Origin of the sequence: Comamonas sp. w2-DMI, assembly GCF_040187735.1 — a bacterium.
GTDB lineage: Bacteria > Pseudomonadota > Gammaproteobacteria > Burkholderiales > Burkholderiaceae_C > Comamonas > Comamonas terrae.
In genome coordinates, this window is record NZ_JBANEL010000007.1 from 54,053 (window position 1) to 109,764 (window position 55,712).

The 55,712-nt window shown below is 64.4% G+C and carries 60 protein-coding genes and 2 pseudogenes (2 of these 62 running past the window's edge); 42 read left to right on the forward strand and 20 right to left on the reverse strand.

Annotated elements, in window-relative coordinates:
* The 15 genes and pseudogenes from V8Z74_RS09400 to V8Z74_RS09470 all read left to right on the forward strand — a co-directional run.
* Positions 1-743, forward strand: the 3' portion of a protein-coding gene (locus tag V8Z74_RS09400) for a hypothetical protein (RefSeq protein WP_003050359.1). It extends 82 nt beyond the left edge of the window; the window shows 743 of its 825 coding nt (coding positions 83-825); its start codon lies off the left edge, out of view; it ends in the stop codon at positions 741-743.
* 125 nt (positions 744-868) lie between these two features.
* Positions 869-1,222 (forward strand): DUF3085 domain-containing protein, encoded by a 354-nt coding sequence (locus V8Z74_RS09405; RefSeq protein ID WP_003050357.1) that lies wholly within the window; start codon positions 869-871, stop codon positions 1,220-1,222.
* Positions 1,223-1,372: 150 nt separating this feature from the next.
* Complete coding sequence (locus V8Z74_RS09410; protein ID WP_003050355.1) at positions 1,373-1,909, forward strand: XF1762 family protein; 537 nt, start codon at positions 1,373-1,375, stop codon at positions 1,907-1,909.
* Between the two features lie 228 nt (positions 1,910-2,137).
* Positions 2,138-3,043: a DUF3577 domain-containing protein gene (locus tag V8Z74_RS09415; RefSeq protein WP_003050351.1), complete on the forward strand. Its 906-nt coding sequence runs from the start codon at positions 2,138-2,140 to the stop codon at positions 3,041-3,043.
* 144 nt (positions 3,044-3,187) lie between these two features.
* Positions 3,188-4,015, forward strand: coding sequence for a DUF932 domain-containing protein (locus V8Z74_RS09420; protein ID WP_003050347.1), 828 nt, complete (start codon positions 3,188-3,190; stop codon positions 4,013-4,015).
* Positions 4,016-4,109: 94 nt separating this feature from the next.
* Entirely contained in the window at positions 4,110-4,799 is a 690-nt protein-coding gene (locus V8Z74_RS09425) for a DUF3275 family protein (RefSeq protein WP_003050344.1), read from the forward strand.
* 94 nt (positions 4,800-4,893) lie between these two features.
* Positions 4,894-5,232 carry a hypothetical protein gene (locus tag V8Z74_RS09430; RefSeq protein ID WP_003050341.1) on the forward strand — a complete coding sequence of 113 codons (339 nt, stop codon included), beginning with the start codon at positions 4,894-4,896 and terminating at the stop codon, positions 5,230-5,232.
* A gap of 106 nt (positions 5,233-5,338) precedes the next feature.
* Positions 5,339-5,746, forward strand: coding sequence for a hypothetical protein (locus V8Z74_RS09435; protein ID WP_003050329.1), 408 nt, complete (start codon positions 5,339-5,341; stop codon positions 5,744-5,746).
* 16 nt (positions 5,747-5,762) lie between these two features.
* Entirely contained in the window at positions 5,763-6,023 is a 261-nt protein-coding gene (locus V8Z74_RS09440; protein WP_003050326.1) for a hypothetical protein, read from the forward strand.
* Positions 6,024-6,099: 76 nt separating this feature from the next.
* Complete coding sequence (locus V8Z74_RS09445; RefSeq protein ID WP_003050322.1) at positions 6,100-6,750, forward strand: hypothetical protein; 651 nt, start codon at positions 6,100-6,102, stop codon at positions 6,748-6,750.
* Positions 6,751-6,775: 25 nt separating this feature from the next.
* On the forward strand, positions 6,776-7,924 hold the full coding sequence (locus tag V8Z74_RS09450; protein ID WP_219641870.1) for a DUF6094 domain-containing protein: 1,149 nt from the start codon (positions 6,776-6,778) through the stop codon (positions 7,922-7,924).
* Positions 7,925-7,973: 49 nt separating this feature from the next.
* A complete protein-coding gene (locus V8Z74_RS09455; protein WP_003050315.1) occupies positions 7,974-8,294 on the forward strand; it encodes a hypothetical protein in 321 nt (106 codons plus the stop codon).
* 85 nt (positions 8,295-8,379) lie between these two features.
* Positions 8,380-8,685 (forward strand): hypothetical protein, encoded by a 306-nt coding sequence (locus tag V8Z74_RS09460; RefSeq protein ID WP_003050312.1) that lies wholly within the window; start codon positions 8,380-8,382, stop codon positions 8,683-8,685.
* 132 nt (positions 8,686-8,817) lie between these two features.
* Positions 8,818-11,096, forward strand: a pseudogene (locus V8Z74_RS09465) (helicase-related protein).
* Positions 11,097-11,240: 144 nt separating this feature from the next.
* Positions 11,241-12,014 carry a competence protein CoiA gene (locus tag V8Z74_RS09470; RefSeq protein ID WP_003050307.1) on the forward strand — a complete coding sequence of 258 codons (774 nt, stop codon included), beginning with the start codon at positions 11,241-11,243 and terminating at the stop codon, positions 12,012-12,014.
* A 66-nt stretch (positions 12,015-12,080) separates the two neighbouring features.
* Here V8Z74_RS09470 and V8Z74_RS09475 read toward each other — a convergent pair whose 3' ends face one another.
* The 3 genes from V8Z74_RS09475 to V8Z74_RS09485 are packed head-to-tail and all read right to left on the reverse strand — an operon-like array spanning position 12,081 to position 15,649.
* Complete coding sequence (locus V8Z74_RS09475) at positions 12,081-13,898, reverse strand: ATP-dependent helicase (RefSeq protein ID WP_023656982.1); 1,818 nt, start codon at positions 13,896-13,898, stop codon at positions 12,081-12,083.
* Entirely contained in the window at positions 13,882-14,319 is a 438-nt protein-coding gene (locus V8Z74_RS09480) for a hypothetical protein (RefSeq protein ID WP_349709017.1), read from the reverse strand. Before V8Z74_RS09480 ends, V8Z74_RS09475 begins: the two co-directional genes overlap by 17 nt.
* 52 nt (positions 14,320-14,371) lie before the next feature.
* Positions 14,372-15,649, reverse strand: a complete 1,278-nt coding sequence (locus V8Z74_RS09485) for an ATP-dependent nuclease (RefSeq protein ID WP_349709018.1) — start codon at positions 15,647-15,649, stop codon at positions 14,372-14,374.
* A gap of 243 nt (positions 15,650-15,892) precedes the next feature.
* On the opposite strand from V8Z74_RS09485, the gene pilL2 reads away from it, so the two are divergent.
* From pilL2 to V8Z74_RS09520, 7 genes are read left to right on the forward strand one after another with little or no spacing between them, the layout of a single operon-like run.
* Complete coding sequence (pilL2, locus tag V8Z74_RS09490) at positions 15,893-16,492, forward strand: PFGI-1 class ICE element type IV pilus protein PilL2 (RefSeq protein ID WP_020307822.1); 600 nt, start codon at positions 15,893-15,895, stop codon at positions 16,490-16,492.
* On the forward strand, positions 16,489-17,133 hold the full coding sequence (locus V8Z74_RS09495) for a hypothetical protein (RefSeq protein WP_003050295.1): 645 nt from the start codon (positions 16,489-16,491) through the stop codon (positions 17,131-17,133). The genes pilL2 and V8Z74_RS09495 overlap by 4 nt, the downstream gene beginning before the upstream one ends.
* Positions 17,134-17,145: 12 nt before the next feature.
* Entirely contained in the window at positions 17,146-17,883 is a 738-nt protein-coding gene (locus V8Z74_RS09500) for a TIGR03759 family integrating conjugative element protein (RefSeq protein ID WP_003050292.1), read from the forward strand.
* The gene (locus V8Z74_RS09505) at positions 17,865-18,455 is read left to right on the forward strand and encodes a transglycosylase SLT domain-containing protein (protein WP_003109780.1); all 591 of its coding nucleotides are present in this window, start codon (positions 17,865-17,867) and stop codon (positions 18,453-18,455) included. The genes V8Z74_RS09500 and V8Z74_RS09505 overlap by 19 nt, the downstream gene beginning before the upstream one ends.
* Positions 18,452-19,000 (forward strand): integrating conjugative element protein, encoded by a 549-nt coding sequence (locus V8Z74_RS09510; RefSeq protein ID WP_003050285.1) that lies wholly within the window; start codon positions 18,452-18,454, stop codon positions 18,998-19,000. The genes V8Z74_RS09505 and V8Z74_RS09510 overlap by 4 nt, the downstream gene beginning before the upstream one ends.
* Positions 19,001-19,004: 4 nt before the next feature.
* Entirely contained in the window at positions 19,005-21,197 is a 2,193-nt protein-coding gene (traD, locus tag V8Z74_RS09515; RefSeq protein WP_003050282.1) for a type IV conjugative transfer system coupling protein TraD, read from the forward strand.
* Positions 21,194-21,943 carry a TIGR03747 family integrating conjugative element membrane protein gene (locus tag V8Z74_RS09520; protein WP_003050279.1) on the forward strand — a complete coding sequence of 250 codons (750 nt, stop codon included), beginning with the start codon at positions 21,194-21,196 and terminating at the stop codon, positions 21,941-21,943. Before traD ends, V8Z74_RS09520 begins: the two co-directional genes overlap by 4 nt.
* Positions 21,944-21,983: 40 nt before the next feature.
* Here the strand turns inward: V8Z74_RS09520 and V8Z74_RS09525 are convergent, their stop codons facing one another.
* Genes V8Z74_RS09525 through V8Z74_RS09560 form a run of 8 tightly spaced genes read right to left on the reverse strand, consistent with a single transcriptional unit; the run spans position 21,984 to position 29,220 of the window.
* Positions 21,984-24,608, reverse strand: coding sequence for an AAA family ATPase (locus V8Z74_RS09525; RefSeq protein WP_003050276.1), 2,625 nt, complete (start codon positions 24,606-24,608; stop codon positions 21,984-21,986).
* A gap of 9 nt (positions 24,609-24,617) precedes the next feature.
* A complete protein-coding gene (gene nucC / locus V8Z74_RS09530) occupies positions 24,618-25,343 on the reverse strand; it encodes a CBASS effector endonuclease NucC (RefSeq protein WP_003050273.1) in 726 nt (241 codons plus the stop codon).
* 36 nt (positions 25,344-25,379) lie between these two features.
* Positions 25,380-26,282: a CBASS oligonucleotide cyclase gene (locus V8Z74_RS09535; RefSeq protein WP_003050264.1), complete on the reverse strand. Its 903-nt coding sequence runs from the start codon at positions 26,280-26,282 to the stop codon at positions 25,380-25,382.
* A complete protein-coding gene (gene cap7 / locus V8Z74_RS09540; protein WP_003050262.1) occupies positions 26,282-26,782 on the reverse strand; it encodes a type III CBASS phage resistance system CD-NTase-associated protein Cap7 in 501 nt (166 codons plus the stop codon). Before cap7 ends, V8Z74_RS09535 begins: the two co-directional genes overlap by 1 nt.
* Positions 26,779-27,249 carry a type III CBASS phage resistance system CD-NTase-associated protein Cap8 gene (gene cap8, locus V8Z74_RS09545; protein ID WP_003050260.1) on the reverse strand — a complete coding sequence of 157 codons (471 nt, stop codon included), beginning with the start codon at positions 27,247-27,249 and terminating at the stop codon, positions 26,779-26,781. Before cap8 ends, cap7 begins: the two co-directional genes overlap by 4 nt.
* Positions 27,246-28,160: a CBASS system CD-NTase-associated protein Cap6 gene (gene cap6, locus V8Z74_RS09550; protein WP_003050256.1), complete on the reverse strand. Its 915-nt coding sequence runs from the start codon at positions 28,158-28,160 to the stop codon at positions 27,246-27,248. The genes cap8 and cap6 overlap by 4 nt, the downstream gene beginning before the upstream one ends.
* A gap of 17 nt (positions 28,161-28,177) precedes the next feature.
* Complete coding sequence (locus V8Z74_RS09555; RefSeq protein WP_003050248.1) at positions 28,178-28,753, reverse strand: PIN domain-containing protein; 576 nt, start codon at positions 28,751-28,753, stop codon at positions 28,178-28,180.
* Entirely contained in the window at positions 28,750-29,220 is a 471-nt protein-coding gene (locus V8Z74_RS09560) for a helix-turn-helix domain-containing protein (RefSeq protein ID WP_003050245.1), read from the reverse strand. The genes V8Z74_RS09555 and V8Z74_RS09560 overlap by 4 nt, the downstream gene beginning before the upstream one ends.
* Positions 29,221-29,423: 203 nt before the next feature.
* Between V8Z74_RS09560 and V8Z74_RS09565 the strand changes: the two genes are divergently transcribed.
* From V8Z74_RS09565 to V8Z74_RS09640, 16 genes are all read left to right on the forward strand, one after another.
* Positions 29,424-29,807, forward strand: a complete 384-nt coding sequence (locus tag V8Z74_RS09565; RefSeq protein ID WP_003050229.1) for an integrative conjugative element protein, RAQPRD family — start codon at positions 29,424-29,426, stop codon at positions 29,805-29,807.
* A complete protein-coding gene (locus V8Z74_RS09570) occupies positions 29,804-30,037 on the forward strand; it encodes a TIGR03758 family integrating conjugative element protein (RefSeq protein ID WP_003050225.1) in 234 nt (77 codons plus the stop codon). Before V8Z74_RS09565 ends, V8Z74_RS09570 begins: the two co-directional genes overlap by 4 nt.
* A gap of 16 nt (positions 30,038-30,053) precedes the next feature.
* A complete protein-coding gene (locus V8Z74_RS09575) occupies positions 30,054-30,413 on the forward strand; it encodes a TIGR03745 family integrating conjugative element membrane protein (RefSeq protein ID WP_020307818.1) in 360 nt (119 codons plus the stop codon).
* Between the two features lie 11 nt (positions 30,414-30,424).
* Positions 30,425-30,823, forward strand: coding sequence for a TIGR03750 family conjugal transfer protein (locus tag V8Z74_RS09580; RefSeq protein WP_003050133.1), 399 nt, complete (start codon positions 30,425-30,427; stop codon positions 30,821-30,823).
* A complete protein-coding gene (locus V8Z74_RS09585) occupies positions 30,820-31,512 on the forward strand; it encodes a PFL_4703 family integrating conjugative element protein (RefSeq protein ID WP_003050116.1) in 693 nt (230 codons plus the stop codon). Before V8Z74_RS09580 ends, V8Z74_RS09585 begins: the two co-directional genes overlap by 4 nt.
* Positions 31,509-32,420: a TIGR03749 family integrating conjugative element protein gene (locus V8Z74_RS09590; protein WP_003050114.1), complete on the forward strand. Its 912-nt coding sequence runs from the start codon at positions 31,509-31,511 to the stop codon at positions 32,418-32,420. Before V8Z74_RS09585 ends, V8Z74_RS09590 begins: the two co-directional genes overlap by 4 nt.
* On the forward strand, positions 32,410-33,828 hold the full coding sequence (locus V8Z74_RS09595; RefSeq protein ID WP_003050111.1) for a TIGR03752 family integrating conjugative element protein: 1,419 nt from the start codon (positions 32,410-32,412) through the stop codon (positions 33,826-33,828). The genes V8Z74_RS09590 and V8Z74_RS09595 overlap by 11 nt, the downstream gene beginning before the upstream one ends.
* Positions 33,809-34,258, forward strand: coding sequence for a TIGR03751 family conjugal transfer lipoprotein (locus V8Z74_RS09600; RefSeq protein ID WP_003050109.1), 450 nt, complete (start codon positions 33,809-33,811; stop codon positions 34,256-34,258). The genes V8Z74_RS09595 and V8Z74_RS09600 overlap by 20 nt, the downstream gene beginning before the upstream one ends.
* Positions 34,258-37,140 (forward strand): conjugative transfer ATPase, encoded by a 2,883-nt coding sequence (locus tag V8Z74_RS09605; RefSeq protein WP_003050106.1) that lies wholly within the window; start codon positions 34,258-34,260, stop codon positions 37,138-37,140. The genes V8Z74_RS09600 and V8Z74_RS09605 overlap by 1 nt, the downstream gene beginning before the upstream one ends.
* A gap of 24 nt (positions 37,141-37,164) precedes the next feature.
* Positions 37,165-37,929, forward strand: a complete 765-nt coding sequence (locus V8Z74_RS09610) for a DsbA family protein (RefSeq protein ID WP_003050104.1) — start codon at positions 37,165-37,167, stop codon at positions 37,927-37,929.
* 176 nt (positions 37,930-38,105) lie between these two features.
* Positions 38,106-38,600, forward strand: coding sequence for a JAB domain-containing protein (locus V8Z74_RS09615; protein ID WP_003050103.1), 495 nt, complete (start codon positions 38,106-38,108; stop codon positions 38,598-38,600).
* A gap of 163 nt (positions 38,601-38,763) precedes the next feature.
* The gene (locus V8Z74_RS09620; RefSeq protein WP_003050101.1) at positions 38,764-39,210 is read left to right on the forward strand and encodes a TIGR03757 family integrating conjugative element protein; all 447 of its coding nucleotides are present in this window, start codon (positions 38,764-38,766) and stop codon (positions 39,208-39,210) included.
* Positions 39,207-40,154 (forward strand): TIGR03756 family integrating conjugative element protein, encoded by a 948-nt coding sequence (locus V8Z74_RS09625; protein ID WP_003050097.1) that lies wholly within the window; start codon positions 39,207-39,209, stop codon positions 40,152-40,154. Before V8Z74_RS09620 ends, V8Z74_RS09625 begins: the two co-directional genes overlap by 4 nt.
* Positions 40,155-40,164: 10 nt before the next feature.
* The gene (locus tag V8Z74_RS09630) at positions 40,165-41,559 is read left to right on the forward strand and encodes an integrating conjugative element protein (RefSeq protein WP_003050095.1); all 1,395 of its coding nucleotides are present in this window, start codon (positions 40,165-40,167) and stop codon (positions 41,557-41,559) included.
* Complete coding sequence (locus V8Z74_RS09635; protein WP_003050094.1) at positions 41,556-41,903, forward strand: hypothetical protein; 348 nt, start codon at positions 41,556-41,558, stop codon at positions 41,901-41,903. The genes V8Z74_RS09630 and V8Z74_RS09635 overlap by 4 nt, the downstream gene beginning before the upstream one ends.
* A gap of 15 nt (positions 41,904-41,918) precedes the next feature.
* On the forward strand, positions 41,919-43,442 hold the full coding sequence (locus V8Z74_RS09640; protein ID WP_003050092.1) for a conjugal transfer protein TraG N-terminal domain-containing protein: 1,524 nt from the start codon (positions 41,919-41,921) through the stop codon (positions 43,440-43,442).
* Positions 43,443-43,448: 6 nt separating this feature from the next.
* On the opposite strand, the pseudogene V8Z74_RS09645 reads toward V8Z74_RS09640, so the two are convergent.
* The 3 genes and pseudogenes from V8Z74_RS09645 to V8Z74_RS09655 all read right to left on the reverse strand — a co-directional run.
* Positions 43,449-43,718 (reverse strand): annotated as a pseudogene (locus V8Z74_RS09645) (DUF3742 family protein); the annotation flags it as partial.
* A 175-nt stretch (positions 43,719-43,893) separates the two neighbouring features.
* Positions 43,894-44,526: an RES family NAD+ phosphorylase gene (locus V8Z74_RS09650; protein ID WP_003050087.1), complete on the reverse strand. Its 633-nt coding sequence runs from the start codon at positions 44,524-44,526 to the stop codon at positions 43,894-43,896.
* Between the two features lie 12 nt (positions 44,527-44,538).
* Complete coding sequence (locus tag V8Z74_RS09655) at positions 44,539-45,165, reverse strand: hypothetical protein (RefSeq protein WP_003050085.1); 627 nt, start codon at positions 45,163-45,165, stop codon at positions 44,539-44,541.
* A 315-nt stretch (positions 45,166-45,480) separates the two neighbouring features.
* Between V8Z74_RS09655 and mobH the strand changes: the two genes are divergently transcribed.
* Positions 45,481-47,343, forward strand: coding sequence for a MobH family relaxase (gene mobH, locus V8Z74_RS09660; protein WP_003050081.1), 1,863 nt, complete (start codon positions 45,481-45,483; stop codon positions 47,341-47,343).
* A gap of 50 nt (positions 47,344-47,393) precedes the next feature.
* Here mobH and V8Z74_RS09665 read toward each other — a convergent pair whose 3' ends face one another.
* The 6 genes from V8Z74_RS09665 to V8Z74_RS09690 are packed head-to-tail and all read right to left on the reverse strand — an operon-like array spanning position 47,394 to position 52,070.
* Positions 47,394-47,876, reverse strand: a complete 483-nt coding sequence (locus V8Z74_RS09665) for an AAA family ATPase (protein WP_013520789.1) — start codon at positions 47,874-47,876, stop codon at positions 47,394-47,396.
* Between the two features lie 47 nt (positions 47,877-47,923).
* Complete coding sequence (locus V8Z74_RS09670; protein WP_003050070.1) at positions 47,924-48,193, reverse strand: hypothetical protein; 270 nt, start codon at positions 48,191-48,193, stop codon at positions 47,924-47,926.
* Entirely contained in the window at positions 48,190-48,396 is a 207-nt protein-coding gene (locus tag V8Z74_RS09675) for an IS66 family transposase (protein WP_199917100.1), read from the reverse strand. Before V8Z74_RS09675 ends, V8Z74_RS09670 begins: the two co-directional genes overlap by 4 nt.
* Positions 48,397-48,451: 55 nt before the next feature.
* On the reverse strand, positions 48,452-50,392 hold the full coding sequence (locus V8Z74_RS09680; RefSeq protein ID WP_003050063.1) for an esterase/lipase family protein: 1,941 nt from the start codon (positions 50,390-50,392) through the stop codon (positions 48,452-48,454).
* Positions 50,389-51,423 (reverse strand): Lnb N-terminal periplasmic domain-containing protein, encoded by a 1,035-nt coding sequence (locus V8Z74_RS09685; protein WP_003050060.1) that lies wholly within the window; start codon positions 51,421-51,423, stop codon positions 50,389-50,391. The genes V8Z74_RS09680 and V8Z74_RS09685 overlap by 4 nt, the downstream gene beginning before the upstream one ends.
* Before the next feature lie 8 nt (positions 51,424-51,431).
* Positions 51,432-52,070, reverse strand: coding sequence for a TetR/AcrR family transcriptional regulator (locus tag V8Z74_RS09690; RefSeq protein WP_003050058.1), 639 nt, complete (start codon positions 52,068-52,070; stop codon positions 51,432-51,434).
* A gap of 451 nt (positions 52,071-52,521) precedes the next feature.
* Between V8Z74_RS09690 and V8Z74_RS09695 the strand changes: the two genes are divergently transcribed.
* The 3 genes in view from V8Z74_RS09695 to rbbA are tightly spaced (at most 14 nt apart) and all read left to right on the forward strand, a layout consistent with a single transcriptional unit that may run on beyond the window.
* Entirely contained in the window at positions 52,522-54,009 is a 1,488-nt protein-coding gene (locus tag V8Z74_RS09695) for an efflux transporter outer membrane subunit (RefSeq protein WP_003050056.1), read from the forward strand.
* Between the two features lie 14 nt (positions 54,010-54,023).
* Positions 54,024-55,103: an HlyD family secretion protein gene (locus V8Z74_RS09700; protein ID WP_003050054.1), complete on the forward strand. Its 1,080-nt coding sequence runs from the start codon at positions 54,024-54,026 to the stop codon at positions 55,101-55,103.
* Positions 55,104-55,106: 3 nt separating this feature from the next.
* A protein-coding gene (gene rbbA / locus V8Z74_RS09705) for a ribosome-associated ATPase/putative transporter RbbA (RefSeq protein ID WP_003050052.1) crosses the window boundary here: on the forward strand, positions 55,107-55,712 show its 5' portion. It continues 2,160 nt past the right edge of the window; 606 of the gene's 2,766 nt are visible here — the first part of the coding sequence; its start codon is at positions 55,107-55,109; the stop codon falls past the right edge of the window.

Consider the following 55,712-nt stretch of genomic DNA (forward strand, 5'->3'; position numbering starts at 1 on the left):
GCGTGTTCGATGATCAGCCGCTGTCCTCAACGCTGGGCTTTGCCATCGACCCCCAACCCTTCGACGGCAAGGTGGTCGCTGCGACCGACGATGCCATCGTCGTCAAGCTCAAGCCTTCCGAGTTCGCGGTGCTCGATCCCAGCCTGGTGACCACGGTTCCTGCCGAAGGCGCCAAGGTGCATGTCCAACCCTATGCCCGTCGTCGCTTCGACGGACTGCGCGCGGACACGCCGGAGGTCATCACCGAGAAGACTTCGGACGGCACGCCGTACACCATCACGAGGCACATCCTCGGCTCGGCGCCGGCCAAGCTGCCCATTCCCACGCCGCAGTGCATGGAGTTGGGCCAGCTCATCGAGCAGTTGGAAGAGATGCCGGCCCCCGATCGCTTCCGGCGCATCACCCACATGCTGGTGGATGCCGGTGCCCGCGACTTCACCTGGGTCGATCCCACGCCCTCCAAGATCATCGAGACCCCGCCGGCGATCAGCTTCACGGTCTCGACCGCGAAGTTCGAGGGCCGGGTGACGATCCTCTACGACCGCGGCGGAGACACCTACGTGGTGGAACTGCACCGTCAGAACGGTGAATCGGTCGAACTGGTCGATCGGCACGACGAGGTGTATTTCGACATGCTCGGCGAAGTGCTGGAGCGGCTCATCGACGACGGGCGCTGGCGCCAGATCGACGTGAGCATCCTCGACGCGAAGGCGGCCCGTAAGCGCCAAGCCGTCCCGGCATGACGCCCCTCGGCTGACCCGAGGCACCCGCCACGGCGTTCCAGCCATTCCGGCCGCGTGACCTACAGGCCCTTCATCCCATCGGGTGGAGGGCCTTTCTCTTTTTTTTAACACAGGAGATTTCATCCATGTCACTGCGATTCAAAGGCGCCGACCTGCGCCCCGTGCTGACCGAAGCCATCGCCAATCAGTGCCGCATCGTCCTGGTCAAGGACCAGGGCGTGTACTTCCTCGCCGAGCGTGGGGAGCGTCGCCCGGATGGACGCCAGCAACTGCTCGCCTACGCCGTCGGCTGCAACCCGGACACCGACCCGTTCGATGACTGGTGGCACCTCGCCGGCCGCGAGCTGGGTGGCGACGATTTTGCGGAGTATTTCGACCCGAAGGACGGCCTGTTCACGCGCCTCCTGCACTCGGCGGACGATCTCGTGCTGTCCGCCACCGCCACGCACCTGTCCTTGGCCGTGGTGCCTCCCGCCTGAAGCGGCAACCGCCGCGCAGCCCTCGCAGCCCCCGCACCGGGGGCTTTCTTTTGTTCGCACCGCGGCCATCGCCGCGCATGCGCGTTCGTCTCCAGCCGCCAAGGCACGCCCCGCGGGCCACAGCGCCGGCATGCCACCGGAGACGACCGCATGAACACATCATCGACCTCGCCGAGGCTGCACCTGCTGCCGGTGTCGCTGCGCACGGCCAACGTCTTCGTGCTGGCACACCATCACCGTCCGGTCCAGGCTGCGAAGTTCGCCCTGGCCGTCACGCTGGTCGACAGCGACCTGATCCGCGGCGTGGCCATCGTCGGCCGGCCGGTCGCGCGGCACCTGGACGATGGCTGGACGCGGGAAGTCACACGGCTGTGCACCGACAGCACACCCAACGCCTGCAGCAAGCTATACGGCGCGGCCTGGCAGGCGGCAAAGTCGCTGGGCTACATCCGCCTGATCACCTACACCTTACCCGACGAAGGCGGCGCCAGCCCGCGCGCCGCCGGCTGGCGGCTGATTGGCGCGCGCGGCGGCGGCGCCTGGAGCCGTCCCAGCCGCCCCCTCGCCGATACCCCGAGCACCTGCGCCGCCCCAAATGCCTGTGGCAGGCGCCGGGCGGCGCGGACAAAGGGAAGCACCCGGATGCCGATTGATTGCTGCCGCGCGCGCGAGGCCCGGCCATGCTGACCCCATGCCTGCTGACGTTGTCAGCGACATGCCAGGCAACCATCGGTCTTCGAGGTTGCGGCGCAGTTCCCACTGCGTGACCGAGCCAGCTCGCACCGCATCCATCCGCGAGCGGCCACCAGCCTCTGGTGGCGGATGCTTTCGCCTTATCAACCCACCGCGGGGTTACGCACCTTCCCCGCATGCGTGGGCCGGTGTGTCTCCGCTTCATCCCAATGGAGATTCACCATGAACACCACGTCCAACGAGAAATCGTATTTCGACCTCCACACCTCGGGCATCGGCTACGTCCAGCGTGTCCGTGAAGTGCCCGTCCGGGGCGGCCGCCGTGCGCAGCCTTTCCTTGCTTGCACCATCGCCGCGCTGGTCGGCCCCGCCCGGGACCCCAGCTACCGCTACTTCGACGTCAAGGTCTCGGGTGCCGAGGCCAAGAAGCTCGTTCAGCGCTACATCGGCGTTGACGATCCCAAGCAGCGCCCGCTGGTGCGATTTCGCCTCGGTGACCTGTGGGGCGATGCGTACATCCGCGACAAGGGTGAGCAGAAGGGTCAGGCCGCCGCGTCCCTCAAGGCGCGACTGCTCAAGGCCGAACTGATCGACCGGGCCGAACTGGCTTCGATCGAGCAGCACGAGCTGATCACCCGCGGCATCGGCTATCTCAATCGTGTGAAGGACGTCACCCCAAAGGCTGGCGACTCGTTCCTCTCTTGCACCGTCGCAGCACTGGCCGGGCCTGTCGATGAACCGGAGTATCGGTACTTCGACACCATCGTCGCCACCCCGGAAGCCGAGCATCTGGTTCGCCGGTGCGTTCAGGCCATCGAGGGTGACCGCAAGGTGCTGATCGCCTTCCGTCTGAACGACATGAAGATCGATCCGTACATCCGCACCAAGGGCGAGCACGCCGGGGAACCGGCCGCAAGCCTGGAATCGACGCTGGTCCACATCGGTCTGATCAAGATCGACGGCACCCAGGTCTATCCGACGAGCCAGGCGCAACCCGAGGCGCCGCCGGCCGAAGACGCATCCGCGTCCGAAGCCGACGACGCCATCGACACGGCCACCGAGCCCGCCGAGCGCGAGCCCGAGGCGCAAGTCGAGGAGCAGGAGCCGGCATTGGCTGCTTCGTTCTGATACGGCATGGCCCCTCACGGGGCCTTGTCGCTTCTCTTCCCGCATCCGCCGCGTCCCCATGACGCGCGCTTGCGCATTTCATCCCCCGAGTTCCGCGTGGTCTCACCGCCGCGCGGTTACCGCATTTCTCAAAGGAGATCAGCCATGTCTCTGGCATCCCGTTTTGCTCCGCAATCCCCGATCCTGCGCTCCGATCGTCCACTCTCGGACGACCGCATTCGTGCCGTCGTTCCGTCGATCTTCGCCGACGCTCCGCATGGGAGCCGGTCCGATCGGTATGCCTACATACCGACCTCGACCGTGCTGACCAAGCTGCGCCAGGAGGGCTTCGAGCCCTTCATGGTGTGCCAGACACGCGTGCGCAACGAAGACCGGCGCGAGTACACGAAGCACCTCATCCGACTTCGCCATGCGAGCCAGATCAACGGCGACGAGGCGAACGAGATCATCCTGCTCAACAGCCACGACGGCACGAGCAGCTATCAGATGCTCGCCGGCATGTTCCGGTTCGTCTGCCACAACGGCCTGGTTTGCGGTGACACCACCGCCGACATCCGCGTTCCCCACAAGGGCGACGTGGCCAGCCAGGTGATCGAAGGTGCCTACGGAGTCCTCGAAGGCTTCGAGCGCGTGCAGAACGCGCGCGATGCGATGCGCACCATCACCCTCGATGAGGGCGAAGCGGAGGTCTTTGCAAACTCCGCGCTCGCACTCAAGTACGACGATCCAGCCAAGTCCACGCCTGTCACGGAGAGCCAACTGCTGGCACCCCGGCGATGGGACGACCGCAAGAACGACTTGTGGGCCGTCTTCAACCGCGTCCAGGAGAACCTCGTCAAAGGGGGCCTGAACGGACGCACGGCCAACGGCCGCAATCAGCGCACCCGTCCGGTGCAAGGCATCGACCAGAACCTGCGCCTGAACCGGGCGTTGTGGCTGCTGGCCGAAGGCATGCGCCAGCTCAAGGCGTGATGCCACGCGGACCTCGCCCACCTCGGGCGAGGCCATTTCCTCTCATCCACCGGGTGCCGTCGGCGGCCCGTCATTCATCATCAGGAGAACCATCATGGCAACCCCATCGGCTTCCGAGAAATCGGTTGCGCCCATCGTCGTCCCCGGCCAGCTCACGCTGCGTACCATCCGCGGCAAGAACGGCCCGTTCACGGTTGGCCGCCTCGCCACGCACCTCGGTACTTTCGAGGTCAAAGACCCGGAGCTGGAGCAGTACCCCGAAGGCAAGTACGACGGGGAATTCATCATCAGGTACATCTTCCCGAAGTCCTATCCGGTCGGCGGCGGCATGCGGTTCGAGATCCGTGCCAGCCTCGACGGCATGACGCTCAACGGCATCGACAAACTCAGCCGCGACGAAGCCCGCAGCTTCGCCACCCAGGACGTCGATCCGCTCGATGAAGAGCAAGGGGCGCAGCCTGCGACAACGCCGGCCAAGCCGACCAAAGCGTCCAGGCCCGCCAAGCCCGCACCCGTGCAGGCGTCCGCGGACCCGATGGTCGATACCACGCCCTTTGGCGTGGATGCGCCGCCACCTGCTGAGGCTGCTGCCCCCGGCAGCACCCAAGACGGTGACCCCGCGCTCTTCGGCCTGCTGTGGCCGCTGGGCGAGTCCGTGAAACTGGATTCGACCATCGACCGCCGCGCTTTGCGTGCACAGATCGCCCGCCTGGGCGAGCTGGGCTACGCGCTGGACTTCAAGACGCAGGAGTGGAGCCGCCAGGCCGAACTGCAACCTGCGTGATCGTAGACGCCGCATGCGCGGTGTTCTTCATCCACCCGCCGGGGTTCCTTCCCCATGCGGGGGAGGCCCTGGCCATCTTCTGGAGGTCTTCATCATGTCCACCATCGCTTGCGATATCCCCCGCTCCGCGCTGGATGAACCCGCGTGGCGGGCTCTCTGCGAGACGGCAGCCGCACAAGCCACCAAGGGTTGCGGACTGTCTCACGACTACTACGTCGAACGCTTCAGTTCGGCGATCGACGCGCAACTCGGTCGATTGCCGGAAGAACAGCGCGCACAGGCGCTGAAGATCGCACAGGAATGGGACTACGCAACACCGGCCGAACGGCAGGAAACCCAGGACTGGAATGCGGAGCATGGCTATTGCTCGCATGGGATCGAGTTCGGCTGCTGTCCGGCCGGTTGTGATCGCGACGATGACGACTGGGACTAAGGGTAAGGCATAGGTTTTCCTTCGCTGCACCTGCGGCATTCCATCACCCACTGGGGGTTCTTCCCCACGGGGAGGCCTCCAGCTCAACTTTTCGAGGAGGCCTCTCATGGGCTGGTATTTCTCTCCCCAATCGCGGTCTGAACTGATCGCGGAACTGATCGCACCACAGCAGACCGAGCGCGTCAGCGCGAAGGTTATCGCTCACGCATTGCGCGGCAACGTGCTGTGGTCAGTGGTCGAACTGACCGCCAAGGTCGAAGGTGTGCATCGTGATCTCGCGCCGGGCCAGTCCTTGCGCTACATCCGCTGCGATCTGCTGGAACGCAGCGGCAACCAGTGGGGCTACAAGCCGTTGGAAGAGTCCATGCACCCGTACTACTACTCGTGCCCGCTGTCCTATCTGGACCTCGCACCGGAGCAGTCCGCCGACTGGCGTGCAGGCGTTCGCGCCTACCACGCACGGCGGCGCACACCCACGGCTGTCACGGCTCCCGCCGCGACGCTGATGGCCTGAGCCAGGAGGAACCAACATGGACCCGATCCTGGCTGCGCTCTCACCCTCGCTGCTGGCACTCGTTGAAGGAAGTTTGTCCAACGACGAAGTGTCCTCCGACGAGGAGATGCTGGAGTACTTCATCAGCAACGGCCTCACCGAGGAACAGGCACGGCAGGCACTGACCTACCGCGATCAGTACCTCAACAACATCTACCTGGACGGCTTCACGCCGATCACGGCGGTGGACGAGGCGCTTCACTTCAACCCGCACACCCGGCAATTCGAGCCGGACTGAGCGTTTTTCTTCCACCCCCTGGGGCAGTACTTGCCCCAGCGGGCGGTGCTGTTCCCGTTAATCCGAGGACACCACCATGCTCGCAAACACTTCTTCCACCACGCTGTACCGCATCGACGAATGCCCGGACGTGATGGCCGACGCTTGCGTCGGCGATGACCAGGGCAACCTGATCTTCCTGTCCATCTGGGCGCGCGACACCGCCGTCCAGCAGTTCCTGGCTCGCCTGACCCTCGGGCGCGACGAGCAGGGACTGGACCAGTTCCACATCATCACCGACCAGGGCGGCAGCGTCCCGGTGTTCATCGGCAACGTCGATCGCCTGGAAAAGCGCGTCACGCGCGCCTATCGGCGAACGCTGTTCGGTTCGCTGTCCAACGTGTGGCTGTTCGACCGCCGCTGCGTCAAGCCCGACAAGGCCAACGCCAGCGCACTGGCACTGCTGCCGCGCGACAGCGCCCACCGGCTCGACCGCCTGTGGATGCTGGTGCGGGACACCTGCCCATTGCCGCTGCTCGACCACTGGCGCGAGACCGTGCTGGAACTGCTGCAAAGCCGCGAGATGCTGGCCCGCCTTCCGTTCGCCCTCGGGCCGCTGGAAGGCCATCGGCTAGCCATCGACGTGCCGGCGCTGACCTTGGCGCTGGGTTCGCTGATCCGCAGTGATGTGCTCACCGCCTATCCATACCCGGCCAAGATCTGGACGCCGGAAGTGGTAGCGGCCTGACCCACCCACGGAGGCACGCCTTGGCGTGCTTCCGTGTTTCCTCCCCGCCAACCAGGAGACTTCCATGGCCCTCATGTTCCCGCGGCTCGCCCGCAATTTCGCTAAGAACGGTTACTACCCGACTGACGAACCCACGCTCGAAAGAGCCCTCAACGCACTGATGCCCAGCGACGGGCCCATGTGCATCCTCGATCCCTGCGCCGGCGAAGGCGTGGCGATCGCCGAAGCCGCCCATGCCCTCGGGCGCGAGCAGGCCAAGGCGTTCGCGGTCGAGTTCGACGCGGAGCGGGCACGCCATGCCCGCGGCCTGGTCGATCACTGCCTGCACGCGGACCTGATGGACACGATGGTCTCCAAGCAGTCGTTCGGGCTGCTCTGGCTCAACCCGCCGTATGGCGACTTGTCCAAGGACGTCAACGGCAACATCGGCTATCAGGGCCAGGGCCGTGCCCGCCTCGAAAAGCTGTTCTATCAGCGTTCGCTGTCGCTGTTGCAGTACGGCGGCGTGCTGGTCTTCATCGTCCCCGCCTACGTGCTCGATGCGGAGCTGGTCGGCTGGCTGACACGCCACTACACGGACCTGCGCATCTACCGAGCGGTGGAGACGCAGTTCAAGCAGGTGGTGATCTTCGGCCGAAGGGTGCGACAGCGTGAACAGGCTCCCGATGGCGTCAAGGCCGTGCGCAATCTGCTGCTGCAGGTTGGGCTTGGCGAAGTCGAAGCCGAGGAGCTGCCGAGCGATTGGCCGTTCCTGCCGTACATCGTCCCCGCCAGTCCGGCCGAGCCGGAGCATTTCTTCCGCGTGACGATGGAGCCGGAGCAGTTCGCCGATGAAGTCGGCCGGCTGCAAGGCCTCTGGCCGTCGCTGGACACGCACCTGGGGGCCGCGCAGCAGTCGCTGCGTCCGCCGGCGCGTGCCTTGTCCCACTGGCATCTCGCCCTGGCTCTGGCCGCGGGTGCGATCTCGGGGGTTGTGCGCTCCAAGACCGGGCGCGTGCTCGTCGTCAAAGGTGACACCCACAAGGACAAGACGCTCCAGCGGGAATTCACCGAACGCGAAGACGGCTCGATCGCCGAGACCCGCATCCTCACCGACAAGTTTGTTCCCGTCATCCGCGCATGGGACATGACGCCTGGCTCCCCGACACGGGGCGAGGTGCTGACCATCCGCTAATCCCCCGGACGCCTGACGTCCCGCTGCACTTCATCGAAGGAGAAACACCATGTTCCCCAATCCGTTCAAGCGGCCCGCGCCGCACAAGCAACCCTTGTTCGCACCGGCCTCGTTGCAGTTGAGCGAGAAGGTGCATTGGCTGGCCCGCCGAGGTCTCATCGATCCCTTGTCCTATGTGCAGCGCCACGTGCGCGGCGACTGGGGCGAGATCGACGAGGCCACCCGCCAGGCCAACGATGTCGCACTCGATCAGGACAACCTGATGATCTCCCAGTACCGGATCACGCCGGAACTGGTGTTGATCGTGAAGACCAGCGAAGACCACCAGACCACGGTGGTCCAGCTTCCCGAAGAGCGCGACCTGATCTGAAGGCACCGCCTCGTCATCCCATCCACCTGACGGAGCCACTTCACTCCGCCAGGGGTGTCGTGGCTCAATAACCAAGGAGGAGCCCATGGCATCGCATCGCATCGAAACCTACTGCCAGAGGCTGGCGTTCCCCATCGGGGCGCTTATCTTCAGCAGAGCCGTTGACCGCCTGGTCCGCGCGGGTCGCCTCGACCCAATCCCGTACTTCAGGCGCCACACCCGTGGCGACTGGGGAGACGTCAACGTCCAGCAATGGCAGGCCAACAGCACCGCGCTTCAATCAGGTGCTTCGCTGGAGTCGCACTACGTGATCCACCCAGGGCTGGCCATTCGCATCGTTACCGACGCGCAGCGCAGCGCCACCGTCATCGTGTTGCCGTCCGAGGACTGAGCACGGTTCACTCGCAGGCCACCCAGGCCCGCACCTTCAACCTTCGGCCACGCGCCGATTCTCTTCCCACTCCGGGGCATGCCATAGCCCCGTTGGGGGTGGTGCATGCCCCATTTTCTTTGGAGCATCACCATGTCCCTCGATCTCGACACCACTACCGCTGAAGCCACACCCGTGCAGGGCGAACTGCTCGACGCGGAATCCAACCCTCTGACCCTGAGCCTTCAGGATTTCGTTGGCGAGTTCGGCGACGAACTGCTCGACGCCCTCAACAGCGCCAATCCGCCGGTCTATACCGGCAACCGCAGGCGCACCGGCAACTCATCGTCGCCAGCCTCAAGCGCAAGCTGTTCCCGGCCCAGGCCGAAGTCGTCCACGCTGCTGCCGAGCTGCTGATCGACCGTGGCGAACGCGCCGCGATCGTCAACGGCGAGATGGGTTGCGGGAAGACGACCGTCGGCATCGCCACGGCTGTCGTGCTCAACGCCGAAGGCTACCGCCGCACTCTGGTGCTTTCGCCACCGCACCTGGTTTACAAGTGGCGGCGCGAGATCCAGGAGACGGTAGCGGGCGCCAAAGTGTGGGTGCTCAACGGGCCGGATACGCTCGTCAAGCTCATCAAGCTGCGTGAGCAGTTGGGTGTCCAGCCCACGGGTCAGGAGTTCTTCGTCCTGGGCCGCGTGAGGATGCGGATGGGCTTCCACTGGAAGCCCGTTTTCACCACGCGGCGCACCCGCCACGGCGACGTGGCAGCGTGCCCGGACTGCGGCACGGTCATCACCGACCTCGACGGCGAGCCGGTCAACCCGGTCGCGCTCGAAGCCGAGGAATCCCGCAGGAAGTGCGGCCATTGCGCTGCGCCCCTGTGGACACTGATCCGCCCGCGCAGCCTGTCCGGCAGCGACCAGTCCTCGGCCGTGCTCAAAGCCTTGAAGCGCATCCCGACGATCGGGGAAGTCACCGCGCAGAAGCTGATGCAGAAGTTCGGCGACGGCTTCCTGGCCTCGATGCTCGGCGACAACATTCACGAGTTCATCAACCTCATGGATGGCAACGGCGAGCTGGTGTTTTCCGACCGTCAAGCCACGCGCATGGAACGTGCGATGGCCAACATGGAGTTCGGCTTTGGCGAGGGCGGCTATCAACCGTCCGAGTTCATCAAGCGCTACCTGCCGCAAGGCACGTTCGACCTGCTCATCGCCGACGAGGCCCACGAGTACAAGAACGGCGGCAGCGCCCAGGGCCAGGCCATGGGCGTGCTGGCGGCGAAGGCTCGCAAGACCTTGCTGCTGACCGGCACGTTGATGGGCGGCTACGGCGACGATCTGTTCTACCTGCTGTTCCGAGCCCTTCCCGGGCGGATGATCGAAGACGGCTATCGCCCGACCACGAGCGGCAGCATGACCTCGGCCGCGATGGCGTTCATGCGCGATCACGGTGTCCTGAAGGACATTTATTCCGAGAGCACCGGGACGGCGCACAAGACCGCGAAAGGCACGAAAGTCAGTGTCAGAACGGTCAAGGCCCCGGGCTTCGGCCCGAAGGGTGTGCTGCGCTGCATCCTGCCGTTCACGATCTTCCTCAAGCTCAGAGACATCGGCGGCAATGTCCTGCCGCCGTATGACGAAGAGTTTCGTGAAGTCGCGATGGACACGGCGCAAGCCGCGGCCTACCGCGATCTGGCAGGTCGGCTGACCGCGGAGCTGAAACAGGCTCTGGCGCGACGCGATACTACCTTGCTCGGTGTAGTCCTCAATGTGCTGCTGGCCTGGCCGGATTGCTGCTTCCGGTCGGAGACCGTTGTGCATCCGCGTACGCGCAACACCCTGGCGTTTGTCCCGGCTCAGTTCAACGAGTTCGAGATCAGCCCCAAGGAGCGTGAGCTGATCGACATCTGCAGGGAAGAGAAAGCACAGGGCCGCAAGGTTCTGGCCTACACCGTCTATACCGGCACGCGCGACACGACTAGCCGGTTGAAGGTATTGCTGGAGCAGGAAGGCTTCAAAGTGGCGGTACTGCGCGCAAGCGTGGATGCCAGCCGCCGCGAGGACTGGATCGCCGAGCAGTTGGACCGTGGCATCGACGTGCTCATCACCAATCCGGAGCTTGTCAAGACGGGATTGGACCTGTTGGAGTTTCCGACGATCGTGTTCATGCAGTCGGGCTACAACGTGTATTCGCTCCAGCAGGCGGCACGCCGCTCTTGGCGTATCGGGCAGAAGCTGTCCGTGCGCGTGATGTACCTGGGCTACGCCGGCTCCTCGCAGATGACCTGCCTGGAGCTGATGGCCAAGAAGATCATGGTCTCGCAGTCCACTTCGGGCGATGTACCCGAATCGGGGCTCGATGTCCTGAACCAGGATGGTGATTCCGTGGAGGTCGCATTGGCCCGGCAATTGGTAACTGCGTGATCTGCTGTCTGCCGGCATCCTTTCGGGGGTGCCGGCATTTTTCTAGGAAATTGCTGCTCGGAGGATTCGATCACCGCCCCGCTCCCAGCGCGGGGAAGGCTAAACTGATTAGACAATACCGAGATTCAAGGAGGCACTGTGGCTATGGTGATCGAAGCAGCATATGCAGATGGTACTGGTGCAGCCAACGCACTGCATATGTCTCAGGCGCAGTGGGAAGAGTTGCAACGGGCGTACTGCGTCGGTGATCTGCTGATGCCTTGCTGCAACGCTCCAGCGATTCCCAAGGTTAGTGCTAATGGGTACCCCTTCTTTGCGCATCTAGGAGGTGCGTGCAGTACTTCCGAAGAAAGCCAATGGCACCTGGCGGCCAAGATACTTGTGCGCAGCGTGCTTGAAGATCTTGGATGCCGTGCCTCGGTTGAAATGCCGGGTTCGGGTGATGCAGGTCGCTGGCAGGCTGATGTCTGGGGTGAGCGCAATGGGGTTAGGTTGGCTGTCGAGATCCAAAGATCGTATCAGTCGCTCCGTGACTACCGTAAACGCCAAGAGCGGTACCGCGAGGCGGGCGTCAAGTCTCTTTGGTTGCTGCGGCAGGAGCGATATAGCACACTCACCAAGAGCATGGGAAAGGAGCGTCTGCGCACCGAGTTTGGGGGCAAGTTCCCTTCGGCCGGCCACTTCGGCCCGTGCCTTTCTGACCTGCCGGTCGCGATGCTTGAGCTAGATCCGGCCCCAACGGTCAAGGGTGCCGGATTCTTCAACGCAACCCTTCCAAACATACTTGAAGCAGTGCTTAGTGAGCGCTTTCTTTGCATCAACGGTCTATGGTGTATCGATAACCTAGACTCGATGAATAACGCCGCCAGACTCTCGCGCGAGCGTTTTGCAGCCAATCGCTTGGCTGCAAAGATGTAGCTCGACTGTGGTGTTGCTCGACATGCGCCGACGCAGCACCGACACTCCAGATTCCCTGGTTCACACTCAAATGCCAGCGGCACGCATTCGCGCCTCCAGCTCATCAAGGAATGGCGAGCGCCCAAAGCGCATAGGGCCATAGCGGCCATCAACGAAGCCCGAATACAGCATGTGGACCTCGTCGCGAGCACGTGTGAGTCCCACATAGAAGAGCCGGCGACTTTCGCGCAACTTCTCTGGAGTTTCATTGCGCCACGGCAGATTTCCGAGGTCGAGTCCAACCATGATGACGACGTCGTACTCACAGCCCTTTGCGGAATGCAGTGTCAGCAGATTCAGGTGATCGGGCGAACCGTCCCGACCGCCCAAACTAGTGATGTCTAGCGAAGCCAGTGCACCGCCTTCGGCGAGCGCTGCCGTCATGCGATCCAGTTGCTCTTTCTGATCAGCGAGCGCCAATTCAGCCGCCAGCAGATGATCCACTACACCGTTGCGCAACGAAGCAACAAATTCTCGCGCAGGTTGCTGGTCAGCGCGCAGCTCCCATAGCAAGGCGGTTAGCTCTTGCTCTTCGCGCTTGGCCTGTGAATCGTCCAAGCTCGCCCGATGAAATGCGCGATAGCGGTCGAGTAGTCCACGCAATTGTGGGCGTCCAACACGCCAGCCACCCGCGCACCACGCCGCACAATCTTCTACCCAACTTGTTAGGGCAACCTTGCGGTAAGGTGCTGCGGTATCCACACGGATGTAATCGAGACCGCCGGTTGCCACAGCTTTAGCCACGATATCGCCTGCGCGATAGTCTTTGTATAGGATCGCGATATCGCCCAGTGTTCGTCCCGGCTTGGAGGCTAAGGCCGCCGGAATGATCTGCGCGACGGCGTGCGCAGCCTGGTCCGCCGTACCACCCGGGCGCAGGACAAATTCGATGGTCGTTTGTCGCGCAGGATCGCTCGCTTGATAGCCTCGGGCTTCTCCAAGCGCCATCTCTGACGCAGTCACGATCCCTGCACCAGAACGGTAATTTAATTGAAGCTGGACAGGCTCAATGTCTCTGCGAGCCGCCAATTCCATGAGCAACGCGCCATCAGCCCCCGTAAATCCATATATCGACTGATCCGCATCCCCGACAGCGAAAAGTCGGACACCCCCGTCGAAGGCAAGGCGTTTGACGATGCGATGCAGTGCTACACCTAAATCCTGGTACTCATCCACCGCGAGCACGGGGAATTTTGCCTGAACCAGAGGTAGTACCCAGTCGTGCTCGGCGATCAAACGTTGGCCGAAGACAACCATGTCATCGTAGTCAATCAGCCCCTCGTCGCGCAGAGCGGCCTCGTAGGTCTCGGCCCAGGCAGCGAGTTCCTCCTCGCTACGCCAAGCGACGCTATTTCGATTGAGCACGGAACGGCGATGCCGTCCGAGGTCAATAACTTTGTACGGATGGTTCTGGCCGAAAAGCGCATCTCCAGTTTGCTTCAACAACCGATCACTGACTCGTTGAGTGGCCACCGAAAGTGGGAAAGATATGGGCAGGCCGGCCAGGCGTCCATACGGCATCAAGAGATGACGCAGACAGAACCCATGGACCGTACCAATGAAAAGATTAGGTGCCTGCTGAAGTCCCAAGCTTTCAATTCGGCGAGCGAGTTCGCGAGCGCACTCCTGACTATAAGTGATGCACGCAACGCCACGAGGGGCCTCGACGTCTTCGGCTAGGATGCGGGCGAGCTTTAGGACGAGTGTCTTGGTCTTACCGCTCCCGGGACCGGCGAGTACCACACAATGTCCTTGAGAGTTGTAGGCTGCCAACTGACCCGGATTCCCAGCCAGTTCGGCAGCCTGAGCCAAGTAGGCTGTGCTGACACTACGCGATGGCGTCACGGATATGCTCCAGAGCGGAACGAATGTAAGCCGGACAAACGTCCTGTGACACCGACGGTGCAAGTGCCTGCGCAAACCTCCCCTTTCCGATCCTCTCGATCAATCTGAGCAGCCAGTCTTCATCAACCTGATCAGGATCGTCCACCCACTGCTGCAAGGCATTCAGAGTTTCTCTCCTTAATCGCGGCAGTTCCTCCCGAATTACCTCCTGCATGTCCTGCGCCAGTCCACCTGCAAATAGTTCGGGCTCCAACGTGTTCTCGTTGACGAAGTATCCGTACTGCTCGGCAAGCTCGATCACTTCATCCGCATCCAAGTTTTCGTGATCGACACCGCCCTCAATCACGTCAAGGACATTGATAAGCCGCCTGCGAACCAATGGATGATTACCATTGGTTGGATCCCGGTCCGTCAGGATCACATGGGGAATGTTGAGTCCTTCAGGGCCCAGTAGCTTCACATACGGGGTGAAGTTAGTCCCCCCCCACCGAGCACACAGTGATTCCAAGCATATCGAGGGGAATATCGAGTACCTCGGCAAACGCGGGAACGATGAAGCGCTCGGCGTCGCCTTCGACCAGAATCACCCCCCGAGAAAAGAAAATCTCGCCGCGAGTGACGTCAATGTAACGTTGAAGATCCTCTTCATCCCGCTGCGTGAAAGGTGCGTTTGCTGTCGAGACCGCGACAGTCTTGCCTTCCGCTGTGTCATGGCGCAGCAGAACAATAGATCTGATCGGCGCAACGCTTGCGATATGTGGCGAGTGGGTTGTGAGGATTGTCGTAAGCGGTGGCTGTTCCTCACCATCTTCCGCCCCCGTGCCAAGGAAGTAACGATAGATTAGACGCTGCACGTGCGGGTGCAGGTGCGCTTCGGGCTCCTCGACTACGAAGAAGGTGTGGTCGCGCTCTCCATCGGAAACGAGGCGGTCCAGTTCGAGACTCTTCAGCGCCAGGAAGATCAGGTTCGCGGTTCCCAAACTGGCATCGCCGACTCCGCGTACGCCGTTGTCGATCAGCAGCCGCAGGCTGCGCAGCAACGCGTCGACTCTAGTTGGTGCAAGTCCGAGCGATACCGGAACGGCATGTTGCCCCCCAGCGATGGCGATCAGCCGTTCGCTGATCCGTTCTGCTGTCGCTACCACTTCCTCGTGTCCAGCCAGCTCTCGCTGTGCTTGGTCGACCTGATCCTGAATCTCCTCACGGGCGTCATCATCCAACGACGCGGCAAGATCCTCAATGAGCGGCCTCAATGGCGAATTGCGCCAGCTCGCAAGGTCCTTCTCAGCGTCACGCAGGGCTACCTGAACATCTATTGGCAACATCCGGCGGAGTGCGCCGCCGATACGCATGTCGGGATCGTCGCCACCGAAGATCACATACTCATAGTCCTTCAACGATTCCGGAGCGCGCCCCAGGCCCGCCTTAGGCTGGAAGCGGTAGGTGAGTCGGGCCACCATGGGTGGGCCAGGATCAATCACGCAATCGTTGAGGTGAGCCATCAGTCGGGGATCGTTTGTGAAGTCCGTTAGATCCACAGAGACCTCAATGGTCGCACCAACCTTGTCTTCGCCAAGTCCGTCCCAGAAATGTTCAAGCCCCAGTTGTCGATCGCGCTCAGACAAGCCCGGATCAAGGATCAACTGCAGGCCGCGAATGAAATTGCTCTTGCCAACCTTGTTCTCTCCCACGATGACGATACTTTCCCCCGTCTCGACATCAACATCCGAGAAATTGGCGAAATTGATCAACCTGACCCGAGAAACCCTCATTTACGCCCCCGTCCACTGGTGTTTTAACAAATAGTAGCAGTCAAGCGGCCGGCCTCCATCCGCCGACCGCGACCGAGCTTTTCCGTTACGGCCCCCTCAAGGCCGCTTTTGTTCGACTAGACCGCTGCCGGTAAATCGGACGCAGCGTGGTTCGCATTGTTTGCTGCTGCCCCGGGTCTTAGCGGCGATGGTGAGGGCTCGATGTTTCAGGACGCCGAGCTTATGTGCCCCTCTCCACCTTGGTTTCACCATCCCGAACGCCGCCTGCTGGCTGGAGTCCTCGGCCTGCTCTGGTCGGTGCTGGCTGGCGGCTGCGCTACGACGACTGCGCCGCCCGCACCTGATGCCATCGAGGAAGTCTCGGCCGCGCCCGAACCCGAGGCGCCCGAGTACATCCCCGTCGTGCGCTACGGTCGCTACACGCTGGTCGAGCTGGCACCCAGAGCGGCGCAGCGCGACCTGCTGTTGCAGACCATCGACGTGTCCATGCCCGAAGATGCCCGTGCCACCGTCGGCGATGGGCTGCGGCATGTGCTCAAGCGTAGCGGTTACAGCCTGTGCCAGACGGCACACGCGGTAATCGAGCTGTACGCGCTGCCGCTGCCGGCGGCGCACCTGCACCTCGGCCCCATGACCTTGCGCGATGCGCTGCTCACGCTGGCTGGCCCGGCCTGGGAACTGCACGCGGATGACCGCGCACGGCAAATCTGCTTCGAACGGCCCGCCGACAGCGCGGTCATCGAACCCGCATCCGAGCCACCCGCCGCCGAGGCGGTGCAGACGTTCCCGCTGGAGCCTTCGGTTTCGGGAGGCCAGCCATGAGCTCCCCACAGTCTGCCCGGCGCCCGGGCGCCGTCGTGGTGGTGCAGAGCCTTCTGTGGCTCTGGTTGGTCTTCCTCAGCGTCTTGGTGGCCCTGGGCTACCAGGCCCTCAGCGACCAGGCCGACCAGGAGCGGCTGGATTCCCGCCTGCAACGCCTGGAAGTGCAGGCAACTGGCTTGGCCGAGACGATCGAGGCCATCCAGCAGCGCCCGGCCGTCGCGACGGACGCTGACCTCAAAGACACCCGCCAGATCCTGGAAGCACGCGCGGCCCAGGTCGAGAAATCTCTCAGTGGCTACGCAGCGGCCGACGACCTCCAGGCGCTTCGCGCGGAGGTCGAGCAGATCAAGGCGCGCCAAGCCGCCGCACGTGCCACCGCACCCGCCCAGCGGCGCGCATCGCGCACGTCCGCCGCCTCCAAGACCGAGCTGTCGCCGCTGTCATTCCGCGTCGTCGGCGCCGAACTGCGCGCCGGCCAGCGCAGCGTGTCCGTCGCGCCGAGCACCGGGGACTTCACGCCCGCCCAACTTCAGGTGCTGCTGCCCGGGGATGCGGTCGGCCCGTGGCGCCTGCAGGCGATCGAGGGCAACACCGCAGTGTTCCAGGCCGGCAACCACACCCGCCGCGTGGCGATTCCCTGACCGGAGCACCCCATGAAGCCGTCGATCCTCCTTTTCGCGGTCCTGGTGGCGTCGTCGCAATGGCCCGCCTGGGCGCAGCAGCCCGCAACGACCCCGGCGCGCAACGCACAGAGCCAGGAGCGCCCGCTGGCCGCCCGCGTGCTGGACGACCGGGTGGCAACCGAATGGGGCTTGCAGCCACAAGAATGGGCACGCTACCGCGAGCTGATGGATGGGCCGCTGGGTATCTACTCGCCCAACCTGGACCCGCTGTCCGCCCTGGGCATCGAAGCTCGCACGGACGAAGAACGGCGCCGCTATGCGGAACTGCAGGTGCAGGTGGAAGCGCGCCGCGTCGAGAAGCTGCTCGCCTACCAGCGCGCCTACGACGAGGCCTGGCAGCGCCTGAATCCGGGGATGCAGCGCGTGAACCTGCCCGACGACAAGCCGGGCGCCGGCACATCCAGCAGTCCCTTGCGCGGCAGCGGCCGCATGGCGGTGTTCGTCAAGGACGGCTGCGCAGCCTGCGGACAGCTCGTGCAGCGCCTGCAATCCTCGGGCGCGGAGTTCGACCTGTACATGGTGGGCAGCCGCCAGGATGACGCGCGCATCCGCGACTGGGCCAAGCGCGCGCAGATCGACCCGGCGCGCGTGCGCGCCGGCAGCATCACGCTCAACCACGACGGCGGCCGCTGGCTGTCGCTGGGCCTGCCCGGCGATCTGCCCGCCGCCGTGCGCGAAGTGAACGGCCAATGGCAGCGCCAGCCGTAGCCATGCCCCTGCGCGCACTGGTGCTCACTGCCGGCCTGTATGCCGTTGCCGCCCTGGCCCAGGAGGTTCCGCCACCGGCTTACCAGCTTGCCGCCCAGCGCGCAGGCATCCCCTCGACCGTGCTCTACGCCGTGGCCTTGCAGGAGAGCGGCATCCGGCGCAACGGGCGCCTGGTGCCGTGGCCGTGGTCCCTCAACGTCGCCGGCCAGTCGCGCCGCTTCGCCACGCGCGCCGACGCCTGCGCTGGCCTGCAGCAGGCGATGCGCGCCACGCCGCACACGCGCATTGATGCGGGCCTGGGCCAGATCAACCTCGGTTACCACAAGCACCGCTTTACCGGCGCGTGCGACCTGCTGGATCCGTATCGCAACCTGGCCGTTGCCGCCGAGATCCTGAAGGAGCAGCACACCCCCGGCGAGGACTGGCTGCTGGCGATCGGCCGCTACCACCGCCCCGCAGGCGGCGAGCCCGCCGCCCGCTATCGGCGCAGCGTGTCGCGCCACCTTGCCCGCGTGCAGGGCACGCGACCAGCCGCCGCGGTCCTCGCGGCGCGCCAGGAGACCTCCCCATGACGAAACCCCATCCCGCCCATCTCGCGTTCACGGGCCTACTCATGCTGCTGTCAGGCCTGCCGCTGGCCTCGCGTGCCGGCGAGCCACTGATCGTTGTCGAGGACCGTGGCGGCACGTCGGCATTGCCGTACTACGAAGCCCTGAATCTCCAGCCGCGCGCCAACGCACCGGCGCGGCCGTCCATCCCGACGCCCCAGCTTCCTGCCACACCGGCGGACGAAGCCGCGATGCTGCCGGTGCGCAGCGCCAAGCTCACGCCTGGCACCGTCGCGCGGCGTGTGATTGAAGCGCCCGGCCTGCGGCCGTTCGTGGTCATCGGCGACGACGAGGCTTCCCGGGCCTGGTTGCAGCGCCGCGCCGCCGCTTTGCGCGAACGTGGCGCGGTCGGCCTGGTGGTCAACGTCGAGACCGCGCAGGGCCTGGCGCGGCTGCGCGCGCTGGCGCCAGGCTTGCCGCTCGCCCCCGTTGCCAGCGACGACCTGGCCGATCGCCTGGGCCTGCGGCACTACCCGGCGCTGATCACGGCCACTGGCATCGAGCAATGAAGCCATGTCGGGGAAACAGCCGGTCGAGGTTCTGCTACGCCCAGCGGTGGAGCTATACACCATCGCGGCGTGTGCAGGCGCCGCGTTTCTGTGCCTGGTGGCCCCATGGTCGCTCGCGCTGAGCCCTTCGATGGGCGTCGGCAGCGCCTTGGCATTCGGTGCCTACGGCGCGATCCGCTACCGCGATGCCCGCGTCATTCTGCGCTACCGGCACAACATCCGCCGCCTGCCGCGGTACGTGATGACGAGCAAGGACGTGCCGGTCAGCCAGCAGCGCTTGTTCGTGGGGCGCGGGTTTCTCTGGGAGCAGAAGCACACCCATAGGCTGATGCAGACGTACCGGCCGGAGTTTCGCCGCTACGTCGAGCCGACGCCGGCCTACCGGCTGGCCAGGCGCCTGGAGGAACGGCTGGAGTTCGCGCCGTTCCCGCTGTCCCGGCTGCCCGCGCTCACGGGCTGGGACGTGCCTTTCAACCCCGTGCGCCCGTTGCCGCCTGTCGGCGGCCTGCCGCGCCTGCATGGCATCGAGCCCGACGAGGTGGACGTCAGCCTGCCGCTGGGGGAGCGCGTCGGACACTCGCTGGTGTTGGGCACCACGCGGGTGGGCAAGACGCGGCTGGCCGAGTTGTTCGTCACGCAGGACATCCGCCGCAAGAACGCCGCAGGCGAGCACGAGGTCGTGATCGTCATCGACCCCAAGGGGGACGCGGACCTGCTCAAGCGGATGTATGCCGAGGCCCAGCGCGCGGGCCGTGAAGGCGAGTTTTACGTCTTCCACTTGGGCTGGCCGGACATTTCGGCGCGCTACAACGCGGTGGGCCGCTTCGGCCGCATCAGCGAAGTGGCGACCCGGGTGGCGGGGCAGCTCTCCGGCGAAGGCAACAGCGCGGCGTTCCGCGAGTTCGCATGGCGCTTCGTGAACATCATTGCCCGCGCCCTGGTGGAGCTGGGGCAGCGCCCGGACTACATGCTGATCCAGCGGCACGTCATCAACATCGACGCGCTGTTCATCGAGTACGCCCAGCACTACTTCGCCAAGACTGAGCCCAAAGCCTGGGAGGTGATCGTCCAGATCGAGGCCAAGCTCAACGAGAAGAACATCCCGCGCAACATGATCGGGCGCGAGAAGCGCGTGGTGGCGCTGGAACAGTACCTCTCCCAGGCCCGCAACTACGACCCGGTTCTCGACGGCCTGCGCTCGGCGGTTCGCTACGACAAGACGTATTTCGACAAGATCGTCGCGTCGTTGCTGCCGCTGCTGGAGAAGCTCACCAGCGGGAAGATTTCCCAGCTTTTGGCCCCAAATTATTCCGACCTGGCCGACCCGCGCCCGATCTTCGATTGGATGCAGGTCATCCGAAAGCGCGCAGTCGTCTATGTGGGTCTGGACGCGCTATCCGACGCCGAGGTTGCCGCAGCGGTCGGCAATTCGATGTTCAGCGATCTCGTGTCGGTCGCCGGGCACATCTACAAGCACGGGATCGACGATGGCCTCCCGGGCGCAACGGCCGGTGCGCGCGTGCCCATCAACGTTCATGCCGATGAATTCAATGAATTGATGGGCGATGAATTCATCCCGCTAATCAACAAGGGCGGCGGTGCCGGCCTGCAAGTCACGGCGTACACGCAGACGCTCTCGGACATCGAGGCCCGCATCGGCAACCGCGCGAAGGCCGGTCAGGTGATCGGTAACTTCAACAACCTGTTCATGCTCAGGGTCAGGGAGACGGCCACGGCCGAACTGCTGACGAGGCAGTTGCCGAAGGTCGAGGTCTATACCACCACCATCGTCTCCGGCGCGACCGATAGCTCGGACATCCGTGGGGCGACGGATTTCACCAGCAACACGCAGGACCGCATCAGCATGTCCAGCGTGCCGATGATCGAGCCGTCGCACGTCGTTGGACTGCCCAAAGGCCAATGCTTCGCGCTGCTGCAGGGCGGCCAGCTTTGGAAGGTACGCATGCCGCTGCCGGCGCCGGACCCGGATGAAGTGATGCCGGCGGACCTGCAGCAACTGGCCGGGTACATGCGCCAGAGCTACAGCGAGGCCACGCAGTGGTGGGAGTTCACCAGCTCGCCGGCCTTGCAGGATGCGGCCTTGCCCGACGACCTGCTGGACGATGCCGCTGCGGCCGAGCCCGACGCGGTGGCCACCGGCGCCGACGATGGCGCGGGCAACGAGGCCGTGCCATGAAGGATGCCGCCTCGACCGCGCAGCGGGAGCAGAACCAACGCCAAGGCTTGATCGTCGGCACCCTCACCTTACCGTTCCGGTTACTCGGGGTGCTGATCGGCTCGCTGCTGTTCTCGATCGTGGTGGAGTGCGTCGGCATGCACCTGTTCTGGAAGGACCAGGGCTGGCGCCACTCCCAGCAGATGCTGCAGTACGAACTCGGGCACCTGTCCAGCCACTTCACGCGGAGCGTGGTCGTACAGGAGCCGGGACGGACGGCGCACGAGCTGGTGGACACCGGATACGAATGGGTGTTCGTGCGCTCGGGGCTGCTGGAGCACATGAGCCAGACCGCCGAGCGCGCCCGAGCGCCCAGCCACGGGCAGACCCACAACTTCCGCTACTGGATCAGCCAGGTCTATGTCTGGACCGAGAGCTACCTGATCGCTGCGGCCTTCACGACGCTCACCTTCCTGGTGCGCCTGCTGGTCTTGGTGCTCACGCTGCCGCTGATCCTCACGGCGGCATTCGTCGGCCTGATTGACGGCCTGGTGCGACGGGATGTGCGCCGGTTCGGCGCGGGCCGCGAATCCGGCTTCATCTACCACCGCGCGAAGGCCAGCCTGATGCCGTTGGCCGTGCTGCCTTGGGTCACCTATCTCGCTCTGCCCATATCGGTGCATCCTCTGGTCATCCTGCTGCCCAGCGCGGCGTTGCTGGGGATGGCAGTTAGCCTGACCGCAGGCAGCTTCAAGAAGTACTTATGAGGTGACACGGGCGGCACTGCTCTGCAAAGCCGTGTGCCGTTCATCGGTTCTGCAGGGTATCAAGAGCAGCATCCAACGCCGTAACCGCCTCGACGACCGTTCTTACCGTCGCCCGATCGAACTCATGATCGCGCTGAGCGTCGTGCACACCGCTATTGAGGTAACCCCATTCAATACTCGTACCGCTGACATTGAGCAGCCTGACCAACGCCCCCACGGCATCCGGCGCACCCGCGTGTTGCGCCGCGATACGCTCGACGGCCGACCGCAACTTGGTGCATTTATTGTTCAGCTCCCAAGGCGCGCGGGGCCCGCTCAGCTTGATGTCGATCCGGCCGTCCGTCCGCCGACCCAGCCACGTCCACAGGCGGTCCGTCAGACTCTCCAGCGCCGGCCGGGCCTGACGCAGTGCCTCGCGTTTCTCGTCAGCCGCCAACGCCTGCTGGGCCAGAAGAACATAGTTCTTCGCTGGCGGGTCGCTGTCGACCCGCAGTTCGTGCTCTCCCTGATGCGGGAGAAACTTGTAGCGCTTGATGGCGCCAGCGCGCCGGGCGCCCAGCTCCTGCTGGATGCGATGCAGGAATTCCTCGGCGTGCGAGGTGAGGATGACCTGCTTACCGTCGAGCAGGCCATCCTCGAAGAAGGTGCGCCAGATGCCGTCGCGGTGGTCATCGTCGATCGCATTGACGACGTCATCAAAGATGACGACGGGACAACCCTGCGCGATATTTTTGGCGAGTAGTATCGCCAGGCCGAGGCACTTGATGTGCCCCTCGCTGAACACGATTAGCGCGTCGTAACGGACACCCGGCTCCCCAGCGAACTCCACCTCGATCTTGCCGTTCTCGGCCACTGGCAGCCACAGCGCGTGCAGCAGATCGCCGGGCGGATCGGCCCGGTTGAATGCGTTGTAGAGCTGGCGCGCTTGCTCTCCCAGCCCTTGGAGCAGCACACCTGGAAGTGCGGCAAGGTAGGCCTGAATCTCGGGCAAAAAGCCGTCGTAGGCAACCTTGACCCGCTGATGGTGCGCCACCACCGCCACTTCCGCAGCAACGACCTCGATCAGTTCGCGGTTCGCCTCGTCGAACTGGGCGACGGTCTGGCGGGCAGTGGCCAGATCCTGATCGGCCGCCCCCCGCAAGGTGCGCAGTCGTTGGACCTCCAACTGGTGCTGCTGTAGGCCATCTCGCTCCTGTGCCAATGCGCCGCGCTGGGCATGCACTTCCCGCGCCTGCGCGTCGACCCCTTCAATGATCTCGGCGATCCGCAGCAGAGCGTTCCAGGCACGTCGATCTCCATCGACCCAGGCACCAAGCCAATTGCCGGCCGCAGTGGGAGGCAGCAGCGGCAGGCCAGCACCCTGTGATTCGGCCGGACAGGCAACGGCACCCGCCGTTACCACGCGGCGCATCTCCTCCCACAGAACTCGGACCGCCTCGCTCAACTGCGTGCGATGTCCGGTCTCCTGCTGTTGGAGGGCAGCCAGTTGAGCAAGCTGCTCCAGGCCCGCGCGTGCCTTCGCGAACGGATCCTGCGCCACAGCGGCCAGTGCAGTTCCACAGGCGGGGCAAGCCGTCGCCCCGTCCGCCAGCGCCAACACGGCCTCGTAGAGCTTCGCGTATGACACCTCGCCGGCGCGGGCGGCAAGCTGCCCGGAAGACGCCCGCCACAGTCCCTGGATCCGATAAGCCTCTGCCAGCAACGCCTGCAGACGGGCCTGCGTCACTTCATAAATGGCAGGCGGGTTGGCGTCCAGTTGTGCCTGGACGTACGGCAGCCGCCCTTGTTGCTGCGGTGTGCCGAGCAGCCAGTCGACGCAGGCCTGGTAGGTCGCGCCAGGCCACATGCGCTGCGCCAAGGCCTGCTCTAGGGCCTCGACCGCAGCAATCTTCTGCGGATAGGCGGCGATCGTCTGCTCGGAGTTCGCCAACTGTACGCGGCGTTGTGCCAGCTGCGCAGCTTGGACACCGGTGAGCATCAGGTCCTGATCAAGCAAAGGGTTGAAGCCCCGCACGAATTCGCTGAACTGGTCCACGCCGAACAGGGTTGCGATCAGTTGCCGCTGGTCGCCCGGCGTCCGCGCGGCGATGCGGGCGAAGTCGTCAAGGCGGTTCTTCTCGATGAAGCAGAAGCGGTATTCGGCTTCATCTGGCTGGACGGCCTGGGGCTGGTCTTCCGCCCGGGACGATAGGACAGGCGCGACATGACGGCGCAGGCGAGCGTTGTTGCAGTACGTCCGCTGGTCGACCCGCTTGGCCTGCGCTTCGCTGATCGAACCGAGCATCGCCACTTCCAAGGCTTCGCAGAAGCTGCTCTTGCCGGTGCCGTTGGCACCGTAGACCAAGGTGATGTCATGGCTGAGGTCGAACGTCTCCTGCCGCATGAATCCTCGAAACGGCCCGACTTCGAGCTGGTGCAGTCGCCCGAGCGCCGGCCCGTTTTCGGGGCCGCGCGCGTCCCCGTTGTAGGCGACAGGCATCTGCGCCAGATGCGCGATGGCCAGCGGCGCCAAGCGCGTGGAGCGCCCCCGGCGTGCAGCACCGACCTCGGCCAGTGGCTGCAGGTGATCGAGCACCAGGTGCGCCAGCCGGCGCACGTCGTCGTGCACGTGCCGCTGCGCCAAGTGCGCTAGGAACCGGTGGTACTCCGAACGTATGCTTGCCACAGCGACCCCTCACTTGGTCAACCACTGACCGTAAGCCTCCACATCGATCATGGGGACCGTTCCACTGAACTGAAGCTGCGCGATCAGCTTGAAAAGAAACGCGGTCGCCGGCTTGTTTTCGTTGGTGTAGCTGTACGCGCCGCTGGCTTGGTCATAGAAAAAGTGCCCGTGGGCGGCAACGCATCCGATGTCCAGACGCCCCTCGGTGAGGTTTGCGTTCAGCGCCTTGTCCATGGATGGGCCCAATGCTGGACTCCATTCGCTCTCGAAGGTGAGCAAGCCACCCAGAATCGGAATCAACGGCTTCGCTGGGTAGGTCCCGCCAGCGTGCGGGATCGGCAGGCTCGTGCGGTGCAGCCTGCGCACACTGGCGACCTTCTCCTGGGCATAGGCCACAAGCCCCGCGTCAGCCGTCTGCTTGGCCTCGAACACGGCGTACACGCTTTCGGCTGGGATGATCGTCTCGTTCTCGTAGGTGAAGATAAAAGGCGAATATTGCCGATCAAACACCACCACATCGATCTGCTGGCTGAAGTTCCCCAGGCTGTCCACCACATGCGCCTTGGCCGCCTGGTACCGTTTGGGCAGATAGGTATCCAGCATGTCGATCCAGACGTTCTCGCTCGCATCCCCCTTCGTGCCCGGGTGACCGAAGGTCTTGCGTACTACGGACAGGCGCTGCTGGATGTCCTCGTGCAAGGACGACAAGAGTTGGGAAAGCGACCACTGGGACATGTTGTACCTCGATTGGACGTATGGCAGCCGACGGGGTCAGGAAAGCGGGAACTTGGGGCCAAACAGCGCACGCCAGGCTCGAAGCGCTTCGAGATTGCGACCGCGACGCGCGTGGTCGATGGCGACACTTGCGTCCTGGCTCGCTTGCGACAGCAGTTGCTGCGCGCGCTGCTTGCGCGCAGCGTCCATGTCGTTGCTGATCGCCGGCCCGAGGCCGGCCGGGTCAGGCCACTCGTCATGGACACGATCAGCGAGCGTGGCAAAGAATGACTGGATCTCGCGATCGAACGATCCACCCCAGCCGCCGTAGAGACATTCCAGTGCCATCACCTCGATAAGGAATGAGGGCTTCACCGGCTTCTGATCGCCGTGCTTGGGATTGTTGTTCCAGTACTTCACCATGCGCACGAGACCTTTCCACTCATTGCCATAGGCTTGGTGCGCTGCGGTCGCCTTGTCCTTATGGATCTCCGGGTCCGTCTTGATCCACTTTCCGGACGCCGAATCGGGGATCTCATACTGGTCGCCGGTGTCGAATGCGGGCACCGCATCCACGCTGACCACCCGGTAGTCCGTGTTGTCCTCCGCGTCGATGTGAACACCGAAATCCACGTTGATCGAGCGCGCCTGTTTGCGCACGGCTGCCGAACCGTATTTCTCCACCAATGCAGAGTGGAAATCATCCAGCACTACCGATGCGGCCTTGCCGTGGTAATGCTTCTCCGAGTCCTTCAGCACGAAGAAGATGTCGATATCCTTGAGCGGCTTCGTCTTCGTGTATCGAGCATAGGAGCCGGTCAGGAAGCTGCGCGCAATACCGAATTTCGTCTGCAGGTAGTCTCGCACTTCGTTCTGGCGCTGCGAGGCATTCTTCTGCTCGCGCTCGTTGAGTTCCAGGCGCGACTTGAACTTGCGAAAAGCTTCATCGATCGACAGCATCAGCGTTGCCTCCAATATCCAGCCTGACCCGCCAGGCCGCTGTGTTCCACAGTCGAGCCCAGGCTCTGCTTGACCATCCCATCCGTCGAGCGATAGCTTCCTTTGCTCCACCCATCCACGTCAGGCCGCCCGGGCTTTGTATCAAGCATGACTTTGTACTTAGCCTGCGATGGCAACAGCCCAGCCTTCTTGATCGCGTATTTCAACTGCTCGGTATCTGTCCAGAAGCTGCCGTCGCCATCGGACCACCCATACACGATGTCGATATCCCATCGGGTCACAAGCTTGTCGGTTGCCGGGTTGTAGATCTCCAGAATCACCTTGCGCAGATCACCGGTCCCGAGCCACGTCTTGATGGCTCGGGTATTGCTCTCCCAGCGATCCGCAAAGTGCTCAGGGTCCAGCCCACTGAGCAGGATGATGTCTTTCAAGCTCTTGAGGATGTTGTCGGTCACATAGGTAACCGAGTGCGTGTACGAGTAGGTGGCGACGGTGCTCATGACTTGAGGAAACCTCCGAGGTCGAGCGACAGCGCTTGCCCAGCATCGTCCTGCGCCTGCGTGGCAATTCCTTGGCTCAAGTCCCGTGCAATGATGCGAGAACAGTGCTTTTTGAGCGCGGTTTGCACCCAGCCGAGCTGCTCCTTCGGACACGGCAGCGAGACTCCCCAGTCTCCCTTCAACGGCTCGAACCCCAAGACTTCTTCGTTGGCATCATCACCATCGATCGCGTCTTCGTCGAAGAGGCAGTAGATCCTGGTCCGTGGTCCATCGCATGTCGCAACGATGGGCGCGCTCTTGGGTGCCTGGTCGGCGATCAAGCTGGCGGCCACGCCCGCCACGGCCCTGAGTTCAGAGCGAGCCGTGCCGTCCTTGCCCTGAGTGAGCAGTTCGACAATGGCATCCCACGTCTGCAACGCATCGCGGTGCGGCGAACTGCGAAACGTCCGGCTGACAACGGTGGTCATTTTTGCTTCCCTCCTTGAAGGCGCATTTGCTTTGCCTGTCGTATCGCACTGCGCAGGTGCTCTACGGAAAGCTTGTTCGGATCGATAGCCACTTGCGGGTCGGCCGCGAGGGCGTTGGCTACGACCTTGCGAATGGCCCGACCATCCAATCCGACGCACTCGCCAGCACACGCGTCGAACTGGTGAGCCGAGGAAAGCTTGCCAATCCCCGGAAATGTCTTTGCCAGGCCATTCAGGCAGTCCACCAGGATCTGCTTGCAGGCATCCTTGCCGGGCAGTGGCACCTCCATCACCATGTCGCAACGAGACAGGAAGGCACTGTCGACGGCCTGTGGGAAGTTGCTGGTGGCCACGAACAGCAGATGCGGGTTGCGTTCGGCCAACATGTCCAACTGCACCAACACCGCATCGGTGGCCCGGTGCACATCAACCGGGTTGGCTTCCAGGCTGAGCTTGGCTCGATCAGCCGCAAGCGTTTCGACCTCGTCCAGAAGGACGATCGTCGGGCCCGCCGCTGCGGATTCTGCGATCGATTGCGAGAACAGGTCTGCCACGGCGCGTTGAGTCTTTCCCATTGCAGAGCTCGTCAGCGTGTGAGGCTCCACTTCCAGCAATCGAAACTTCGCAGAAGAAAAAGATTCGGCCACACGATGCGCCAAGCCCCGTGCCAAGGAGGTCTTCCCAGTCCCCGGTGGGCCGACCAACAAGATCACGCCGTGCAGGGGGAGTACCGTGCGCTCCACCTTGGGGCGCACCGTGAAGTTGACGATCGCTTGTGACAGCAACTGTTTTTTGATGGCTTCGTCCATCACGATCGAATCCCACAAGTCACCCAGCGACTTGTCCGGCAGCTTCCAGCTTCGATGGATGCCTTTCGGCAAAGTGGCGTCTGATGAAGGATTCTTGGTCATCCGTGGCTCTCGGCGGGTCAGAGAATGGTGCGATAGGTCGCCAGCACCTTGGTCGTTTGCACAAGGCCTTGGCGCAGCAGGATTTCGAGATAGCGGTCCACATCGATCGGCGGATGCTTGAGTTGGGCACGCTGGCGCTGCGCAGCCGACACTACGGCGGCCGCATCCAGATCCAGCAGGTTGTCCACAAACTCATCGGGGTGCTGCGATTCGATGCCGTACGGAGCCAGCAGATCGTTCGGGAAATCCCGTTCGTTGAACGTCACAATCACGCTCGCACCGCAGCGAATCGCCGCAGCCAGGACGTGCCGATCGTCCGGATCGGGCAATGTCAGGCCTGCCACGAGCGCTTCGTAGCCCTCCACCAAGCCGTCCGGAATGGCCCTGTCCATGAGATCCGACGTCCTGTCGACCTGAACCCGGGTGAGATCGGGGCGGTTGATCAACAGGTTGCGTTTCCACTCCTCATGAATGGCTTGGCTCCACCGCGCCCGGAAGCGGCCAGACAGGCCGAGCCACATCAGGAAATCCCGCAGTGGCGCGGGATATAGAACGCACGCGTCGTAGACGGCGGTGAATGGGGAATGCCTCATTCGTATCCCATTCCCAACTCTTGCGACTGCTGAGCGAGTTCGGCCATCGCCTGCTCACTGGCGCGCTCGCGCGCTTCCTTGTACTGCATCAGATCGGCGAACCTCACCCTGCGGTGCTTGCCGGTGCGATGAAATGCCAACACCCCATCTTCTAGCAGCTTGACGAAATGGGGACGGGACACGTTGAGCAAGTCCGCCGCCTCTTGGGTCGTCAGCTCTGCATGGACGGGCACCACCTTTACTGCATTGCCATCGGCCAACTCGGCCAGGATGTCGACCAGCAGGCGCAACGCCGAGGTAGGCAGTTCCACCTGATGAGCCTGTTTGTGGTCATCAAAGATCTGGATGTGCTGCGTCTCGAACTGGGTTGCGAGGTAAGCCGCCAAGGCACGTTGACCCTGGACGGCTGCCTTAACCTCTCCCGCGGCGGGAAGGGTCATCTTGGATTGGGCAGTGGCGGTGGTCATGGGTAGCTCCTAAGCGAAAACGGTTGCAGAGCCGATCATATTCGAAACACTCGAAAAACGCAATAATCGAAACGCGACCCGGGCTTTTGTAGGTTCGCTCGCGGCATGCCCAATCCGGTCGTCCGCCAGTTCCTATTGTTTGCGGCCTAAAACAGCCCTGATCTCCACGATCACCCCATTGCTGATCACACAGGAATGGCGCGATGGTGGCTTCGATCTGGCTGCGCGCCGCGCATCGCGGCGTACCCACTCTTCTCGTGACGGCCCTCCTGCTGGGTCAGTCCCCGATGGCCTTGGCCGAGTCCCCTGCGCAGCGCCAGGAGCTGGTCGCCGCACTGCGCCAGCTCGACGCGCTGGAGCGCACCGTCGCGGACAGCGCCGCGCATGCCCCCATCCAGCCGGGCGAGCGCTACCACTTCGACTACCCGCGGCTGCTGGCTGACCTGGCGCGTGTTCGCGCCGGCATCCAGTTCCATCTGACGCCATCGCGCGCCCAGCCGCGCGACCCCTCCGAACTGGCCGGCGACTACCGCACCGAGCGGGCGACCGAGCCGCTGCCGGCGACGACTGCGGAGGGCAAGCCATGAACGGCGCCCAGGTCTCAGCATTTCAAGCCAACAGCGGCATCGCGCCTTCCGCGATGGCGACCGTCCTGGTCGGCGTCGTGTTCGCGGTCCTGCTCGTGTGGGGCGTCTGGGCCATCCGAACGGCCTACGTGGGGTGGTCCGAGAGCCGCCTCAACCAGCGCCAGTTCCTCGGCGTCTGCATCCGCTTCGTCGCGATGTACCTCGTCCTGAGTTTCTTCCTCCTGTCCTGACCTGAAAGGCCCGACCATGCACAACCGCATCTTCACTTCCCGTTTTGCCCAGCGCGCCGCCGTGGCCCTGGGCGCCGCCGCGCTGCCCGCGCTGTCGTTCGCGCAAGGCTTGCCGCAGTTGGAGAACCCGACGCGCGGCACCGGCAACGGCATCATGGAGACGATCCGCAACTACGGCTACGACATCATCATGCTCGTGGCCCTGTTGGTGGTGGCGTCGATGTTCATCGGCGTGTGCTACCACGCCTACGGCACCTACGCGGAAATCCACACCGGCCGCAAGACCTGGGGCCAGTTCGGCCTCACGGTCGCCATCGGCGCCGTGCTGCTCGTGATCGGCATCTGGCTGCTCACCGAAGCCACCGGCATCCTGTAAGCGAGGCCGGTATGTCCGAGCAGCAGCACGTCCGTGCGGACGGAACGGTCACCTTCCTTCCGCACCGGCTCAACCGCCATCCCGTTGTCGTGCGCGGCCTCACCGCCGACGAGCTGTGGATCTGCTGCGGCCTGTCCGGCGCCGCCGGCCTGCTGGTCGGCGCGCCGCTGTCCTGGGTGTTCCGCACGATCGCGCTGGCGCCGACGTTCGTCGTCCTGGGCGTGGCCTTGGGCGTGTTCATCGGCGGCGGCATCCTGCGCCGCCTCAAGCGTGGGCGCCCCGACACCTGGCTGTATCGGCAACTGCAATGGCGCATCGCCACGCGCCATCCGCTGATGGCTGGCTGGGTCGGTGGCCATGTGCTGATCTCGCGCTCGGGCTTCTGGTCCACCCGCAGGAGCATGCGATGAGCCGCTTCAAAAACGAGGTTACCCACCTGCAGGCGCACATCAAGACCTTGCGGCTGGGCGCGGGCGCGCTGGTCGTCGTCGCCCTGGTCATGGGCGGCGGCTGGTGGAGCGCGCCGCGCGACCTGACCATCCACGTCCCGCCCGACCTGCGCTCTGGCAGTACCCGCAAGTGGTGGGAAGTGCCGCCCGAATCGGTCTATGCGTTCACGTTCTACGTGTTCCAGACGCTGAACCGCTGGCCGACCAATGGCGAAGAAGACTACTCGCGCAACCTCCACACGCTCTCGCCGTACCTCACCCCGTCCTGCCAGGCCTTCCTGCGGGCGGACTATGACTACCGCCGCTCCACGGGCGAGCTGCGTCAGCGCGTGCGCGGCATCTACGAGATTCCCGGCCGCGGCTATGGCGACGACCCCACGGCGCGCGTGCGCACCGTATCCGATCGCGACTGGGTGGTGACGCTGGACATCACGGCGGACGAGTACTACGGCGCCGAGCAGGTTAAACGCGCCCTGGTGCGCTATCCGATCAAGGTCACGCGGGTGGACGTCGATCCCGCCCGCAACCCGTTCGGCCTGGCGCTGGACTGCTATGAGGGCGCGCCCCAGCGCATCAGTGCACCGGAGCCGGCGCGCCCGGCGCCGAGTGGCCTTTCTCCGCAAGCGCCTCAAGGAGGAAACACCCCATGAAGCATCCTGTACTCGCGCTGCTGGGGCTACTGGCCGTGGCCGCGGCACCCGTCGCCCAGGCGGTGGAGATCCTGCGTTGGGAACGCATGCCACTGGCAGTGCCGCTGAAGGTCGGTCAGGAACGCATCGTGTTCATCAACCGGAACGTGCGCGTGGGCGTGCCCGCGGGCGTGGGCGAACGCCTGCGCGTGCAGAGTGCGGGCGGCGCGGTGTACCTGCGCGCCAGCGAACCGATCGAGCCCACGCGGTTGCAACTGCAGGACGCCGACACGGGCGCGCTGATCCTGCTGGACATCGCAGCTGAACTGCCCAAGGACGGGGAAGCCGAGCTGGAGCCGGTGCGCATCGTCGAGGGTGACAGCGCACCGGGACGCTATGGCGAGCAAGCCGACAGTGCCGAGGCCCCGGCACGCGCCCAGGGCCAGGCAGGTGCGCGGACCGCGCGGCGCGAAACTCCGGTCCCTGTCGTGCTGACGCGCTTCGCCGCGCAGAACCTCTACGCACCGCTGCGCACCGTCGAGCCGCTTCCGGGCGTCATGCGGGCCAACCTGCCCCGCGACCTCGACCTGGACACACTGATGCCAACGCTGCCGGTGCGCGCGGTCGCGCTCGCGTCGTGGCGCCTGGAAGACCAATGGGTGACTGCCGTGCGCCTCACCAACACCGGCGCCGACTGGGTCGCGCTCGACCCGCGCGTGCTGCAAGGCGATTTCCTCACCGCCACCTTCCAGCACGAGGCGCTGGGTCCGCGCGGCACGCCCGAGGACACGACCGTCCTCTACCTGGTCACGCGCGGCCGCGGCCTCGCGCAGTCGCTGCTGCCGGCGATTCACCGCTTCGACCCTGCCGTGCATCTGCCGCAGCCGGACGGCGACGAGAACGTCGAGGAGGCCCGCCATGCGCAGTAACGGCCTGCTCAAGTGGCTGATGATCCCTGTCGCCATCCTGGTGCTGTTCGTCGGTATCCGGCTGTTCTCGGGTGGCGGCAGCACGGCGCCACCCGCGGCGGACAACGGCGCCCAGCTCACGCCCGAGGAAATGAAGGCGCTGGGCATCGAAGGCGACACCCCGCGCGACACCGTGGCGACGCTCGTTGCCCAAGTGAAGCAGTTGCGCACCGAGCTTCAGACCGCGCTCTCGGACAACAAGTCGCAGCGTGAAGAGAACCAGCGGCTGCGCCAGCGCGAGAACTCCATCGACCAGCGCATCAACTCGGCGCTCGAATCCGAGCGGTCCAACCTGCGCCGCGACCAGGAGCAGGCGGCCAGCGCGCGCCAGCAGACCGAAGGGCTGCTCGCCGACCTGCAGCGGCGCCTGGACAGCATCGGCGGGCGCGGCGGCGGCCATGCGGACCTGCCCGTGGGCCTGGGGCTGCAGGGCGGCGACGAGGCCGGCATGGAGGGCGGCGTGCGGTGGGTCGAGCCGGACGACGCAAAGCCCGCCGAGGGGCGCAACGCCGGTCGTGGCGCGAGCGGCGGAATGAGCTTCCCCACGAGCTTCGGCCCGGCGCAGAGCACGCTCGAAACCACCGCGGAAACCGTGGCGAACGCGGGCGCGCAAGTCGCGGGCGTCAAGACCGCGAAGCCCGTCTATACCGTGCCGACCAACTCCACGCTCATGGGCTCGGTCGCGATGACGGCGCTGATCGGCCGTGTGCCGATCGACGGCACGGTGAACGATCCCTATCCGTTCAAAGTCCTGGTCGGGCCGGACAACCTGACGGCGAATGGCATCGACATTCCCGATGTGGCCGGCGCCGTGTTCAGCGGCACCGCCTCGGGCGACTGGACGCTTTCGTGCGTGCGCGGCCAGGTGCGCAGCATCACGTTCGTGTTCAACGACGGCACGATCCGCACGATCCCCGAAGACCGCGAGGGCAACCAGCAGAATAACCAGCAACGCGACGGCTTGGGATGGATCAGCGACCCGCACGGCATCCCCTGCGTCAGCGGCGAGCGGCGCAGCAACGCCCAGCAGTACTTGGGCTCGCAGGCCCTGATCACGGCGGCCGGTGCCGGCGTGGCCTCGCTCATCGAGAGCGACAGCGGCCGCATGTCGTATGTCGGCTCGGACGGCTCCATCGGCACCGTGGGCATCAGCGGCCAGGAGGCGGTCGGCCAGATTCTGGCGGGCGGCGTGCGGGACATGTCGGCCTGGGTCAACAAGCTCTACGGCCAAGCGTTCGCCGCCGTCTATGTCCAGCCCGGCGCGAAGGTCGCCGTCCACCTCGAAAAGCCGCTCGCCATCGACTTCGATCCCGAAGGCCGCAAGGTCGATCACCGCACAGGAGAAAGCCATGCTCTCGAACTTGAATAGCTTGGCCCGTGGCCTGGCGCTGGTCCTCGCCGTCGCGGCGCTCGCCGGCTGCGCCACCAGCAAGGAAAAGCTGCTGACCCACGGTGACCGCACGATGATGGACATCTGGCAGCAGGAGGCCGGGGACGGCGGTGGCGCAGCCGGACGGAACGCCGGCGGCCAACTGCTCGATGCGCGCCAGAGCCTGCGTCGGCCGCTGACCGACGCCGATATGCAGGCCGCACCTGCCGAGCAGATGCGCTACACGCGCACCGCGCGCAACGAGGTCCATCGCCAGTTCCAGCGCCTGCCCAATCCCGATCTCGTGATGTACGTGTACCCGCACCTGGCCGGCACCGATCCCGTGCCGGTGCCCGGCTACACGACCGTCTTCCCGCTGTACCAGCGCATTCAGTACGCGATGCCGGGTGAGCGCGTGGAGGACTACTGATGCGCTGGAAACTTCCCTGGCCTAAGCCGGCCGCGCTGAAGCTGGCCGCATCCGGCGCTGGTGATGACGAGCAGCCGGACGGCTGGCAGCGCCACATTGAGGCCTTGCGCCAAGCCGGCATCCCCGAACCCGGCTCGGCAGTCCGGGGCCGCAAACCGGCGACGGAGGCCGACGAGCAGGCGCTGTACGAGGTCGCACCGTCCTTCGTGGAACTGCTGCCCTGGGTCGAGTTCTTGCCCGAGTCAAGGTCCATGTTGCTGGAGGACGGCCAATCGGTGGCGGCCTTCTTCGAGCTGGTGCCGCTGGGGACCGAGGGCCGGGAACCGGGCTGGCTTGCCCACGCCCGCGACGCCTTGGAGAACGCGCTGCAGGACAGCTTCGATGAGCTGGACGAGAACCCCTGGGTGCTCCAGCTCTATGCCCAGGACGAGCCGAGTTTCGACCAGTACATGCAGACCCTGCGTGACTACGTGCAGCCACGTGCCCGCGGGACAGCGTTCACCGAGTTCTACCTGCGCTTCTTCGGCCACCATCTGCGTGCGGTGGCCAAGCCCGGCGGCCTGTTCGAGGACACGGTGGTCACGCGGCTGCGCTGGCGCGGGCAGACGCGGCGCGTGCGCATGGTGGTCTATCGACGTGCCACCGGGCAGGCAAGCCGCCGCGGCCAGACGCCCGAGCAGATGCTGAACATCGTCTGCGACCGCCTGTGTGGCGGGCTGGCGAACGCCGGCATCCAGGCACGGCGCATGGTCGCAGCCGACGTCCACGACTGGCTGCTGCGGTGGCTCAATCCGCGCCCCGCGATGCTCGGGCCCAGTACAGAGGACCGGGAGCGCTTCTACGCACTGGCGCGCTACCCGGACGAGACTGAGGCCGGCGAGATCGAACTGGCGAGCGGGCGGGATTTCAGCCAGCGGCTGTTCTTCGGCCAGCCACGCTCCGACGTGGAGCACGGCACCTGGTACTTCGACGGCATGCCGCACCGTGTGCTGATCACCGACCGGCTGCGCATGCCGCCCGGCACGGGACATCTAACCGGCGAGACCCGCAAGGGCGATGCGATCAACACGCTGTTCGACCAGATGCCGGAAGACACCTTGCTTTGTCTCACGATGGTTGCCACGCCCCAGGATGTCCTGGAATCGGATCTGAACCACCTGGCGAAGAAGGCCGTGGGCGAGACGCTGGCGTCGGAGCAGACGCTCAAGGACGTGCATGAAGCCCGCTCGCTGATCGGCAGCGCGCACAAGCTCTACCGGGGCACGCTGGCGTTCTACCTGCGCGGGCGCGACGAGGCGGAACTGGATCGGCGCGGCCTGGACCTGGCGAACGTGATGCTCAACGCTGGTTTGCAGCCGGTGCGAGAGGATGATGAGGTGGCGCCGCTCAACAGCTACCTGCGCTGGCTGCCGTGCTGCTACAACCCCGGCAAGGATCGGCGCCGGTGGTACACGCAACTGATGTTCGCCCAGCACGCGGCAAACCTGTCGCCGGTGTGGGGCCGTGCCCAGGGTACGGGGCATCCAGGCATCACGATGTTCAACCGCGGCGGCGGGCCGATCACCTTCGATCCGCTCAATCGCCTGGACCGGCAGATGAACGCCCACCTGTTCCTGTTCGGCCCGACGGGTTCCGGCAAATCGGCCACGCTCAACAATCTGCTGAACCAGGTCACGGCCATTTATCGGCCGCGCCTCTTCATCGTGGAAGCCGGCAATAGCTTCGGCTTGTTCAGCGACTTCGCCAGGCGCCTGGGCCTGACCGTGAATCGGGTCAAGCTGGCCCCCGGATCGGGCATCAGCCTAGCGCCGTTCGCCGACGCGCGCCGGCTGATCGAAACGCCCAGCGATGTGCAAACGCTCGATGCCGATGCGCTGGACGAAGACCTGCCACCCGATGCCTCAGCCATGGAGGCGGACGAACAGCGCGACGTGCTGGGCGAACTGGAGATCACGGCGCGGCTGATGATCACTGGCGGCGAGGACAAGGAGGAAGCCAGGATGACGCGCGCCGACCGCTCGCTGATCCGCCAGTGCATCCTCGACGCCGCCGAGCACTGCGTGGCCGAGAAGCGCACGGTGCTCACGCGCGACGTGCGCAATGCGCTGCGCACCCGCGGCCAGGACCCGACGTTGCCCGAGATGCGGCGCGTGCGGCTGCTGGAGATGGCGGACGCGATGGACATGTTCTGCCAAGGCACGGACGGCGAGATGTTCGACCGCGACGGCACGCCGTGGCCCGAGGCCGACATCACGCTGGTGGATCTCGCGACCTATGCCCGTGAGGGCTACAACGCGCAGCTCTCGATCGCGTACATCAGCCTCATCAGCACGGTGAACAACATCGCGGAGCGTGACCAGTATCTCGGCCGCCCGATCATCAACGTGACCGACGAAGGCCACATCATCACGAAGAACCCGCTGCTCGCGCCGTATGTCGTGAAAATTACAAAAATGTGGCGCAAGTTGGGCGCCTGGTTCTGGCTGGCGACGCAAAACATCGACGATCTGCCGCGCGCCGCAGAGCCCATGCTCAACATGATCGAGTGGTGGATCTGCCTGTCGATGCCGCCGGACGAGGTGGAGAAGATCGCACGATTCCGCGAACTCTCGCCGGCGCAGAAGGCGCTGATGCTTTCGGCACGCAAGGAAGCGGGCAAGTTCACCGAGGGCGTCATCCTCTCCAAAAGCATGGAGGTGCTCTTCCGCGCCGTGCCGCCGAGCCTGTATCTCGCGCTCGCGCAGACCGAACCCGAAGAGAAGGCCGAGCGCTACCAGCTCATGCAGCAGCACGGCGTCAGCGAGTTGGATGCCGCCTTCAAGGTGGCCGAGAAGATCGACCGGGCACGCGGCATCGAGTCGCCGGCCCTGGCCCTGCCCTGAATCTGCCGTGCACCGGAGAACGCCATGGAACAGAAACGCTCATCCATTCCGATGCAGGTCCAGGCGTTCCGCCGTCGGCGCTGGCGGGCCCGCTGGCCATGGGCGTTAGGCGCAGTGCTGGTTGCGCTGCTGCTGATCTGGCTCGTGTCCCGTTCGCCAGGCGAGTCCACGCCCCAAACCTCGGCGCCTGTCAGCGAGACGCAGGTGGCCGGGCCTCCTTGGCAGATGGGCAACCCGGCAGGTCGTTTCACGCTGACGCTCTACGCGGACCTCGAATGCCCGTTCTGCCGGTCCTATTTCCCTGTCCTCAAGCGTTGGGTGGCCGGCAATGCGGACGTGGCCTTGCAATGGCACCACCTGCCGTTGGCCGCGCATGAGCCGGCCGCGTCCGCCGAAGCGCGCTTGGTGGAATGCGCGGGCGAAGCCGGCGGCCATCCCGCCTTCTGGCAGGCTGTCGAGTGGGTCTATGTCCACACACACAGCGACGGCCAGGGCTTGCCCGAAGACCTGCGCCACCCCGCCCTGACGCCAGCCATCGAACAGTGCATTGCGAGCGAGCGGCCCGACGCGGCGATTCGTACCCAAACTGCGGAAGCCACGAACAGCGGCGTGACCGCCACGCCGTCGCTGCGGCTGCACGATCGCGAAACCGGCAAGGCGATCCTGCTGCAGGGCCCGATCGAGGGCGATGCCTTGCTGTCGGCCATGGACATGCTCGCGGCCGGCGATCCCGCCGCCACACCCACATCGGAAATGCCTGCCGACGTCGTCGGCGACATGCCCAGGTAGCCCCGGTCTTCAAGGCTACGGCGCAGTCCGCTGCGCTGACCACAACCCCGTTCGCCTCGCATCCTGGCCGCGAACGATCACCGCTGCCGCGGTGATGGATGCACCTTGTTCGTTCCCCAGGAGGGCTTGCCCTCCCAGGGCGAGTGCCCTCCGATCTCACCGTCTGGAGGTTCGCCATGTCTTTCGCCGTCAATGACTCCTGCCTGGAGTCGCTTTCCGCCATCGCTGCCCAACACGAGGACTGGATCATCCAGCAAGCCATCGTGCTGCTGGAGAGACGGGTCTTCAAAGCTGGACCGTGCCTCAGCCAACCGGCCGCTGTACGGGACTACCTGCGTCTGAAACTGGTCGCTGAGCCCAATGAGATATTCGCCGCTGTGTTCCTGGACAGCCTGCACCAGGTGCTGGCCTACGAGCCGCTGTTCAGGGGCACGATCAACGCGACTTCGGTCTATCCGCGTGTCGTCGTGCAGCGTGTGCTGGAGTTGAATGCCGCCGCGGTGGTCTTCGCCCACCAGCATCCTTCGGGCGTCTCCGAGCCGTCCAGCGCGGATCGCATGCTGACCCAGCAACTGCAAGCCGCGCTGGCGCTCATCGATGTGCGGGTACTGGACCACATCATCGTCGGCCAGGGTGCCCCGTTCTCCTTTGCGGAATCCGGCCTGCTGTAGCAATGGCACCGGCTCCTTGATCCACGCGGAGGCTTCGGCCTCCGCTTTTCATTGGCGCAAGACAAGCAGGTATGCGGGCAGTCCGCGATGCGCATTGTTTGTTGGGGCCGCATGGCGTTCGGCGTTTGACTATGGCCCTTGACAACTCTTGGGGGCGCTCGACATGCCAGCATCTTCATCCAGGTTCGCATCGGGCTGGCGAACCCTTGGCCTGGCCGTTGCGCTGCCGGCTTCCCTGGCCGTGTTCAGCCCGGCCAGCTTCGCCGCCGATGTGGTGATCATCACCGACAGCCGTCACCCGGTCAGGACCATGGGTGGCGAGCAGCTGATCGAGCTGGATGAAGCGCCCCGGATCGAAGCGGAGCTTTCTGCGGCGCTGCCCGCCGATCCCGGACAGGCAACAGCCATCGTGAAGCGCCGGCTGAGCCAGGGGGGCGCTGACCTCCAGCGTCGCATCGCCACCGAATACCAGGGCGTTGCCGACGCATGGAGCCTGGGCATCACCACCATTCCGGCTGTCGTGGTGGATCAGCGCTACGTGGTCTATGGCGAGCCTGACGTGGCCCGCGCCATCGCGCGCATCGAACAGCACCGGAGGGCCGAACCGTGATCCGCTCATTCGACCTTCTGCGCCGCATGCGGGCTGCCGTCACCTCCGTGCTGCTGCTCAGCGCCACGGGCAGCTACGCCCTGAACACGGCGACCATCGTGGGTTCAGTGGCTTCGCCCGATTGCCTGGAGTACCGGGTGGTGGGTATCTGCTACTGGCTCTACTGCACCTGGACCGGCTGCACGGTGCGCACGTCCGTCAAGGTCAGGCACTACATCCCCGATGCGGTGGTTTCGTCCTACTCGAACACCGGCGAGAACCCCTGGGTCGAAGTGCGCGCCATGAGCACGCCCAACCCTTCGGCCCAGGCCGGCGGGGACGGCACCACCAATGAAGATCACGAAAACAATCTCGCGAAGTTCAAGAACGCGGACGTCATCGGCCACCCCGGCGTCGAGGTGTTCAACCAGTTCGTCTCGTCCTCGGGCTATTTCTGCGAGGGCGCAGGCACGGCCTTCATGCCGTACCTGCTCAGTACGCTGGACACGCCGGCCTGGCGCTACAACGTACCGGAGATGGTGTACCCGGAGGCATTGATCCCGGGCATGCGCGAGGTCGGCGCGCGCTCGACCCTGAACCTCTGGGGCAACGTCTATCCGCGCGGCGGCTTCCTGCACCAGACGGACGACCACAAGGCCGGTGCCGTGGTGGCCCAACGGGCCGGCGATGTGGTCACGCGCCGCGGGCAGATCCACGTCTATCAGCCGCTGCTCGCCAACTCCCGCGATGGCTACTGGCCGGCCGGCGCGCTGATGGAGGGCGATGCCTCGACCGGCAAGTGGCAGGAACTCACGCCCGTCCTGTCCTCGTCCTGCACGGTCTTCCCGCGCAACGGCTTCCTGACACAGGCCCAACAAGGCGACTACGCCTGGGCGTTGTGGCGGCCCTATGCGTGCTGCGAACGCCGGGGCCAGGTGTTCCTCGGCAGCGTCGATTTCTATTGAGGGTACGGCGATGAAGCGTCCTGAACTGATGAACCCATCCGCCAAGGTTCGCCGCCCGCTGCGCCCCACGGCGCTAGCCGGCGCGCTCGCCCTGGTCTGTGGCCTCGCGTGGGCGCAGGCCGGCTTCCAGACCAGCGGCCCCGTCATCGGCGATGAGGTCATGTACTCGATCGGCGGTGGCAGTGCGGTGTCCATGGGCCGCGCCGCTGGCATGCGTTCGATCGGGGTCGGCCTGGGTTGGAACAGCAACCTCATCTGCGGCGACATGAGCATCCAGACCACGCTGCGCAATCAGCTCAATGGGATCACGAATGGGTTCCAGCAGATCATGAGCAACGTGATCCAGAGCGCGACCAGTGCCGTGGCATCGCTGCCGGCGCTGATCATCCAGCGTGCCGATCCGGGGCTGTACAACCTGCTGACCAATGGTGTGCTGCAGGCGAGGCTGGATTTCGACCGCTCCAAGCTGACGTGTCGCGCGATGGCCGAGAAGATGGCCGAGACGGCGGGCGGCCAGCTCGGATGGAGCCAGATGGCGGAAGGCATGGCGCTGCGCGATGCGGTGTCGAGCACGGATGCCGTATCGGCGATCGAGCAGGCCGAGACGCGCCGCGGCAACGACGGCGTGCCCTGGGTGGGCGGCAGCAATGCCGGCGGCGCGGGCCAGTCGGCCATCCGGGTGGTCGGTGACGTGACGCGGGCGGGCTACAACCTGGTCAACGGGCGCAGCGTGACTGACACGTCCTCCATCGCGCCCGCCAGTTGCGCGAGCCTGTCCTGCCAGACCTGGACGTCGCCGCAGCAGGCGACCGAATGGGCGACGCGGGTTCTCGGGGAACAGGTACAGCGCACGTGTGATTCCTGCACCAAGACCGAGACCGTGCCTGGCGTCGGGCTGACGCCGCTGATCCAGGAGGAGTACGAGACCAAGCTGGAGGCCTTGCAGGAACTGGTCTCTGGGACGCGCAACACGACGTTCGAGAACCTGCATGCAGCCGGCAGCACCTCGCTGCCCATTACACGCGGCGTCATCGAGGCGCTGCGCGACGAGCCAGACCAAGACCTGCTGGCGCGACGTCTCGCGTCCGAGGTCGCGTTGTCGTCCGTGCTGGAGAAGGCATTGCTGCTCCAGCGGACCCTGCTGACCGGCAAGAAGGAACCCAACGTGGCGGCCAACCAGTTGGCGGTCGAGGCCGTGAACCACGAGAGCGACACGCTCGATCAGGAGATCCGCAACCTCAAGACCGAACTTGAACTGCGGCGCGAACTGGCGAACAACTCGCCCATGGCCATCATCCAGCGCCACGGGACGCGCGCGGCCGGCTCGCGCGGCATCTACGAAGGCGACCCGGTGCCCGACCGCCTCGATCGGTTGCAGCGGGGCAACCCGGGAGGCACGCCATGAACGCGGCCTGGCTGCGCCCGCGCTGGCTTTTCAGCCGGCGCGCGGCAAAGGCGCTGCTCCTGGCGGTGGTCATCATCGCCGCGGCCGTGGGCGCCAATCTCGTCGGCATCTACCTCGTCGGCAGCGTTGCCGGCTGGGAGCGGTGGCTGGCTGCCAGCGCGGGCTACTTCCTGGTGTGGCGGCTGTGCCTGTACGGCGCGACGGTCTATGGCTGGGTCTGGATGCGCCGCCGGCTGCTGGCCCGCGAGGAAGACGCGCAAGCGCGGCGACGCCTGGTGCGCAGCGAGATCGCCGGCGTCGTCGCCATCGTGGCGCTGGAAGCCAGCCTGCTGATGCAGAGCTGAAGAGGGAGCCGCGCCATGACGCTTTTTACGACCGACTACCTGGAGTACTACCTGACGCTGGTGTCCTGGATCGTCAACAACGGCATCTGGGCGGTGCTGGTGTCGAGCGGAGTATTCGCGCTGCCGTTCGTCGCCATCATCGTGCAGGAGTGGTTGAAGGCCCGTGCGGAAGGTGCCGACGAAGGCAACAAGGGCGTGCTCTCGGCTGCGCGCATCGAGAACCGGGTCTTCGTCGCCATCGTGGTGGTGATGTTCGCTGGCATCCCGTTCATCGACGTGGACCTCAACACCATCCAGTACGACAGCTCGCGCTCGGCCCAGTGCCAGGTCAGCGTGCCGCAGCCCACGGATACCGGCTGGTCGCAGTCCTTCAGCACCATCAACAACCAGTCGGCGAAGGTGCCGGTCTGGTGGGCTTTCATGCACGCGCTCTCGCGCGCCGTCACGAGCGCCTCGGTGGCGGCGATCCCATGCGGCACGGACCTGCGGCAGATGCGCATGGAGATCGACGCGACCCGCATTGACGACCCGGTACTGGCTCAGGAAGTAGCGGATTTCTCGCGGGATTGCTATGGGCCTGCGCGGGCCAAATTGTTCATGCAGCGCCCTCAGCTTGATGAGCAGCAGATGCACGACGTGACCTGGATAGGGTCGAGGTTTTTCACGGACACGGGCGGCTACTACGACACCTACCGCTCAAGCACGCCGCGCGACGACTGGCCCTACGACAGCACCCGCGATGCGGGGCTTGCACAGGTGGGCAGCGGTGGCGGCTACCCGACCTGCAGGCAGTGGTGGGCCGATGGCGGCAATGGCCTGCGGGCACGCCTGCTGGGACAGGTGGACCCGAACCTGTTGAATCGCCTGGCAGGCTGGGCCGGGTTCCTGAGCAGGGCCGAGGTGGACGACTCGGTGATCCGCGCCATCGCGTCACCGCGGCAACAGAAATTGAACCAGGGTAGCGTCTATACGGACTATGGCGGCCAGATCGACAAGACCTTGCCGAACATCGTGACGCGGGCCACGGGAGACGTTGGGATGGCCGTCGGCGCGATTGCCGCGTTTCCCGCCATGGACGTCGTGAGACAGTCTCTGCCCATGGTCCTCGCCTTGCTCAAGATGGCGCTGGTCATCTGCATCCCGCTTGTGCTGGTCGTAGGCACCTACGATCTGAAGACGGTCGTTACCGTCAGCGTCGTGCAGTTCGCGCTCTTCTTCACGGACTTCTGGTTTCAGCTTGCGCGCTGGATCGATTCGACGATCCTGGATGCGCTCTATGGCTGGGGGTTCGGCTGGAATCGGCCGCACACCAACTTCGACCCGCTGGTGGGGCTGAACAACGCCTTCGGAGACATGCTCCTGATGTTTGTCACGGGCACGATGTTCATCGTACTGCCTACGTTCTGGATCATGGCCTTGGCTTGGGCGGGCGTTCGTGCCGGCAACGTGTTGCAAGGCCTCGCAGGAGCCACCGGAGATGCCAAGGCTGCTGGCGGAAGGGGAGGAAGCATTGCGATCAATGCAGTGTCGAAGAAGTGATCGCTGCTAGTCGTCCTCGACATGAGGATCAATGCGGAAACCGTCGTAGGTGTATAGGCCGAATCCTGCTGGTCCGTTTCGCCACTCTGGCTCGGGCAACTCCTCGCCCAAGTCGGTGTTGCGGGCCATCCAGGCAACCACCATGACGCACACCATCACCAGGGCCAGCCAGAAGGTGGTGTACAGCAGCACCCCGAGCGCAGCCAGCTTAACCATCCACACGAGCGCGGTGGCTCCAGCCGTCGGCATGCCCTTGGAAACCAACCAGTTCGACGCCCGCCGTTCACAGCGCGCGTAGGCACGCCATCCGCGGCCAAAGGCGCGGCCGAGGCGTTCTTGCGGTGCTGGTGCGAGTCGTGGTGTTCATGGTCGTCTCCTACTGCTGAGGGATGCCTATTTCAGTTTGGTCCATTTCATTCTGTTTAGGGCTTCAATGTGTTCTCTTGCTGCTTCAGGACGCTTCGTCATCCGGTTCCAACGGGCCAGGGTCGGGCTCCACGCCGATGCGGTATGTAGCAACGAAACGCGGCCAGTCCACATGGTCAACGAGATCGATGTCCTCGATGACACTGACCTTCGCGCTGGCACGCTCGAACAGCGCGATGCTCTTGGCGGGATAGTTGTTGCGCGACGGATAGAGCACCCCGTCGAACAGCACCTGGCCGTCATCTCCAAGCATCGCATGCACCTGGGCCGACACCTGCTGCGTGTGCGTGTAGTCGCGGCTGGCCAACTGCTCCAGGTTCAGGCCGAAGTAGCCCGCCATGACGCCCGGCGCCGTGAGGTCGGCCAGAAGCACGTCGTCCATCACGCCCACTGCGCGCACCATCCGGCTCTGGACTTCTTTCAGCGCGATCGAGCGCTTCGTGTCCGCAAGCCACTGGTGCTTATGAAACACCGACTCCATCAGCGCCGTGGGCAGGTCGCGCCCCAGGTAGAGCACCCCGTAGGCCTGGGCCGGGTCATCGTAGCGATTGGTGCTGCTGCGGCCATAGTACAGCGGGCTGCCCCGATAGACGACGCGGCTCACATGCTGGAGCAGCTCACCGGCATCGATCAGGAACGAAGGCAGCTCGTGGCTCATGGCGATCTCGCTTCAATGCACCTGAACGCCCAGCACGTTGAACACGGCCTCGGCCACGTCGTCGATCGTGCCATGCGTCACCGCATCCACTGGCGAGCGGCCGCCCAAGCCTTCGAGCGGTTCGGACAGTGCGCGGTAGATCGTCCAAGGGTCGATGCCCTCGACCTCCTGAAGCACGGTTTGGGTCAACTGCTGCTTCACCGGGTCGAGCTGCCAGTCGGGCAGTTTCTGGCCTCGCGGCCCCACGTTCAGCGCCAGCAGCCGACGGGCGAGGATGTCCTTGTAGATCTGCTGGCGCGACTTGTCCGCCAGCTTGGCGTACTCCGCGGGCGGCAGGTTGTGCGGCTGGTTGAAGGTTTCCAGCAGCACGGCGCGGCCTCGCTGGACGTCGGTTTCAGTCGGCGCCCAGCGCGTCTCAGCGCGCAGCGCAGCCGTCTTACGCTTCAAGGCGTGCTCCACCGTTTCACCTTCGAGGTTGGCTGGCAGCTTTACCGCCTCCACGCGCTCGTGAATGAACGCCTGCAACTCGGCCGCGAAAGCCGGCGCATCCCGGATTTCGACGGTATCCGCGAAGCGGCGCACATCCTCCACGGTGACACGCGGCAGACGGTCGGCAATGAATTCAATGGCGGTGGGCATGGTCATCTCCCAGGTAGGTTTGAGACAGGACTTACTCTAGTCGCCTTTGTCGCATTTGTCAACTTTGACGCCTAGAGAGCAACCTACCTGGCGAAAACAGCGTCTCCGCAGCATAGGCCGAGGCCAGCGGCTGGTCGCCGCGCAATCCATTCGTGCGGGTTCCACATTGACGCTGGAACCGCAACCCAGGCCCCGCTATACCGAAACGGTTAAAGGCCAAAGGGCCGAAACGGCAAGGGAATGGGGTGCAAGGGGAAAGGCCCTACCTCGAAAAGGCAAAAAGGCCTCCCGGTCGGCCCGCCACAGGACACCCGCATGCTCTCCCTGTTCCAGCGAAAACGGCCCCCGGTCGCCGGCGCGCCACCGCCAGCACCCGCCACCGTCCTCCCGAAAGGGTTGATGCGGCCCGAGTCGGCCGCATCGCTGCTGGCCACCCCGCGCCGGCAGAAGCTGCTGGAGCACATTTGGCAGCGCACCTCGCTGTCGCGCAGGCAATTCGCCACGCTGTACCGAGCGCCCCTGGAACGCTACGCCGAGCTGGTCCAGGCCTTCCCGGCCTCCGAGGCGCATCACCATGCCTATCTGGGCGGCATGCTCGACCACGGCCTCGAAATCGTCGCCTACAGTCTGAAACTGCGGCAGTCCCATCTGCTGCCCATCGGCGCCAGCCCCGAAGACCAAGCGGCACAGTCCGAAGCCTGGACCGCCGCCGTCGCCTACGCCGCGCTGCTGCACGACATCGGCAAGATCGCCGTCGATCTGCACGTCGAGCTGGCCGACGGCAGCATCTGGCACCCTTGGCACGGCCCGCTGCGCCAGCCATACCGATTCCGCTACCGCGACGATCGCGAGTACCGCCTGCACAGCGCCGCGACAGGTTTGCTCTACCACCAACTGCTCGACCGTGAGGCCCTGGACTGGCTCAGCGGCTATCCGTCCCTGTGGGCACCACTGCTCTACGTCCTGGCCGGGCAGTACGAGCACGCCGGCGTACTGGGCGAACTTGTCGTGCAGGCAGACCGGGCCTCGGTGGCCCAGGAGCTGGGCGGCGATCCGGCCCGCGCCATGGCTGCGCCCAAGCACGCGCTGCAGCGCAAGCTGCTCGACGGGTTGCGCTACCTGCTCAAGGAACAGTTGAAACTGAACCAGCCGGAAGCCTCCGATGGCTGGCTCACCGACGATGCCCTGTGGCTGGTGAGCAAAACGGTCTCGGACAAACTGCGTGCGCACCTGCTGTCCCAAGGCGTCGATGGCATCCCTGCGAACAACACCGCGGTGTTCAACGTCCTCCAGGATCACGGCATGTTGCAGCCGGCGCCCGACGGCAAGGCTATTTGGCGCGCGACCATAACCAGTTCCACCGGCTGGTCCCACTCGTTCACCCTGTTGCGCCTCGCTCCTGCGCTGATCTGGGAATCTGGCGAGCGACCGACGCCTTTTGCAGGCACGGTAGCGATCGACGCGGCAGTCGCCGAAAACGACGCCGAGGCGCCGAAAATGCCGCCTGCGGCCATGGCGAAGGCAGCCCCGAACGGTCAGAAACTTCCATCTTGGGAAGGCAGTAGTACCGTCACCGCCTCACCGCCTAAGGCCCAGCCCGTGTCCGATGTCATGGAGGACATGCTGGCAATGGTGAGCACGAGCGGCTCGCCTGGTGCCGAGCAGGATGTGGAGCCGGTTGCACAGAGAAGCTACCCCGCAGACCCCAGCACTCCTATGCCAGCGACTGCCGCAGTGCTTCCTTCGCCACCACCATCTACTGCTAAACCACCCCTAACAGCAGCGCCCCCGTCAGGCGAACATTTCATGATGTGGCTGAAACAGGGAATTGCTTCGCGCCGGCTCATCATCAACGACGCAAAAGCGCTCGTGCATTCCGTGAATGACACGGCCTACTTGGTCAGCCCAGGTGTGTTCCAGCGCTACGTCCAGGAGCACCCTCATGTCGGCACGCTGGCACGGCAGGACAAGATGCCGGATTGGCAGTGGGTGCAGAAGCGCTTTGAGAAACTGGGGTTGCATCGAAAGCACGACAGCGGCTTGAACATCTGGATCTGTGAAGTCACCGGGCCGCGCAAGTCCCGGAAGCTGCATGGGTATTTGCTGATCGATGCGAATTGGTTGTTCGATGCAGTACCACCCAACAATCCTTATCTCAGAGTTACGCAAGAGATTTGAGCATGGAGTCCTACGTGGCGGTGAGATACGGTAGAGTTCGCCTTGGTAGGTTAGCGGCTAGCCAAGGTGTCCAGCACAAAGTCAGCGCGTTGCGCCACTCTGATCTTGGGCAACCGCGATACCGCATAGCCCAGCGCTGGATAGGTGCGCTGAAGCCGCTCGAATTCAGCCCGCGCTTCATCCATGCTGTGACGGCGTTCTTCGTCCTGCACATAGATTTCAGGCCACGGCGGGGCCAGAAAGATGCGCGAGTGGTAGCGATGCGACTGGGCAATCGTGTCCAGAATAGTAGTGCCGTCCAGTGCCTGGGGTGCTGCCGCCGCGTCGATCAGGCCACGGTCGAAGAACACCCATTGCGTATTGCTGCGTGGCGCATTGGCATGGTTGTCTAGCGCAAGGTCGATGGCCCCGCGCAGGAAGGCCGTCATGTCGAGCCACGGCAGGGCCTGGCCGCCCGTGCGTGTTTGTTCCTGAACGATACGCCGTCCAGGCTCCTCAATTACGGCATCCCTGGATTTCCATTCAACCCCCACAAACGAGAACGACGATCAACTATCTCCTGAAAGGCCATCAGCATCCATCAAGGCCAGCATGCCAACAATGAGTGCGTGCATGCCCTGTTGAGTTCGGCCTCCATCTCGGCTTCCTCCGTCGCACGGTCTGCATCCACGACGGGTTCCCGTTCGGCGACCGAGTACACCGTGTCGGCCACGGCAAGGCAGTGGAACGCCACGGTGGTCAACAGCCAGCGCGCATGCTCCATCGATATGCCGTAGGCCTGAGCGATGTGGCGTTGGTGGCCGACGATCTTGTCGAGCATGGGCTGGGTCGCCGCCAGACGGCGGATCACGTTGGGTACGCCTTGCCGTCGCCAAGATGCTTGGGCTTGAGCATCGGCGTCTCGTGGGCGTGCAGCACCACGTGGCGACGCAGTTCGTCATCCAGCGCCTTTACCATCGGCTGCAGTTGCGCGCCGCACGCACCGACCCACTGTGCCAGCGTCGAGCGGGCAACAGTAAGTCTGATGCTCTTTGCGCATTCAGATGAATGCATTACGCCCATACGAAATCCGAAATCAGCTCGGCCGCGCACAGCAGATGGCAGTTGTCTATGGCTGTAAATGCGCTTCCCGCAGAGCCATGTCCTCTCTCAGAATACGCTGGATCTCCAGTATCGCGGCCGCGCTCTGTTGCACGCTGTGCCCCGAAATAATGACTTTCTCGGACTGTGCGCCGGGAAGATGTGCGCTGCGATAAGGCACAAGACCGTCATCGGAATCATCGAGGGCCACTTCGGAATTGGCTTGGGCCACGATCGAGTGATAGCGCACCTGGGATGAGATGGGAAAGCCCGCCGCCGTACGCACGAACGGATCGTTTTCGTCGAGATTGTTCACGCTATTGGGAATGGTTGCCAGGCTTTCACGGCTGCTGGCGGCCGCATTGGGTGTCAGTGTATGGGCGAGTTCTTCGAGCACCGTAATGGGAAAGCGGATAAATCCCGCCATCCAGCGCCCCAGGCGTCCACCCGCGACCGATGTGCCCCGATGAGGCGCCGCGATGAAGATGGCACTGCTGACATTCGGGAAGGGCTCGAAGCGCAACATGGGATCAATGCGCCTGATCTGCTGCGGCGTCAACCGACTGTGATCCGCAGCCAATTGCACCAGCGATTGATCGGTTGACGACACCATCAACCGCGCGATGACCCCGCCCATGCTATGCCCCACCAGCACGAGGTCGGACGACGCCGGCGCTTGGCCGGATGGGTCGAAATGCGTCAGCGTATCCCCGAGCGCCCTGCGAATCATGGCGTGGTTCAACGCGACTGGCATGTTGGTCGGGTAGTAGACCTGCCAGATCTGGTAATGCTGGCGCAGGGCCTCATCGCCCAGGATTTCGTTGGCGAGTTCCACCCAGGCTTCAGGGCTGCTGGCCAGTCCGTGCAGCATGACGATGATCCGCCTGTTCGGATCGTAGGGCTGCATCAAGTAGACGTGCGGGCGGTCGATGCCACCCTCGCGCCCGAGCAGGCTGCGCAGCGACTGGCGGTTGAAATTGGCACGGGCCAGCCATACGCCATAGCCGGCCGTGAAATTGGCCGCCAGCGGCACACGTTGGCCGCGCAGCATAATGGCCGATTCCACATAGGGGTCATGCACCGTCAGACGGGCTGTACGAGCATGCAGCACGCTGTCCAAGTTGTCTCCGTCGGGATGCAGCAGAACCGTCATGGACGGCGCGGGCATCTCGCTCCAGGGCAGCGGTTGCTGATCATGTTTTGCCGCTGGGCGACCACCCCGAGTTGGGGCGGCGCTCAGGGACTCGTCCGGAATGACCGCCACAAGCTCGGCGCCAAAGCCGTCGCGCCGGTAGAGGCTACGCAATCCACGGAAAGACAGGGACGAGGCTGGCAGGAGTTCGGCTGGCACCGCCGTACTGCCCGGTAAGCGCGCGCCGCGCATATCCAGCTTCAGTTCCCAGCCTGCAATGTTCCAACTGGTCTGGTCGGACAACTGCGTCGGCATTTGTTGCCGAACTTCGAACATGCCGGTGGCCGCATGCTCGACGGCATAGTTATACCAATCCCGCACTTGGGTCTGGCGATCCTCGAAGGCCCGCTCTCCCGGAGTATGGTCACCAAGGAACAGATAAGCATAGGCATAGCGAATCGTCTCAAGCCAGGCGGCTTGCTGCGCTGAACCGGGCTTCATGGCCTGAGCCTGCGCCAGCCATAGTTCGGACAGTGCAGCCAGGCGTCTATCCGTGGCAACCCCCGTCACGGTAGCCAAGGCCTCCGCGCACTCCGAGGAGATCGGCTTTGCGCATGCCTGCTCATCCAATGCCGCCACCCTGATGGTCTGGACAGTCGCATCGCTGAGCTTGCCACGTGTCAGGATGTCGCCGCGCTTGAGTTCGATGGCCTCCCTGGTAGGTAGCGTATGAACTTCAACCACTGGGCCGAACTCGCGCAGGATCGAGCAGCCCCCCAGCAGCAGCGGAGCAAGAGCGGCGCATGTAATGAGAAGGCAGGCCTGCGGGAACCTCATGGATTCACCTCGTTGGCAGGGATGCCTGGCACGCCTTGTCGAATCGACATCGAGAAGTCATCCTCTGACACATCGGAAGCAAGGGCACGTTCGTTGATATGCCCCAGTGCCTGCAATTCATCGTAACGATAGCCAGGCGTCAATCCATGCATGTCGTAGACGTACCGCGCAAAATATCCAGACAGCAGCAGGCGATAGTCCATTGGCAATGCGGGCGCAATGACCCGGGCCAGCTCGAATACGATGGTCGTGCAGTTACTGGTTAACGTGTTGTAAAAGCGCGGTTTCTGCCGCAGTTCATTGGCCGCGTTCAGAAACTCCAGAAACAACGCGCGGGCACTCGCCTGATTCATCTGCAAGCGATAGAGATAAACATCTTCGCCTCGCGCGTTGCTGCGCGTACGCACAATGTCTCGCTCATCGGCGGCTACCAGGATCTGCTCGAACTGACGGAAGAATCCTCCTACCGCCGAGAAGGACTCATGGCGTTCCTTGCGAATTTCCAGCGAGAACACCACGCGATCACCGCCATCGAAGCCGAACGACACCAGGGTGTGGGCGATGTGCGGCCCCATCCAGTAGGAAAGCACCAAGTCGGCGCTGCGCAGACGATCCAGGTCGTATGTGCGGCTCTCCCACTGCGGGGTGTAGTCGGTTTCGCTGCGCCACTGGAAGTTGCGCACATTATTCAGGTGAACATGGTTGCCGTCGATCCTGGCCTCCAGCAACTGGGCGACATCGTCAGCCCATACACGCTGGTGTGACGGCTGCAGCGTCCCCCACCACATGAGCAGGGAGGCGGCTGCGATCACAAATGCGAATCCGGCGATGTTGCGATTGCGCCGCCCAAGCAAGCCCGCCCGCGACAAGACAACGGTCACACCCAACGTAGACCACATGGCAATGACGAACCATCGCACCACCGAAGGTCCCGGCATCTGATGCCACAGAGCCAGCGCACCCCACACAGTCAGCAGCAGTACCACAAAGCCGATCGCCAAGCCTGCAAGGGCGCGCAGGACTCTGTGCATCACTCCGCTCATTGAGGCTGCAAAAGCTCAAGCAACAGTTGCCGGTGCGCATCCCGTAACTGCACCAGCGAGATGGAAGGACTGCCCTTGGACAGCATCGAGGAACTCAGCCACAGCACTGCGGGCGCGAGCGCCAACGGGAAGAAGTGTTCGGTCAAGACGCCTGGGCGAATGACGCCTCGGCGTATGTTGCGGTGGATGATGGTCTGCGCCCGCTCTTTCAGCCCGAGCGCAACTTCGTTGTGCCAACGCTGCACCAGCTCTGGAGTTCGGGCGCTTTCGGCCAGAAGCAGCCGGTAGATCGACATCGTGGCAGGGGAGCTGAAGGTCGCGTACAGGCGATCCAGGTAGACATCTACCAGCTCTGGCAACGTCAGATCCTCATCCGGGAGCCAGCCCTGGAAATCACAAATCTGCTTCGTCGTACGTTCGAGCAAGGCGTGAAAAATTTCTTCCTTGCTTTTGAAGTGGGCATAGATGCCAGCCTTGGACAAGCCCGCGCATTCCGCCAGGCGCTCCATCGACACTGCGTTGTATGTCCGATCCGCGAATTCGACCAGGGCCGCGTCGAGTATTTCCTCTTTCCTGGCGGCAGAGGACAGGTAGGGGCGCTTGTTGTCTGGCGCGTCATCTTTATTGGGTGGCATTCAAAGGCTCTGTTCAAAGATCTGAGGGGTGTTCCCATGGGCCTGTCACCGGCTCTACCAAGAATCAGGGCCTTCCTTGAACCCAAGCCGGCAGCTCGAATTGACCTGCGTCAATGACCGACGAGCCCGCTGATTGCGGTTCTTGGATTGTAACGTATAATTGAAAGCAACCGTCCAGTCGTTTGTTTTCAGATTTCACAATGCAGATCAACACAGGGCGCGAGTGAACCCGGCACATCGGGTTACGACACAGGAAGAGCGCCCTATCAACCAGCCGGGGAACACGGGGATGCACATATCAACAAGGAGATGAAGTGGGCTTGACAGCACTTGCAAGCAAGAAAGTAGGGCCTGCGGACACCAGCCACGAACCCCGCATTGCGGGGGTGGCAGCCATTCCCTCCTCTGCGACCAGACCCTCTTCAGCCCGATACCTGTACGGAACGTGACCATGCTCCCAACTTCCCCGTTGTTTCCCGCGTTCAGATTGCGCGCTGCCTCGTTGGCCCTGAGCGCCGTCGTCTTGACCGGCTGCATGTCGCTCGCTCCGGCGCCAGACACCCCGCCATTGCCCGTGCCCGAAGCCTGGCCCGCGCATCTTGGATCAGGCACCGACGGCGCCCACGCGGGAGAGCTTGCCTGGCAGGCGTACTTCACCGACCCCCTGCTGCAACGCCTCATCGAGACTGCGCTGGAAAACAACCGCGACCTGCGCGTGGCCGCGCTGCGCGTCGAGGAAGCCAGCGCCACATTCCGCATTCAGCGCTCGGATCGTTTTCCTGCCATGGGCGTGGGCGCCCAAGGTGGACGCGCGCGGGTCCCTGGCGACCTGAACATGTCGGGCCGATCGCAGGTGGGCGGCGAGTACCGGGCCGAGGTGGGTTTGACCACCTGGGAACTGGATCTGTGGGGTCGGATCCGCAACCTGGAAGACGCCGCCCTGCAAACTTGGCTGGCTTCCGACGCGGCTCGCCAGGCCGTCCATTTGGCGCTGATCGCCCAGGTGGCAGACGGCTATCTTGGCCTGCGCGAGATCGACGAACGCGTGGCGATCGCACGGCAAACCGTGACCACCCGCGAGGAGTCCTATCGCATTTTCCGGCGCCGCGTCGAAGTCGGCTCGACCTCGAAGCTGGATCTCACACAGGTCCAGACCCTGCTGAACCAAGCTCAGGCGCTGCTGACGCAGCTTGAGCAGGCTCGCACCACGCAACTGCACGCCCTGGCACTGCTGGTAGGCGCTGATCCCGGCCCGCTGCCCGCCAAGGCACCCTTCGATGAAACGACGGTTCTGGCTGAGCTGCGGGCCGGTCTGCCTTCGGAGCTGCTGGTCAGTCGCCCGGACATCATTTCCGCCGAACACCAATTGCGTGCCAGCAATGCCCACATCGGCGCGGCCCGCGCGGCGTTTTTGCCGCGCATTGCGCTGACCGGCAGCTTCGGCACGGCCAGCTCCGACTTGAATGGCTTGTTCGATTCCGGCAGTCGTGCCTGGACCTTCATGCCCACCCTGTCGCTGCCCATCTTCGATGGCGGGCGCCGCCGCGCCAATCTGGAGCTGAGCGAAGTGCGCCGCGACATCGCCGTCGCCGGATACGAAAAAACCATTCAAACGGCCTTCCGCGAGGTGGCCGATGCGCTGAGCGCAAAGCACTGGCTGGCTGAGCAGTTGACGATCCAGAGAGCCAACCTGGAAGCGCAAAGCGAACGCGCACGCCTGGCCAAGTTGCGCTACGACAACGGCTCGGCCGCCTTCTTGGAAGTGCTGGATGCCCAACGCGATCTGCTGGGAGCCCAGCAACAACTGGTACAGGCGCGCCGCGCGCTGCTGTCCAGCCAGGTGGCGCTGTATGCCGCGCTCGGCGGCGGCACCCTCGCCGCAGCCGGCGAGGCACAGGGTGCGGCCTCGACTCCCGCTTCCACCCCATCAACCCGTTAAGGCACGCCGAACCCATGACTGTCTCCCCCTCTCTCAAGAAAAAACTCCTGGTCGCTTTCGCTGCAGCGGTTGTTGCCGCGCTGGCCTGGTGGAGCTGGACGAGGTTTACCGACAGCGGCCCGGGCGAAGGATTCGTCAACGGCAATGGCCGCATCGAAGCCACCGAGATCGACGTGGCCACCAAACTTCCCGGCCGCATCGAAGACATCCTGGTGCGTGAAGGCGATTTCGTCACAGCCGGCCAGCCACTGGCCAAGATGCGGCTGGAAACGCTGGAAGCGCAGCGCGACGAGGCCCTGGCCATGCGTCAGCAGGCTGAGCATTCGGTGACCGCGGCGCAGGCACAGGTGGCGCTGCGTGAAGCCGACGTGACTGCCGCCTTGGCTCTGGTTGGTCAGCGCGAGTCCGAACTGGACGCCGCGCAACGGCGCCTGACACGCTCCAGCACGCTGTCGAGTGAGGGAGCCGCCTCGATCCAGGAACTGGACGATGACCGGGCGCGCGTACGGGGCGCCCAAGCGACCCTCGCGGCCAGCAAGGCACAGGCCGCCGCTGCCCGCGCCGCGGTCGAAGCCGCCAGGGCGCAGTTTGTCGGCGCGCAGTCCAGCGTGTCCGCCGCTACGGCCAGTATCAGCCGCATCGAAGCCGACATCCGCGACAGCGAACTGCGGTCTCCGCGCGACGGACGGGTTCAGGTGCGTGTCGCGCAACCCGGCGAGGTGCTTGGAGCGGGCGGACGTGTCTTGAACCTCCTTGATCTGTCGGACGTGTACATCACCTTCTTCCTGCCCGAAACCGTGGCCGGCCGCGTTGCGCTGGGCTCGGAGGTTCGCATCATTCTGGATGCCGCGCCCGAGTATGTGATTCCAGCCACCGTTTCCTTCGTCGCCAGCGCAGCGCAGTTCACCCCCAAGACGGTGGAAACCGCCAGCGAGCGACAAAAGCTGATGTTTCGCGTGCGCGCGCAGATTTCGCAGGAGCTGCTGCGTGAGCACCTGAACCAGGTCAAGACCGGTCTGCCCGGCGTAGCCTGGGTCAAGCTCGACGCCAAGGCCGAGTGGCCTCAGAACCTCTCCGTTCGTGTGCCGGAGTAAGATATGAGCCACAGCGCGCAGCTCGCGACCGTTGCAAGTGTCCGCCAGGTAAGACTGCGCTACCGCGACGTCATTGCCTTGGATGGCATTGACCTGGACATCCCCGCTGGACGGATGGTCGGTCTGATCGGCCCCGACGGCGTGGGCAAATCCAGTCTGCTCTCATTGCTGGCGGGTGTGCGCATCATCCAGGAGGGCACGGTCGAGGTGCTGGGTGGCGACATGGCCAGCAAGGCCCATCGCAAGCAGGTATGCCCGCGCATCGCCTACATGCCGCAGGGACTGGGCAAAAACCTGTATCCGACGCTCTCGGTCGAGGAGAATCTGCAATTCTTCGCGCGCCTGTTCGGTCATGGCGCCGCAGAGCGCCGCCAGCGGATCGACGAACTGACTCAGGCCACTGGCCTGTTCAAATTCCTGGAGCGCCCGGCAGGCAAGCTGTCCGGGGGCATGAAGCAAAAACTCGGCCTGTGCTGCGCGCTGATTCATGACCCGGATTTTCTGATTCTCGATGAGCCGACGACTGGCGTGGACCCGCTGGCGCGCGCGCAGTTCTGGGATCTGATTGACCGTATCCGCGCCGATCGCCCCGGCATGAGCGTGATTGTG

Coding starts and splice junctions, on each gene's coding strand:
- V8Z74_RS09575 (WP_020307818.1), top strand. CDS start 30,054: ATGCACAACCGCATCTTCACTTCCCGTTTTGCCCAGCGCGCCGCCGTG.
- V8Z74_RS09675 (WP_199917100.1), bottom strand. CDS start 48,396: ATGCATTCATCTGAATGCGCAAAGAGCATCAGACTTACTGTTGCCCGC.
- V8Z74_RS09685 (WP_003050060.1), bottom strand. CDS start 51,423: ATGCACAGAGTCCTGCGCGCCCTTGCAGGCTTGGCGATCGGCTTTGTG.
- V8Z74_RS09505 (WP_003109780.1), top strand. CDS start 17,865: ATGGCAGCGCCAGCCGTAGCCATGCCCCTGCGCGCACTGGTGCTCACT.
- V8Z74_RS09620 (WP_003050101.1), top strand. CDS start 38,764: ATGCCAGCATCTTCATCCAGGTTCGCATCGGGCTGGCGAACCCTTGGC.
- V8Z74_RS09555 (WP_003050248.1), bottom strand. CDS start 28,753: ATGAGGCATTCCCCATTCACCGCCGTCTACGACGCGTGCGTTCTATAT.
- V8Z74_RS09595 (WP_003050111.1), top strand. CDS start 32,410: ATGCGCAGTAACGGCCTGCTCAAGTGGCTGATGATCCCTGTCGCCATC.
- cap6 (WP_003050256.1), bottom strand. CDS start 28,160: ATGACCAAGAATCCTTCATCAGACGCCACTTTGCCGAAAGGCATCCAT.
- V8Z74_RS09510 (WP_003050285.1), top strand. CDS start 18,452: ATGACGAAACCCCATCCCGCCCATCTCGCGTTCACGGGCCTACTCATG.
- V8Z74_RS09415 (WP_003050351.1), top strand. CDS start 2,138: ATGAACACCACGTCCAACGAGAAATCGTATTTCGACCTCCACACCTCG.
- V8Z74_RS09495 (WP_003050295.1), top strand. CDS start 16,489: ATGAGCTCCCCACAGTCTGCCCGGCGCCCGGGCGCCGTCGTGGTGGTG.
- V8Z74_RS09500 (WP_003050292.1), top strand. CDS start 17,146: ATGAAGCCGTCGATCCTCCTTTTCGCGGTCCTGGTGGCGTCGTCGCAA.
- V8Z74_RS09615 (WP_003050103.1), top strand. CDS start 38,106: ATGTCTTTCGCCGTCAATGACTCCTGCCTGGAGTCGCTTTCCGCCATC.
- V8Z74_RS09425 (WP_003050344.1), top strand. CDS start 4,110: ATGGCAACCCCATCGGCTTCCGAGAAATCGGTTGCGCCCATCGTCGTC.
- V8Z74_RS09470 (WP_003050307.1), top strand. CDS start 11,241: ATGGTGATCGAAGCAGCATATGCAGATGGTACTGGTGCAGCCAACGCA.
- V8Z74_RS09630 (WP_003050095.1), top strand. CDS start 40,165: ATGAAGCGTCCTGAACTGATGAACCCATCCGCCAAGGTTCGCCGCCCG.
- V8Z74_RS09580 (WP_003050133.1), top strand. CDS start 30,425: ATGTCCGAGCAGCAGCACGTCCGTGCGGACGGAACGGTCACCTTCCTT.
- V8Z74_RS09585 (WP_003050116.1), top strand. CDS start 30,820: ATGAGCCGCTTCAAAAACGAGGTTACCCACCTGCAGGCGCACATCAAG.
- V8Z74_RS09440 (WP_003050326.1), top strand. CDS start 5,763: ATGGACCCGATCCTGGCTGCGCTCTCACCCTCGCTGCTGGCACTCGTT.
- V8Z74_RS09640 (WP_003050092.1), top strand. CDS start 41,919: ATGACGCTTTTTACGACCGACTACCTGGAGTACTACCTGACGCTGGTG.
- V8Z74_RS09655 (WP_003050085.1), bottom strand. CDS start 45,165: ATGCCCACCGCCATTGAATTCATTGCCGACCGTCTGCCGCGTGTCACC.
- V8Z74_RS09565 (WP_003050229.1), top strand. CDS start 29,424: ATGGTGGCTTCGATCTGGCTGCGCGCCGCGCATCGCGGCGTACCCACT.
- V8Z74_RS09410 (WP_003050355.1), top strand. CDS start 1,373: ATGAACACATCATCGACCTCGCCGAGGCTGCACCTGCTGCCGGTGTCG.
- V8Z74_RS09455 (WP_003050315.1), top strand. CDS start 7,974: ATGTTCCCCAATCCGTTCAAGCGGCCCGCGCCGCACAAGCAACCCTTG.
- V8Z74_RS09535 (WP_003050264.1), bottom strand. CDS start 26,282: ATGCTGTCGATCGATGAAGCTTTTCGCAAGTTCAAGTCGCGCCTGGAA.
- V8Z74_RS09635 (WP_003050094.1), top strand. CDS start 41,556: ATGAACGCGGCCTGGCTGCGCCCGCGCTGGCTTTTCAGCCGGCGCGCG.
- V8Z74_RS09460 (WP_003050312.1), top strand. CDS start 8,380: ATGGCATCGCATCGCATCGAAACCTACTGCCAGAGGCTGGCGTTCCCC.
- cap8 (WP_003050260.1), bottom strand. CDS start 27,249: ATGACCACCGTTGTCAGCCGGACGTTTCGCAGTTCGCCGCACCGCGAT.
- V8Z74_RS09570 (WP_003050225.1), top strand. CDS start 29,804: ATGAACGGCGCCCAGGTCTCAGCATTTCAAGCCAACAGCGGCATCGCG.
- pilL2 (WP_020307822.1), top strand. CDS start 15,893: ATGTGCCCCTCTCCACCTTGGTTTCACCATCCCGAACGCCGCCTGCTG.
- V8Z74_RS09700 (WP_003050054.1), top strand. CDS start 54,024: ATGACTGTCTCCCCCTCTCTCAAGAAAAAACTCCTGGTCGCTTTCGCT.
- V8Z74_RS09600 (WP_003050109.1), top strand. CDS start 33,809: ATGCTCTCGAACTTGAATAGCTTGGCCCGTGGCCTGGCGCTGGTCCTC.
- V8Z74_RS09445 (WP_003050322.1), top strand. CDS start 6,100: ATGCTCGCAAACACTTCTTCCACCACGCTGTACCGCATCGACGAATGC.
- V8Z74_RS09590 (WP_003050114.1), top strand. CDS start 31,509: ATGAAGCATCCTGTACTCGCGCTGCTGGGGCTACTGGCCGTGGCCGCG.
- V8Z74_RS09610 (WP_003050104.1), top strand. CDS start 37,165: ATGGAACAGAAACGCTCATCCATTCCGATGCAGGTCCAGGCGTTCCGC.
- V8Z74_RS09405 (WP_003050357.1), top strand. CDS start 869: ATGTCACTGCGATTCAAAGGCGCCGACCTGCGCCCCGTGCTGACCGAA.
- V8Z74_RS09605 (WP_003050106.1), top strand. CDS start 34,258: ATGCGCTGGAAACTTCCCTGGCCTAAGCCGGCCGCGCTGAAGCTGGCC.
- V8Z74_RS09690 (WP_003050058.1), bottom strand. CDS start 52,070: ATGCCACCCAATAAAGATGACGCGCCAGACAACAAGCGCCCCTACCTG.
- V8Z74_RS09560 (WP_003050245.1), bottom strand. CDS start 29,220: ATGACCACCGCCACTGCCCAATCCAAGATGACCCTTCCCGCCGCGGGA.
- nucC (WP_003050273.1), bottom strand. CDS start 25,343: ATGTCCCAGTGGTCGCTTTCCCAACTCTTGTCGTCCTTGCACGAGGAC.
- V8Z74_RS09695 (WP_003050056.1), top strand. CDS start 52,522: ATGCTCCCAACTTCCCCGTTGTTTCCCGCGTTCAGATTGCGCGCTGCC.
- V8Z74_RS09420 (WP_003050347.1), top strand. CDS start 3,188: ATGTCTCTGGCATCCCGTTTTGCTCCGCAATCCCCGATCCTGCGCTCC.
- cap7 (WP_003050262.1), bottom strand. CDS start 26,782: ATGAGCACCGTCGCCACCTACTCGTACACGCACTCGGTTACCTATGTG.
- V8Z74_RS09435 (WP_003050329.1), top strand. CDS start 5,339: ATGGGCTGGTATTTCTCTCCCCAATCGCGGTCTGAACTGATCGCGGAA.
- V8Z74_RS09520 (WP_003050279.1), top strand. CDS start 21,194: ATGAAGGATGCCGCCTCGACCGCGCAGCGGGAGCAGAACCAACGCCAA.
- V8Z74_RS09430 (WP_003050341.1), top strand. CDS start 4,894: ATGTCCACCATCGCTTGCGATATCCCCCGCTCCGCGCTGGATGAACCC.
- traD (WP_003050282.1), top strand. CDS start 19,005: ATGTCGGGGAAACAGCCGGTCGAGGTTCTGCTACGCCCAGCGGTGGAG.
- V8Z74_RS09650 (WP_003050087.1), bottom strand. CDS start 44,526: ATGAGCCACGAGCTGCCTTCGTTCCTGATCGATGCCGGTGAGCTGCTC.
- V8Z74_RS09680 (WP_003050063.1), bottom strand. CDS start 50,392: ATGAGGTTCCCGCAGGCCTGCCTTCTCATTACATGCGCCGCTCTTGCT.
- mobH (WP_003050081.1), top strand. CDS start 45,481: ATGCTCTCCCTGTTCCAGCGAAAACGGCCCCCGGTCGCCGGCGCGCCA.